The sequence below is a fragment of the Clostridium cavendishii DSM 21758 genome (assembly GCF_900141845.1).
In the GTDB taxonomy this organism is placed as follows: Bacteria; Bacillota; Clostridia; order Clostridiales; family Clostridiaceae; genus Clostridium_AG; species Clostridium_AG cavendishii.
Window position 1 is genome coordinate 288,356 of sequence record NZ_FQZB01000005.1, and the last position, 57,671, is coordinate 346,026.

Sequence of the window (57,671 nt, forward strand, 5' to 3'; positions counted from 1 at the left end):
GAGAATGATAAGGTTAAAATTATAAAATTAACTTCAAATAAAGTAAAGCAACATATTCCAGGTGAAGATGTACCATCTCAATATAAAGAAGGGAAAAAAACACTTGTTGTTGGGGTTAAAAAGAGTCTAAAGTTTCAGACTTGTAAGCCTTCAGCACATTATCAACTTCCTTTAGTATCAGGATGTATGGGGCAGTGTGAGTATTGCTATTTAAATACTAAGTTGGGAGATAAACCTTTTGCAAAGGTTCATGCCAATATAGATGATATTTTAAATCAAGCACAGAAGTATATAAATGAAAGATTACCCGAAATAACTATATTTGAAGGTGCTGCTACCTCAGATCCTATACCTGTAGAGCCATATACACATTCTTTAGAAAAAGCTATAGTGTTTTTTGGAAAAGATGAAAATGCTAGATTTAGGTTTGTAACAAAATTTAATGATGTGGATTCACTTATCAATTTAGAGCATAATGGGCATACGGAAGTAAGGTTTAGTATAAATACTTCCTCAGTTATAAATAAATATGAACACGCTACAGCATCTCGTGATAAAAGGATAGAGGCTAGTATGAAGATGGCTAAAGCAGGGTATCCAGTTGGATTTTTGATAGCACCAGTATTTATTTATCCTAATTGGAAAGAAGAATATCATGATTTATTAGTGGAGTTAAAAGATAAACTTCCAGAAGATTTAAAGTTTCCAGTAACCTTTGAAATTATATCCCATAGATATACTACAACTGCTAAAAATATAATACTTCAAGTATTTCCTAAAAATGAACTTCCTATGAATGATGAAGAACGTAAATTTAAATATGGACAGTTTGGATATGGAAAATATGTTTATCCAAAGGAAAATATAGATGCAATAAAAGAATTTTTCAAAAAAGAAATAGAAACCTTGTTCGAAAATAAAGAGATTAAATATATTATATAAATTTAATATATTGTAAAAACTTAAATTATGAATATTGAAAAAATAAATTATATGATAAAATAGCTTTTTATGATAGAAGAGAAATATCATAAAAAGTTATTTTATTAAACAAAATTATAACTCATCCAAGTTTTTCATGTAGAGTAATGTTTCATCATGATTAAATAAAAGGTAATATTGAAAGTGTACACCTTTTATATGTTTATATAAATTGGCTATTGAGCTAGTTATATTATGTCTTCCATCATTATCAACAGGACTTTTCACAGTTAAAAATCCAAAACTATCATTATTTGCACTATCTAATCTTAATCTTTGTATCAGTCTTCCACGCTCATCCCACCAAGTTATAGCTATAGTATCACCTTCATTTATTACTAATCCTTCTAAATCTTCATCAATAATTTCTTTTTTAACAAAATTCCTTATGCCATCGGTATTTACATATGCATCTGGAATTAAAAATGTATTATCAGTTACTCTTATTATTTCATATAGGGTAAATAACTTTTCATCATTATTAATAATTTCTATATAATCCTTCACTCTAAAGCCTCCCCAATATAAAAAAGTTATAAAATTAGTGTGTCCAAATTTTAAAAAAGTAATTTTAAATGTAAAAACTATTGATAGTTATAAAAGTAATGCCTAGAACTGAAAGTCTTATGGAGTTTCAAAACAATATTATATTATTTAATAATATAAGTTAATTTTATTTATTTAAAATTTCTGCGATAAGCCTAGCTATATATTTTGATGAAGCCTTTGCTTCATCAATAGTATTACCTTCTGAGCCTACTTCAATCAGTATTGAATTTTTATTTAAAGTTTGATTAAATGCGTTTTTACCTCGTTTATGTGTATATATTCCTCGGCAAAACTCAGGAAATAATTCAGCAGACTTTGTATTTAACGAATTAACTACTTTTAAATTTTCTTTATAATGAGGATTATTTTGGGCTGTTGTAAACATTATTTTTGCTACATTTTCATTATTCATATTAACTAAAAAGTTATTTTTTTTAGCATTTCCCATAGAGTCTCTATGCAAATCAATTATAAGTTTAAAATCTCCGTATTTTTTTAGATATGTTTTTACAGTTTCAGCAGATCTATAATAACTATTATCATATTGTATCGAATGTATAGTTTTATCATGTATTACTGAAATGCCATAATTTTTCTCAAGTTCTTTTTCAAGTTCTATTCCTATAGCTACAACATTAGAATTATTATTTGTTGAATCTTGCTTACAAGGTAAATAAGATTCTGTAGTATGAGTATGATAAAGCAATATTTCTGGTTTCCCTTGATTTAAAGTCTTTTTTAAGCTAGGATTATAAGCTGGCTTAGCTTTTAAAGATTTAATTTTTTTTGTTTCATTTTTAGTATTAGTTTTTGAAATAGTTTTAGAATATAGCTTTAACGGTGTAAACATAGATACATTATTAGAATTACTATCTTTTAAAAGAGGAATTCTATAATCTACCCAATCTAATATGTTTAAATTAACTGCTTCTAAAGCAAGTGATGAAATAGTAGTTTTATTTTCTGCGTAAGATTGTTCATCATAATAGGTCTCTTTTATAACAGGCATACTTGAGTTTAAAAGCTGTATATATACTAGATTATCTGCTCCTTTTTTATTTAAAGTAATATTAATAACTCTAAGTATAAATAAGCTAAATAATATCAAAACTATTAACATTAATGATGCTAATGAAATTTTAAATTTCCTATCATATTTTAATATATTATACAAAAAAATCCCCTCCCTCTATATTAAATATTTATATTAAAAAGGGAAAATTAATATGTTAAATGTTTCATATAGAATATATATTAAACTATGAAGTTAATGAGTAGTTTAAGTAAAATAAAAGAAAATTAAGTGAAATAATGGCTTTAAATTTGTTGGCTTAAAATTATTGACAGTAAAAATATTGTATTGTATACTTTTTTAAAAAGATTATTTTATGGAAAAGGAGATTTAAAGAGATGATTTTAGTTGTTCTTAACTAAACTATTAAAATTAAATAGTTTGATATGCTTTAAGGAAGCCTAGTTATTGAGCTTTTTTTAAGTGTGTATAGTAAGAACAATATCTTTTGTGAAACTCTTTTATAAAAATGAAATAATTTTAAAGACATATATATACTTGTTTTAGTTAAGTTAAAACGCTGTTAAATATATGCTTTCAATTAAATTAAAATCCAATAAAAGATTTTATATAAATGTAATCCCCGTAGACGATATTGTTTGTTTATGGGGATTTTAATTTTTTATTAAGAAAGGTGGAGAAATTTATGGCTTTAACAAAGGTTACAGAAAAGATATATTATATGGTATAAGCAATTAAGTAGGAGGATTAAAAAATGAGCAAAATTGAAGTGCTAGATATAAAGTTTAAAATTGGAGAGAGAACAAACACTATTTTTCCAGTTATAATAGAAGATGAAAAAGAGATGGTTTTAATAGATTGTGGATATCCTAATTTTTTAAATATCATTAAGGAAACTGCGATAAAGAGTAATGTTAATTTAAATAAATTAACTAAAATAATCATAACTCATCATGATTTTGATCATATGGGAGCAGTGGCAGAATTTAAGAGAGAATATCCAGATATAAAGGTGATAGCATCTAAGGAAGACGCTCCATTTATTGAAGGTAAGAAAAAATCATTGAGGTTGCAGCAAGCTGAAAGTATATATGAATTATTACCTGATGAAGAAAAGCCACAGGCAGAGATTTTTCATAAAATTCTTGAAACTGTAGAAAATTGTAAAGTTGATATTACTTTAAAGGATAGAGATATTTTAAATATTTGTGGAGGAATTGAGGTTGTAGCAACTCCTGGTCATATGCCAGGGCATATTTCTCTTTATCATAAAGAAAGCAAATCAATGATTGTTGGGGATGCTTTAGTGGTAGAGAATGGTAAGCTAACTATTGCATTACCTCAGTATACGTTAAATATGGATGAAGCTTTGAACTCTATTAAAAAGTTTTTGGATTATGATATAAATAGGGTGATATGCTATCATGGGGGAATATATGATAAGGGTATAGAAGAAGAGATTAGAAAAATTATTTTAAAATAGAGATATATAACTTAATTACAAAAAATTTATTTGAGACAGATATATTATTAGAAAAATTTATCTAGAAACACAATGCATATAGAATATTAATTTATAAAAAGGTAATAAAATTTAAATTATTATTTATGAAATTTAAAAATAGAATTAATTAATATAATAGAAAATAAAGAGGATATTCTGAAATCACAGGATATTCTCTTTATTTATTAAAAACTATTGACTAATTTAATTTGAAGTGTAATTATATAATAACTTAAAGTTATTATATTACCAAAAGTAAGTTAGATGTATTTATCAAAATATACATGAATATTAAAAAGAACTAGATTTTAGATATAGTAAGGAGTGACATAAGATGTTAAGAAAAATAGAAAGCAAAAATATGGGTAGTAGCAATCTTGGATGGTTGAAAAGTAAATTTCACTTTTCCTTTGCAGATTATTATAATCCACATAATATAAACTTTGGAGTTTTAAGAGTTATAAATGATGATTTAATTCAAGCTAATACTGGGTTTGATACCCATCCCCATAAAGATATGGAGATAATATCATATGTTGTTAAGGGTGAGCTTACTCATGGGGATAGTATGGGAAATAAAAATACTATAACTAGTGGTCATGTTCAATATATGAGTGCAGGAACAGGAGTTTTTCATAGTGAGCATAACCTTGGCAAAGATATATTAAGACTTTTGCAGATATGGATTTTCCCAGATAAGCAAGGATATAAACCTAACTATGGTGATTACAGATTTAATTGGACTGATAGGCAAAACAAATGGCTTCATATGGTTTCAAGTAAAGAGGGAAATGCACCAATAAAAATAAACCAAGAACTAAATATTTATTCCTTAGAGCTTGAGAAAGGAAAGGATATTAAATTTCCAGTAAATCAAGGAAGGCAGGCCTATTTAGTTCAAATAGAAGGAAATTCATTAATTAATGGGATTGAAGTGAATGAGAGAGATGGAATGGAAATAACAGAAGAGGATATTTTAATTGAGGCAAATGAAACTTCACATATATTAGTTTTAGAAATGAATAAACAAAAATTAATATAAAAAATTAATAAGATTGTATACAATTAACTAAAAAATCACAGAAGATACATAATCATCTGTGATTTTTATTTAGTTTCAGTCATTTTTATTTTAAACTTTATATTTACATTTATCTTTTTATATTATATTAAATTTTATTAGATATTTTTATGTGTAACTATAGAATTTAAAGAGTTTTTTATCTTTTATAAAAAGGATAGATAATATAAATGTTAAAAGCTTTTAAGTGAAATAGTATAAATATTACCTTGATTTATATTAAGAAAAGAGTTATACTTGTTCAGTACTTCTTAGTACTTACAAGTACTAAGAAGTACTAAAGAGTTTTAGGTGGTGAAATTATGGATGAAAAACAAAAAAATATTATAGATGTAGGAAGGGAATGCTTTAATATAAAGGGACTTCAAGCTACCTCAATAGATGAAATAGTAAAAAAGTGCAAGATATCTAAAGCTACTTTTTATAAATACTTCTCAACAAAAGAGGATTTGGCAAATGAAATACTTTTATATTCTAATAAGAAATTTTTAAACAATGCGAAGAAAATTGATGATGATTCTAAAATTAATAATAAAGAGAAGTTAAAAATGAAGATAATTCTTATATGGGAGTATCTACTTTATGACAGCAAGCTTAACATAGAGATTATAGAAAAATTCTCAGAGTGTAAAGGTGAAGAGCCTATAAGTAAATTTAAAAATATAAGAAAAAACAAAATCTTAGATGAATATTATAAAAGTTTAGAAGCTGTATATGGAAAGGATATAGATAAGGTTATATGGGAACTTATATTTTTAATAGATAGTTTAGTACATGAATTTATTTTAATCATGCGTCTTAAAGATGAAAAATTTGAAGCAGATTTTGTTGGAGAATATGTTATAAGAGTCATAGATATTAATATTGAAAAATTAAAAGATAAGGAACCTATGATTAAAAAAACAGATATTTATTTTTTAGTAGATGATGTAGAGAATAAGCTTTATTCAGCTGAAAAAGCGCTTTTTTTAGAAAAGATAAAAAATTTAAAAGAAATTATTAAAAAAGATGATAATCTTATAAATCAAAAGAAACTTATAGAAGCAGTAAACAAGTTACAAGAAGAAGCCAAAACAGAATCATATAATTCTTTAATGATGGATGCATTACTTGCATTTTTAGAAAAAGAGAAATCATTAAAAGAGGAGGTTTCAATATTAAATAACTTAAAAAATAAACTAGGGGATGAAATTTAATGAACAAAACAGGTAGTATAAGCAAAAGAGAAAGAAATTTAATTGTAATTATTATAATAGTAGGATCTTTTTTAACTTCACTTAATCAGACAGTATTAACTTCTGCATTACCTACTATAATGAAAGATTTTAATATTGATGCTAATATTGGACAGTGGTTAACTACTGTTTATTTATTGATTTTGGGAGTTATTATACCAACTACTGCATTTTTAGTAAACAAAATCAGTACAAGAAAATTATATATTTCAGCTTTAGGACTTTTTTTATTAGGTTGTATTTTTTCTATATGTGCTAAAAATATTAGTGTTATGATAATTTCTCGTATTATTCAAGCAATAGGGGCTGGGGTTTTAGCCCAATTGGTGCAAGTTGTTATATTAAATTTATATCCAAAGGAAAATAGAGGAAAAGCTATGGGAATATACGGCCTTACAGTTGGTTTTGCGCCCGCAGTTGGACCTACATTTTCTGGATTTATAATAGACTTTTCAGGCTGGAGAAGTCTATTTTATATGCTTGCTATTATTTCTCTTTTAGATATTATTGTAGCAATATTTGCATTAAAAAACGTGGGAGAAACAAATGATGACAACAAGTTAGATATTATATCTGTTATTTTATCTACATTAGGATTTGGTGGGATATTAATTGGTGCAAGTAATCAAGGAAGCTACGGATGGGAAAGTAGGCTTACATATATACCTTTAATAGTTGGAATAATGTCTATTATTTGTTTTACTTTAAGACAAATTAAGATTAAAAATCCTTTGTTAGAATTAGAAGTATTTAAAAGTAGAGATTTTACAGTTAGCACCATATTAATTTGTATTGCTTATGCAGCTATGATGTCAGCTACAATATTACTTTCTATTTATATTCAATCACTTCGAGGATATTCAGCCGTTACTTCAGGACTTGTAATGCTTCCAGGTTCTTTTTTATTTGCCATATTAAGTCCTGTAACTGGAAGATTATTAGATAAATATGGGCCACGTGTTTTATGTATATTAGGTATGATTTCCTTTGGAGTAGGTACATTTACATTTTCCTATTTAGGCGAAAACACATCATTAATCTATGTAACAATAATGTTTTGCTTAAGGATGTTAGGGCTAGTTGCTATTTGGTCTCCACTTACAACATGGGGGATTAACTCACTTGAGAAAGAATATATTTCACATGGTATTGCGATTAATAACACATTACGTCAGGTGTCAGGAGCTATTGGTTCTGCTATTCTTATTACTCTTATGACAAATGCAGCTAAAAGTAGTAATGTGAATTCCCATGTAGCAGCTAGTATTCATGGAATGAATGTATCTTTTAGGATAGCTGGAATTTTGATTGCAATTGGGCTTGTAGGGATTATTCTATATATAAAAGATGAAAAGGTAGAAGAAGAGTATAATATAAGTAATATTATACAAGAAGAGGCATAAAGATACCTAAAATAATATAAGTTCTGTGATTTTTATTTAAAATATTACTGTGAATGTGCTATAATAAATGAATAAAAATGAATTTAAGAGTATACACAATTATAGAAAGGGGACTTGATTTTGAAAATGTTCTTATTTTCTTTAATTATATTTATTGGAATTATATTTATAATATTAGGAATTTTAATTTGGAAGAAACAAAAAATAAGCTTGTTTAATAAAAATATTAATATTGATGAAAAGAATATAATTGAATATTCTAAATCTATTGGAAAATCTTATATCATAATTGGATTATCAACTTTTATGCTAGGAGGAGAAAGTATTACTGATAACGAAATTTTAAGATGCATTTTACCTGTAATATGGATATTAGCCTTTAGTGCAAGTTTGGTTAAAGTAAACAAAACTCAGAAAAAGTATAAGGTTGGAATTTGGAGTTAATAAGAAGTACATAATTTCTAAAAACATGATATAATTTAGATTCTTTGTCTAAATAAGAATTAATGAAAAAATCACAAGTGAAGTAAACCACTTGTGATTTTTATTGTATTGTAAAATAAAAAATAGAAATCATGAACAAGGCGTAAAAAAGAATGCTTATTATTATTTGTAATTTTTTAGAAATACAATTGTAATATACGAAATATAATTGTAAGACTTTTTAAGAAACTTTTATAAGTATCGTAATTTCTATCCTCTACAATAAAAGTATACCATTGGAAAGGAAGTAGAGGACATGAAAAAAGTGTTTAAAATAATCTTATCATTAATTATAATATTTTTCGGAGCTATATATATATTAGTGAATACAGTGCTTAAAGAAAATTACAATATTTCAGATATCAAGAATAATTTAACTAAGGAAACTATAAATAAGAAGAGTCAAGAACTATTATTAGTAAACGATCAAAATGGCTTGGGTAAGGATTATATACCAGAAGGTTTAACTATTCCTAATATAAAATTTTCAAGTAATTCAGCTAATGAAGAAAAACACGTAGCAGGAATTATGGCAAAACCATTAGAAAAATTGGTAAAGGCAGCTAAAGATGAAGGAGTAACATTACTTGGAAATTCGGCTTATAGATCTTATAAATCTCAAGAAAAGGTTTATAATAATAGAGTAAAATCTCAGGGAAGAAAACTTGCAGATTCATATGTGGCTAAGCCTGGTTTTAGTGAACATCAAACAGGATTATGTATTGATATTACTAATAAAGATAAATATTTTGTAGAGGGAACTAAAGAAGCGGATTGGCTTGCTAAAAATTGTTATAAATTTGGATTTATTATAAGGTATCCTAAGGGAAAGAAAACTTCAACAGGTATAGACTATGAACCTTGGCATATTAGATATGTTGGGAAAGAGGCAGCTAAGTATATCTATGATAATAAAATTACATTGGAGGACTATTTAAATAAATAATACGTAAAATAAAATTATCCTTTTAAATCTGCAAACTCTAATGATTTTCATTCTTTTAATGTAGAAGTAGATAAATTTAATCTATAAGTACCATACTCCATAATATTATCAAGTAATAAATTAAGTTCATCCATGTTAGAGCATACAACTTTAAATAAATAACACCCATCTCCACTAATTCTATGTGCCTCAGTTATAATTGTATTTGTTTTTATAAATTTTACTAATTTATCATGTTTTGTTGTTTTCATAAAAATAGTAATAAATGCAGTAATATTTTTACCCAATAAATAATTATTAGTACATATAGTGTATTGAGTTATAATACCTAAATTTTGAAGTCGTATAATTCTATTGGATACCCCTTGTGGAGTTAAGTGAACACGTTTGCCAATTTCCTTAAGTGATATCTTTGAATTAATCTTTAACATATCTAAAATTTTTAAATCTATTTCATCAAACATAAATTAAAAAATCCTTTCATTTTTAAATGGAAATTAATGAATTTCTTTCACATTTCAATCTTACTTTAAGATAAGATTATTATAACAAATATAATTAAATAATTAAATGTGAAGGTGGAATAAAAATGAAAAAAGCATTATTGGTAATTGATGTTCAAAATGAATATTTTACAGGTAAATTAAAAGTAACTTACCCTAATAACAGCTTTAATAATATATTGAAAGTAATGGATTATGCAAAAGATAATAATATGATTATTATACTTGTTCAGCATACAGGTCTTCATGGCGATACATTTATTAAAAATTCAGATTCATGGCATATCCATTCAAAGGTTCTTGAGAAATCTTATGATTATCTTATTGAAAAAACTAAACCAGGTAGCTTCTATGAAACTAATTTAGAAGAAATATTGAAAAAAGAGAATGTAACAGGAGTTGTTATTTCGGGATATATGAGTCAAATGTGTTGTGATACAACGGCAAGAGAAGCTTTTCATAAAGGTTATTATGTTGAATTCTTATCAGATGCTACAGGAACTATAGATGTGAGTAATGAGATTGGTAATATAAGAAGCAAAGATCTTCATAAAGCTACTTTGATTGCTCAAAGCTTGGGATTTAGTAATGTAATAAGTAGTAAGGAATGGATTAAACGTAATAATCATTAATTTGCAAAAATGTTTTTATATTAATGTAAGCTGTCGCATTAATGGTATTTAATGCGACAGTCTCATATATTTTAGACTAAATTTAGAAAGTACTTTTTACAAAGGAGTTCTTTATAATAGTACCTTCTTTCATAATAATATCCATATTTCTAACAGCTATTGCACGAATATTTTCTAAAGGATTGCCATCTATAACTAGGAGGTCAGCAAATTTTCCTTCTTCTAGAGTACCTGTAATATCTCCTACCTTAAGCATTTCAGCACCTATTTTAGTAGCAGCCATTATTGTATCCATAGGTGAAATATTAGCTTTTTCAACAAAGGAATACATTTCACCAATAGCGGTTGTACCATATGGTGTTAGGCTTGAACAGAATGAGTCAGAGCCAATGGTTAAGCCTATTCCTTTAGCTTTAGCTTTTCTAAGGTTAGCATAAACACGATTTAATTCTTTTTCTGAAACAGTATCTCCTGGGTACTTATCATGTACTTCAGGAATATATTGTGGGGCATATGATTTAAACCATTCATTAAGGAATTGAATAGTAGGGCAGAAATAAATGTTTTTTTCTGCCATTATATCTAGACATTCATCATTAAGAGTTTGTCCGTGAATAATCAAGTGAACACCAGCTCTAGCTGAATCAAGTGCTCCGCCATATCCTTCAGCGTGTGACCATACGGGGATATCAACCATTTTACATTCATCAACAACAGCTTGAATTTCTTCAAAAGTATAGTGTTGGTCAAGTTTTTTATCCCATCTCCAGATACCACCACCTGTTGACCAGATTTTTATAGCATCAGGATTGTCTCTTAATCTTTTTCTAACAGCCTTACGAAGTTCCCAAGGTCCATCAACACGCTCTGCCCATGGATGTGACTCATCATTATACCATGAAGGAAGTCTGTGGGAGTCGCCGTGTCCACAAGTACGTGCAAAACCTAAACCAGTACCAACTATACGAGGTCCCTGCATAATTCCTGCTTCAATCATATTACGAATATGTAAACCTGAACGTGAAATCTCACCTACAGTAGTTAAGCCATGTTCAAGACATTCATGAGCTTGCTGAACTGCAACAACTGTTTTTTGAATAGGATCTTCTAAAACCCAATCGCTATCGTCATCTGTTAGGTTACCAGAGAAGTGTAAATGAGTGTCTATAAGACCAGGCATAATTGTCTTTCCTGATATATCAACCTTTCTGTAACCATCTTCAAAATCCTTTTTAGGACCAGCATATTCAATTTTTTTGTTAATTACTAATACTAAAGAGTCTTTAACAGGCTCTCTTCCAGTACCATCGATAAGTAAACCACCTATAAAAGCAATTTTATCCATTATAGATTCCTCCTTGATGTATTATAATTTTTTGAATTAAAATTCAATAGTAAACATTTATATACTATTATTATATAATTATTAGGAAAATTGTCAAAAGTGGTAGGCTTATGTTAGGAAAGGTTTTACAAATGATTATTTGTTTTGAATGATATATAAATATAAATCATGATGTATTTGTTGTGGAGAAATAATTAAAATAAATTTTAAAATACAATTGACAGTATGAAATTTATGTAAGAAGTTCTGCTAATTGTAATGTTGAAATAGCTGAAATAGCTGAAAAGGTATATGATGAACTAGTTTTATTTGAAAAAAGTATTATAATCTTAAATGCAAAATAGTTATTTAAGGTAATATTAATTTGAAGTACTAAAGAAGGAGAAAATTATGGAGAACAATTTAAGGAGAAAGATATTTCAGATTTTAATACAGAAGAAGGTGTATCTAAAATCTTAAATGAGATTGATTTTAAAAATATACAAGTGATAAGTGAAGAAAAAACTTTTAAATATAAAGATGAACAGGAATGGTGGGATAAGCTTTGGACTCATAGTTTTATAAAAGTATTAGAAGCAATACCTAAAGACAAAATAGAGCAATTTAAAGTAGAAAACAAATAAGTATTTATTATGAGTAATATACATTTAAATACAATTTATGATATTATTATATTAATTCTAAATATAAAATTAGTAATTATATAAAACTATTGTTAGATTAATGAAATGTGTTAAATTATGGGAAAGTTTGCAAAACTAGCAGTTCCTACGATTATTACAAAGGTTATTAATGAACAAAAATATATTTTAATTCAGGAAAGATTTTCCTATGGATGTCATTCCATTGAAAAAATATTTGGAAATAAATTAAATATTTAAAAGTTAAAGTGTAAGGGAAAAAATTATGTTTAATATAATGATTATTGATGACAATGAACAATTACAAAATGAATTAAGTAGTTTATTAATAAGGAATGGATATGAAATAATAAAGGTTAAAGAGTTTAATAATATAATAGGAGTAGTTAAGGAAAGAACTCCTCATCTTATTATATTAGATATTAACTTGCCTCAAGATGATGGGTTTAAAATATGTACTGAAATCCGTAGTTTTTCAAAGGTACCTATTATATTTGTTACAAGTAGAAATACTAATATTGATGAGCTTATGAGTATAACTTTAGGCGGCGATGATTTTGTTACTAAACCATATAACACTCAAATTCTACTAGCTAGGATAAATTCCCTTTTGAAAAGAGCATATCCTAATGAACGTGCAGTGGATGTCATTGAGTATAATGCTGTTAGACTTAACATATTATCTAGTTCTATAGAGTATAACGGACAAGAGGTGGAGCTTACTAAAAATGAGCTTAAGATACTGCATTATTTATTAAATAATAGGGGGAAGATAGTATCTAGAGTAGACATTATGGAATACTTGTGGGATAGTTCTTTATTTGTAAATGATAATACTTTAACTGTTAATATAAATAGAATAAGAAATAAGGTTGAGGAACTTGGAGTAAAGGATTTTATAAAAACTAAAAGAGGACAAGGGTATATAATATGAGTTTAGGAGATTATTTAAAAAGTAGAGTTAATATAATACTATTAAATATTGTTGGATTAATTAGTTTAATAATATTCCTAATAAGTGTAGGAAATAATCTTGATACTATAGGAGTTATAACATTTGTTTGGATTCTTATATTTTCATTATTTATTACAATTCAATATAAGAAGAGAAAAGAATATTTTGATGGTATTTTAGATACCTGCGAGAAATTAGATAAGAAGTATATTTCTAGCGAAGTTATAGATGAACCACATTATATAGAATCAATCCCATATTATATGCTACTTAAAAAATCAAGTAAAGCTATGCGTGAAGAAATAAATAAGGTTAAAATTCAAAGAAAAGAGTATAGAGAGTATATTGAGCAGTGGATACATGAAGTAAAAGCTCCAATAGCAGCTATTAAATTAATAGAAGAAAATAGTAGAAATGAAACTTCAAGGTTAGTTCTGCAGGAGCTAGAAAGTATAGATAGATTCGTTGAACAAGCCTTGTTTTATGCAAGAAGTGAAGAAGTAGAAAAGGACTATCTTATAAAAGAAATAGAATTAGAACAATGTATAAATAGAGTTTTGATAAAAAATAAGCAAATGTTCATTTTAAATAATATAGATGTAGAGTTAGAGAATATAGACAAGAGTGTTTACTCTGATAGTAAGTGGTTAGAATTTACAATTAACCAAATAGTGGTTAATTCCATAAAGTATAGAAAAAAAGATTATTCAAAGGTTAAGATATACGCTAATGATGTTAAAAATGGTATTGAGTTAATTATAGAGGACAATGGAATAGGAATACCTAAAAATGAAGTAAACCGCGTATTTGAGAAGGGCTTTACAGGTAATAAAGGAAGAGTAAATAATAAATCTACTGGAATAGGATTATATCTTTGTAAGAAGCTATGTGATAGATTAGGTGTATTAATATCAATAGAGTCAGAGGAAAACTTATATACAAAAGTAGCAATGACTTTTCCGAAAGGAACTTTCAGTAGTTCTGATTTAATTCTTCATAGATAATTAGTAAAAATGTAATTTTAAATATTATGTTATTAGAGATTAGAGGGAGTGGTTATTATAAAAATCTTAAAGGAACATCAAATAGTAGCTTATTTAATTATGACTTTTTTATTTACTTGGATATTTTGGGGTATTGCATTTACTTCGATCAGTTTGAACGGGCCGTTTCGGATATTAGGTTCATTTATGCCAAGTGTTATGGCTATAATTTTTACTAGTTATTATGATGGCTTTATTGGGATAAAGAAACTGCTAAGAAAGCTAAGTATATGGAGAGTTAATCCGTTTTTTGTTGTTTTTATATTTTTATATACATCAATAACAATATATATACCATCGTTTATTTGCAGTATCATTGGAGTAGACTATAAAATTTATATTAATGATCATATTTCAAGTTTTCAACTTAATTCACCTAGCACAATATTAATATGCTTTTTTGCAATTATTATTTTTGGTGGACCACTTGGAGAAGAACTTGGTTGGAGGGGGTTTGTATTACCTAAACTTCAACAAAAGGTTAACCCTCTTATATCAAGTATAATAATAGGAATTATATGGACAAGTTGGCATATACCTATGTTTTATTTTCACGTTCCAGGTTATGATATAAGTTTTATTAGTTATCTTTTAGAAACTATTTATTTAGCAATTATATTTACATGGGTGTACAATAACACTAAAGGAAGTCTATTAATTATAATATTGTATCATAGTATTGATAATTTTATTATGGCAATTTGTTTTAATGCTTTTATGGAGAGTTTTAATATTTATACAGCTCTTTGGTGGGGGGGAAGATTAATAATTTTAGTATTTATTATTTTTGACATGAGTAGAAAAACTGTTAAACAATTATGATATTTAAGTGTTTTCTGGTAACAGTTAATAATTAATAATTAATATAAAAATCTATGTCAAAATACTAAAACATAGATTTTTTTGTGTATAAAATATTACAAAAATATAAATTGATTCTTGGGTTTTCACCTCTAAAATAAACTAGTATCTATCTATAAATTAAGGTGTTTATGTTGCAAATGTTTATAAGTTTTACATTTTAATGTTACGAAACTGTAACATTAAAGTAATATTAAATGAAATCAAGTCAGGCTAAAACAAGTTAAAATATATTTGAGGTGATAATGATGAATAAGATATTAAGTGTAGAAAATGTGGAAAAATATTATGGAAGTAAGGGTAATGTGGTGAAGGCACTTGATTTAATAAGCTTTGATGTTTTTAAAGGGGAGTTTGTTGGAGTAATGGGACCTTCAGGCTCAGGAAAAACTACATTATTGAATACTATAGCTACAATTGATGAAGTAAGTTCAGGAAGTATTTATATAGACAATAAAGATTTAACTAAAATAACAACAAAAGATATAGCAAAGTTTAGAAGAGAAAATTTAGGCTTTATATTTCAAGATTTTAATCTTTTAGATACCTTAACTATTCAGGAAAATATAGCATTAGCCCTTACAATTAATAGGTATAAGAAAAGTGAAATAGATGCTAAAGTTAGGAAAGTAGCAAGTGAATTAGGTATAGAAGAAATTCTTTCAAAATATCCTTATGAAACTTCAGGAGGACAAAAACAACGTTGTGCGTGTGCAAGAGCATTAATAACAAACCCTAAGATTATTCTTGCAGATGAGCCAACAGGTGCATTAGATTCAAGATCAGCCCAATTGTTAATAGAAATGATTTCGGGCTTAAATAAACAACTAGGAGCAACTATTTTAATGGTAACTCATGATTCCTTTACTGCAAGTTATTGTGATAGGATTTTGTTTATTAAAGATGGAAAGATATTTACTGAACTAGTAAAGGGGGCAAATACACGTAAACAGTTCTTTAATCAAATACTAGATGTTGTTGCTCTTCTAGGAGGTGACATAAGAGATGTACGCTAGATTAGCAATAAACAACGCAAAGAAATCTGTTAGAGATTATGTGATTTACTTTGTTACTTTAACCTTAAGTGTGAGTTTATTTTATGCATTTATGTCTTTATCAAGTTCAAGCTATGAGTTGATTACAGAAGATACGTTTAATTTTGATTTTCTTAAGGAGATATTAAAGTATTCTTCATTCATTATAACAGCTGTTTTAACTTTTCTTATAAGTTATGTTAATAGATATATGATTAGAAGAAGACAAAAGGAATTTGCAACATATATATTGCTTGGAACTGAGCAAAAAAGCGTAGCATTAATGTTTTTTGTAGAAAGTTTAATTATGGGGATTATTTCTATAATAATAGGCGTTTTTATAGGCACATTATTTTCACAAGTAGTTAAATCTATAATCTTTATGACAATAGATAAGGAAATAGTATTTTCTTTTAAATTGTATATGGATACTATTGGTATAACATTTGCATTTTTCGTAGCTATGTTTTGTATAATTGGTTTATTTAATATAAAGTATTTAAGAAAAATTAAACTTATTGATATGCTTAATGCAGAAAGAAAGTCTGAATTTCAATTTAAAAGAAGTAAAAAAGTATATATAATTGCATTTATAATTTCTATACTTGCTTATATTACTTTTATATATTGCATCAATACTTTGGTGGATTTTAGCAAAAACCCAAGTGATATAAGTGGTGATCCAAGAGTATATGCAGGGATTGCTGTAGTAAATTTTATTTTAGGAATATATACATTTTTTTATTCAATATCTTATGTGGTTATCCTTATTAAAAATAAATGTACAAACTTCAAATATGAGTATACAAATTTATTTTTAATAGGAGGAATAGTATCAAAGATAAAAACAACTCCTATTTTAATGGGGACAATAGCATTAACTTTTTTAGGAGCAGCATTAAGTTTTGTGCTAACGGTTTCGATGGCTCAGTATGCTTTAGGCTATTTAAACTATAGAGTGCCTTTTGATATAACAATAAGTAATAATTATAGTCAAATGTCAAATATAGGAGATGTTCCTAAAGTTGATTATAGTGAAATAATACAAAAACTAAAGTCTGAGGATTATGGTCTTAAGGATTATTGTCAAGAAGAGTTTTATTTATTAAATGATAAAGCTTCAAAATCAAATGAGAGTTTAAATTCAAAAATTTTAGTTATTAGATTGAGTGATTTTAATAAATTAAGAGAGATGTTAGGTTATGAAAAGATTATATTAAATGATAATGAATACACTACTCAGTGGCAAAACAATGTTTTACAGCAAGATATTGATAAATATATAAATGAGAATCAATATATTGCTATAAAAGATAAAAAGGTAAAAAGTAGTTCAAAAGCATATTATAAAGATGCTATGGGAGATTGGATATACAATAGAGCAAAAGGTCTAATAATATTGCCAGATAAGTATTGTGAATATTTAAACTTAGTATCCACAAGTTTTTTTGCTAATATATCTAAAAAAATAAGTTATAATAATGGAATGGATTTTGAAAAAAATTATATACCACAGTGGTTTGAAAAGAACTATGGGACGATAATTAAAAAAAATTATGAAAAGACAGATTACTTTGTTCACACAAGAATAAAATCAGTAGAGCATAGTGAAATATTAAATGCAACATTAGGAATGAGAATAGTTGGAATATACTTAGGAACAGTATTACTTATGATAAGTTTAACAGTTTTAGCACTACAAGAATTATCTGATTCTATAGAGCATAAGGGAAGGTTTAAAACCTTAAATAAATTAGGTATAGACAATAAAGAAATAAATAAAATAATTCTAAAGCAAATAAGCTTATATTTCATACTACCAATGTTAATAGCTATAATGAATTTTCCTGTGTTTATTTACAATTTTTTTAAATATATGGAGACAGGAATAATGTTATATGTTGGAGATAAAGCATTTGTTTTTAGTGTGATTTTATCATTATCAATAATTGTGGTTCTTTATATGATTTATTTTATAGCAACTTATTGTATGTTTAAGAACAATGTGAAAGAGTGCCTTAATCATAATAAAAATATTTCTTAATCTAAAATAGAATAAGTTACTAATAAACTTTTTATGAAATTGCTTAATATAAAATAATTACTCGTACTTGGATATTAGGAATGCAAGTACGAGCTTTTTGTAATGAGAGTTTATGTTTGTGCTAAGAATAATAGATGTAGTTTTAATATTATTTAAGGTTTAAGTTTTTACATTGAAATATTGGTCTAAAAGGTATTCTTAATTTACTCAAAAAAGAAGTAATTATATTAAAATCAATTGGTTGTCTCTTTTTTTAATCTCCACATTGCTAATAAAAAGCTTAAAATGCACAGTGCTGTAAATAGAAAAATAACAAACAATATATCTGAGAATAAAATAGTATCTCCTATTATTAAACTACGTAATGCATTGATGACATGAGTAAAGGGATTTATTAATATTATTGTTTTTAAAGTACCTGATAAACCTTCTATAGGGAATAATGCTGTACTTAAAAAGAAAAATGGTAACACAATTGCATTCATTACTGTTTCATAAATTACTTCATTAGGAAGAAGTAAGCTTATAGAATATGAAAGGCTTGACATGAAAAATCCTGTTAAAAATATAAATAAAATTATTAGTAATAAACCAACTAATCCTGTTTTAATTCTAACGGAAAAAAAGATACTTATAATTCCTAAAATTGTTACTTCTAAAAACGAAACCATTATTGCTTCGAATATTTGTCCTAGGACAATTGATTTTCTACTTATAGGAGCAATTAAAATCCTATAGAAGCTTCCATTAGACCGCATAATGAAATTTATAAAACCACAACTACAACAAGCACCAAAAGTTACTAAAACAAAGATACCAGGAAGAATGAAGGCAGTATAATTAGTTATTCCTAAATTTTTCATTGTATGATTAGCAACGGTACTATACATAACTAACCATAGAAGTGGTTGAACTATAGTAAATACAATTGATAAAGGATTTTCAAAACGCCATTTCATATTTCTCCATAAAATATTTAACATTTTTCTCCCTCCATTTTATATTTATTTGAGTTTGTTATTATAAGAAAAATATCTTCTAAGCTTGGCTTCATAATTTCTATTCCAATAAAATTCACACAATTATTAAGAAGCAATTTATTAATTTCTATAAAAGAACTTGAAATATTATTAGTTAATGATATGAAGAGAGATTTGTTTTTTAGTGTAGTAATTTTAGCCTTAAACATAGTATCAAAAGTATTTATATATTTTTTAGCCTCTTCAGTACTAGGAAAGAGAATACGTATAATATTTTGATTTATATAATTCTCGAGTTCATATCTTGAACCTTGGGCTAATATCTGCCCTTTTTTCATTATGCATATAGTATCACTCAGAAAATCAGCTTCTTCAAGATAATGAGTAGTAAGAAAGATTGTAGTTCCTAGTTCATCTCGGATTTTTAGAAGCATCTTCCACATTGTAGCTCTTGATTCTACATCCATTCCTACAGTAGGTTCATCTAAAAATAAGATTTTAGGTAAAGAAACTAGATTTATGGCAATATCAAGTCTTCGTTTTACTCCACCAGAGTAAGAGGAAACAGGGTACTTTAAATAGTTAGATAGATCAAAAATATCTATTAATTTTTTTATTCTTTCTTCAGCCTTTTTTGAATCAACCTTATATAGTCTACTTTGAAAAAGCATATTCTCCATTAAAGAGAGATGCTCATCTATTGAAACTTGTTGAGCAACACAAGCTATTTGATTTCTTACAAAATGAGGATTTTCAGATAAGTTTTTTCCTAAAATGTTTACTGTACCGTAAGTAGAATTATAAAAAGTTGTTAGAATATTAATTAGAGATGATTTGCCAGCCCCATTTGGACCAAGTAAAGAAAATATTTCTCCTTTTTTTACTGTTAGATTTAAATCATCTAATGCCTTAACACCATTTTTATATTGTTTAGTTAAGTTTTTTACTTCTATTGCAAACATCTATCTTACCTCTTCTATTGGGAATATAATTTCAGTTATATATTTATTTGGATTACCTTTTAAAAACATACCAGGTCCCTTGATATAAACTTCACGAAAGGGCATTTTTAAAGAAATAGAATGTTCTAATGCATATTGAGTTATAGCTTCATATGCTAGAAATAGGTTTTCATAAGAGCCAATATGAGTTGTACAAAGAGCTTTAATTCTAGGAGTTTCTTTTACAGAAATACCATTTTTATTAGGGGTTTCATTAGTAGGAACGCAAAGTTCTAATTCGCCTATTTTACTTTTTTTATCTAATGAATAATAACATAAAAATGGCGAACCATTTGAATTTCCTTTAATTGACTTAAATACATTTGGGAAAAATTTATTTGATTCTGTAACAACTCCTTTATACTGCATATAAGCTATCCTAATAGATTCAATATTTTTAATTTCGACGGTGTAATTCATTTTTCATATCTCCTTTTAATTATGAATTTTGTTGATTTGTATACAAATTTTAAAATCTCTAAAAATTATAAACTTTCTATTTATTTTGTATCATTACCTCCTTACCAAAAGTTTAGCATTAGGGAAAAAATATAACCTCTCTTTTACTGCACAATTTTGCGAGATAATAAGTAATTAAAAAAGATTTATTATGTTTAAAGATAAACTGTATGTTAATTTAATAAATTGAATAAAAAATAACCATTTAAAGGCTACTTTATATATATAAATTTTAAAAAATATATTGACTATGACGTTACGTGATAGTTTATTATAGATTTGTAGGATAAGATTAGTTTAAGAACTATATAAATAAATTTTTAATATATGGGGAGGTTTGTTATGAAGTATAAAGTGAAAGAGCTCTCTTCCTTAGCTAAGGTAAGTGTACGTACACTCCATCATTATGATGAAATAGATCTTTTAAAGCCTGAATATATTAGTGACGCTGGATATAGACTTTATAGCGAAAATGATATTGAAAGATTACAACAGATACTATTCTTTAAGGAATTGGACTTTAGTTTAAAGGAAATAAAAGAGATTTTAGATAATCCACACTTTAACAAAATCTATGCGTTAAATGGTCAAAAAGAATTATTAATAGAAAAGAAAAATAGACTTGAAAAAATAATAGAAGCTATAGACAAGAGTATAGTTTTAGCTAAAGGAGGACTTAAAATGTCAAAGGAAGAAATATTTAGTACTTTTAATATGGATGAAGTAAATAAAATCAAAGAGAAATATGCTAAAGAAGCTAAAGAAAAGTTTGGTAATAGTGAAGCATATAAACAAAGTGAAGAAAAAGGAGCTAAATATAATGAAAATGACTGGAAGAATATCATGGCTGATGCTCAAAAAATATTTGGTGAAATAGCAAGTATGATGGATAAAAGTCCTAGTGATGATGCTGTTCAGTCATTAGTAGATAAATGGAGACAATACATTAGTAAAAACTTTTATAATTGTACCATAGAAATCTTTAGAGGCTTAGGGCAGATGTATATTTATGATGAAAGATTTACAAAAAATATAGATAAAACTAAAGATGGATTAGCAAAATTCTTAAGTAAAGCTATTGAAATATATTGTAATAATAACAAATAAGATAGCTTAAGGTTAGAAAAATTAGAATATTAAATCTAAAAGATGAGTAAAGGTAATAAATATACCTTAGCTCATCTTTTAATTTATAGTAAGTTTAAATTTACTAAATTGAAATAAATTATTATAGAGTTAGGCTATTGAACAGTATACATTCCATGGCTTTCCATGTATTTAAATATAGCTTCTCCATGTTTTTGTTCTTCTTTTTGTATGTGATTTAATACATCACGAGCGTTAGTGTCTCTAAATTCAAAGATTGTAGTATCATAAGTTCCAGAAACATATTTTTCTGTCATTAATAAATCTGTGCACATATCAGCATCAGATAAACCAGTTCCAGTTGATTGAGTTGTAGAGTTATTTATAGAGGCTTGAGATGAACCTTGATTTTGTTTTTGGTTCATATCAGGAATTGTACCATTTAATAATTGATTAATACTATTAAGATGGTTTTTTTCTACCTCAGCATTAGCATCAAATAATTGTTTTAATTGAGTATCTTTAGTCTGGCTTGAGTATTGTGTATATTTTTCTATACAAAGTTGTTCATGTTTCTTTTGATCTTCTAGTAATGATTTTTCTTTTTGTGATAATGTTATATTCATAAATAATTACCTCCAATTTTAATTTACATAAATAGTATTAGTTTATATTACAGTGGATATACATATTAATTTTTAGAACTAAGTGAGAATCTAAATTTTTAATTTAGTTATTCGAACTTACTCATTCGAATGAAATGAGAAGGAGTTTCCTTTAATAATCCTTTATAATATATTAATGTTATAAACGAATAACTTAAGTAACATTTATAGTGATAAATCTCATAATTTTAAGGTTATTATATGAAAACTGGTTAATTCATGAGAAATGTTAGTTTAGAGAAGATTTACAAAAGTTAAAGAGAAAGAAATTTATTGACTTATAATGAAGAAGAATGATGCTAATATTATTTTTAAAATAAATATATTGAAAAATAATCCAGATAAGATACAATTGATATATAAGTAATTTTATAAAGTAAAAACTAACTAAGGAATAATTAGCAAAAGAAGAATTATGATTCTAATAATTATAATTTTTTGAAAATATAATAAGGAACTAAAAAGGGGGAAAACAATATGTATAGTGTAGATCATGTGAGCATAGTAACGAACAATTTAGAGGAAAGTATAAAATTTTATAATGAAGTATTGGGGTTTGAAGTAGTGGGGACAGAAGAAACAGAAGATTTAATAGCTTGCTATTTGAAGGTAGAGCATTTAATAATAGAATTAATGCAAGGTAAAAATAAGGTTGTTGATAGACCTAATGCAGGTGTCATTGATCATTTAGCTTTTCGTATAGATAATTTTGATGAAGAATATGAAAGATTAACTTCATTAGGAGTTAAAATGCTTTATGATATTATGTTATATGATGATAAAAAGTTTACCTTCTTTAGTGGGCCAAGCGGAGAGAGAATAGAAATATCAGAAAAGTAATAGAGTATTTATTGAGTTTAAAAGTAGTAATGGTTTATTATAAAATTACAAAAGTGTTGTAGATAAATTTATAATAAAGTAGCCCTAATAGTTAGGAGATGATTTCTGTAGAAACACCAATATTAGAAACAGGTAGATTAATTTTGAGACCATTTTGTATTGAAGATGCACAGGAAGTATTTGAGTGCTGGGAAAGTGATTCTGATGTAGCAAAGTATATGTTTTGGATAAGTCATAATGATATAAATAAAACTATTGGATGGATAGAAGAAGAAATAAGAAAAATAAATTCGGATGATTGGTACAGATGGGCTATTTTACTGAAAGAAACAGATGAGTTAATAGGAACGGGATTAATTTATTTTGAAGAAGAGTATGGAAAATTTGAAATAGCATATAATTTGGGTAAAAAAGCTTGGGGGGTTGGATATACAACAGAGGCTATGCAAGTAGTTATAAAATTTGTTAAAGAAAAACTAGGAATAAGAGAAATAGTTGGAAGACATGCAAAAGAAAATCAAGCGTCTAGTAGAGTGATGGACAAACTTGGATTTATATATGTTAAAGATATACCATATGAATGTAATATGGGCAAAAACTTATATGAAGGTAAAGAGTACATTCTAAAATTATAAATAGTAAAATTTGTAGAGTTGTGGTGTGAGAAATATTAAGAGTAATAAAAATTTCAAGTGATAGCGCATAGATTGTTCATAATATTAAAAAAGTAATTATAAATACAAAGAAGTATGCTAACACACATTTAGCATACTTCTTTGTATTTCATTAATGTATATTCTAACTTATATATATCTTCTTTTATAGGATTAGTAATATTAATGTTTGACATTATTCTTTATTAATTTCATAAATACTTCAGGTGTAACTATTTCTACTTTAGGATTTTGTTTTAATTTATTAATAGCATTTTGAACATTATTTAAATCTTTACTCCAAGCATGAACATAAACAAAGGTATAGCTACTTGGATTGTTTATATTTACTTGGTTATAATTAATTCTATCGTTAATATTTTTTGCGAGCTCATCCTCACTTTCTATATTTTTCCAAAGCAAATCTCTACAGGACACTATGGGTTTATTATTTGACCAAGTGATTTCACCATGAAAGTTATTATGTTTATGATAATCAAGATAAAATAAACCTTCTATATTAGATTTGGCTGTGAATTTATCCCAAAGCTTAGTGTTATAAAAAGAATTATCATCTATAATAGCTACATATTTTTGATCTACTTTTTTCATATAATTATTTAAAGTATTAACATATGTATTCAAAGAGTTTTTATCAAATCTACTAGGGTATATGTAGCCATTTCCTGATGGCGATACTATAAAATAATCATTATTAAGCCCAGTAGAAGCACTTTTATAATATAAGTTAAAGACAGTAGGTGCTAAGTAGTATAAAGAAGGACTTAATGACCAGCCTAAATTGAAATTACCCCTATCAGGTGAACCATACCATTTAGGAGAAGTATAATTACTTCCAAGTAACCATTGTTGATTATCTCCATCTGATATAATGAAGGTTATATAATGAACATTTTCTTTGGTAGGAATATTTAGCTTTGACTTTTGGTGCATTAGTGATAATGGAAAAGCACTTAATATAGTCAAATTATAAGACCAATCAGCAGCAACCATGCTTACGCCATATTTAGAGGTAGTACTTACATTAGTAAATTCATCTGGGCCCCAACCTAAACAAGTAGAGTCTTTTTCCATAGAGGAAAATATTTTATCTCTAAGACTTATATCATTTATATCATCTTCATAAAATATCAAAGCTTTACTAAGTATTGAATAATCTCTTAGTGAGGTATCTTTATTAGGAGATAATTGTATTACTAATGAATGGTTTAAACCGGCGTTCCATAAATTATTATAAGCCCAAGCTTTATCTGTATTTCTACAATCTGCATTAATAGTTGTTATGCCATGAGCTCTTACCTTATTTTCTATAGATTCATCAATTGCTATGCTATTTTTTAAAGAAGCAAATGAACAAGCATTATTTATAGATGGATCTTTTGAAGTTTTATTACTATAAAGTATATATCCAGCTATTTTATCTTTGAATATATCTAATAAGTCCCAGGGGTTTGAAACATTTTTATATTGGATTTTATAATTAGTGCTTAAATCATCTAACCAAATTTTATAGTCTGGTTGTGAAGAATTGAGTGTATATATTTGAGAAGAAGATTTGCTATTAACTTGTCCTTGAAGAGTAGCAATCATGGTTCTTTCACTTGGAGACATTGTATCTTGTGAAATAACATATAAATAAGTTGCCTTTTTAGCATTTTTTATATAATTAGAATTAGTTTTATTTTTGAAGATAGAAGAAAAACTACTACTTATAGTAGTAGCAGTAGTTTTTTTCCAATCACTCCATTTAACATTGAGATTATCGCCATTTTCTTTGCAATATTTATAGAAATTTTGTAAAAAAGTTAAAGCATCTTTATCATAAAAAGGTTTGATATCAGAATCTTTTAAATTTGCTAAAAATAGTTGTCTTTTAATAATATCATCAGCTGAAACAGTTTTGTAATTTTTCATCATGTCATACATAATCATAAAGGTAGTGGTTCTTCCCACACCATGTTTACAATGAAAATGAAGCCAATTATCTTTAGGTTCATTTTTTATTAACTGAATAAAATAATCGACCATATCATCTGTAGGCATTTTATCATCAGTAACAGGTATTCTGATATAAGCTAATGATTTAGACTTGGTAAGAGTTTCTTCATTTTCAACTTTAGTAGGAGTTATGGTAATGTTAGGGTAGTTGAAAAATGTAAGAGGCTCGTTTAATTTTATGCTAGCTAAGTCAATATTTTCCTTAGCTATTACTTGGCCTCTTGTAAGGTTTATGTTAGCATCATTTTTTTCATTAGCAAAACTAAGAGGAAGACCATTTGCAAAGCCATGTGATTCTTGTCTTAAGTCTACAACTGTTATAGGTAGTTTAGTACCTATTTTCTCTACAAGAAGAGGTAGATTATTTTCTGAAAACTGATGGCTACCAGAAATATTTAGTTTATCTAAGCCATTAAGATTAAGAGTTTTGTTATCTTGAATAATGCTTAAATCTGAAGTTTTACGAAAACTTCTTGGCATTTCAGTATAATGTTCTTCATCTAATATTATATGTACAGCATTAAAATCTGTAGGTAAAGGATTAGCATTTACTATTTTACTATCTACCAATAAAGGGCATAAAATATTTATTAATACTAATAAAAGAGATATAAGATTTTTAAATTTCTTATTCAAATAGTATCACCTCACTTAAGTAAATATCCAAATCTTAAATAAGCATCGAAACTCTCATTTTGCATTTCGAACTTACGTATGTATTTGATTTGGTGATTTAAGAAACTATAGTTATATATTACGTTACTAGAATAAATTCTATACAAGTAAATTTATATTTCTTTTATAAAAAAACTGCATAAGTTTATAAAAGAATAGTATATTATTGAAGAGAAGTTTTAGGAAGGAATTAGATGATGTAGATAGAAATAGTGGTAATCTAAAGAGATATTTTTAGATTACCACTATTAATATATTAAATAAATTTATTATTTAAACATTTTATATACGAAATTATAATAAGTTTTTTGTGGTAATATATGTTCAAGTTCTATTAATAATTTTGATATTATACCACCGCATAAGCATACAGTTCTATTTTTATCTAAGTATTTCATTGACTTTTCAACTACAGCTTCAGGTTCTTCCCATCTAATAAGTCCTTTATTTATTTGCTCACTTTTGGAAATACCTAATTTCTCATGAAAATCAGTTTTTGTGAAAGAAGGACATAAAGTTTGAACTTTAATGTTATAATTTTTAAGATCAAGAGATAAGCTTTCGGTAAAGAGTTTAACAAAGGCTTTTGTTCCAGAGTAAACTGAAGACTTAGGAGATATAAGATAAGCACTTTCTGAAGAAACATTAATTATAATGCCTTCATTTCTTTCTAGCATACCTGGTAATATTGCATATGTTAATTTTGTTGTACAAACAACATGTAAGTTTATCATATTTAAAAGCTTTTCTAAGGATTCATTATAAAAAAAATCATATGTTCCAAAGCCTGCATTGTTTATTAGAACATCTATATTATTATGTTTAATTTTTTCTACTAAAGCATCAATTTCGTTAGTATTTGATAAATTAGATATTATAGTACATACTTTAACGCTATAAGTATATTCAAGTTCTTTAGCTACTTTTTTTATTAACGGTTCGCGTCTACCTATAATGATCAAGTTATAGCCTAATGAAGCAAATTTTTTAGCAAAGGATTTTCCTATTCCACTTGTAGCTCCAGTTATAAGTGCTAATTTTTCTTTCATAATATATTCTCCATTTTATAATACTTAACAATTCAATATATGAATTATATTTAATGTGTGTTATAAAATAATTTTTTATTTGAAATACTAATATTTGTATAAAAAAGTTAATTGTAATAAAAGTAGTTCTATCATAATAAATATTTATACAGACATTAATTAAATCTTTACATATAAGAATTTAATTAGAACATATATATTAAAAATTTTAGATTAAGGAGATTTGGATTATGAATAGAAAAAATGATGAACAAAAGTTTACTAACATGAAGGGCGTAGGGAATTTTACTAGAAATGCTATAGAGAATTTTGAAGAAAACATAGTAGAACAAAAGGATTACTTAGAAAAAGTTAAAATTCATGAAGAAATGAATAATGATAATAAAAGTAAAAAATGAAAGATAAAATTTTTTTATAATTAATAAAATTTTAGGATTTAAGCAATAAAATAATTAGCACATTTTGGAACTATATAGTATAATAAGAGATATATTATTAAATACGCATATTAAAATTTTTAATATGCGTATTTATTTAATTCTAATTATATAAATTCAAATTAATTTTTTACATTTCAATTATTTAAAACTATAGACTGCTCTAAAAGTTATAAATGTAGATTATTTATTAGAATCTAATATTTAAATTAATTATTGATAAGGAGATTAATATATGGAAACTATAAGAAATATTTTAATTAAAAGTGGATATTTATTTGAATTTATTTATAATGAAAAACCTATTTATATAGCACAAGATGGTGTTGATTATTTCAAAATTGATATTAATCAAACAGCTGCGACACTAATCTTATATACTGAAAAAGGTTTTTATGCATTAGTAACATCAGGTGGAGGTTCTCGTGTAGATTTTAGAGTTATAAAAAAAGAATTAAATTGTAAAAATATTAGGCTTGCAACTAAAGAAGAAGTTAAGGAAGTAACAAATTTTTCTGTTGGGACAGTTCCTCTATTTAATCTATCATTACCATACATAGTAGATAAAAGACTTATAGAATTTCCTTTTATTTATGGGGGTTCTGGTGATTTAGATTTTACTTTAAAAGTTGACCCACAAGCTCTTTTAAGTCTAAATGATGTAGTTATGCTATTATAATAATTTAAATTTTAACTAAATTAATAACCCTTCATACTATGTATTTTATTAATTAAATTTATTAGAAAATACGTTTATGTAGAAAGGTTAGTTTTATGTTAATATACTATAAATTAAAAAAAGATTAAACTTATTAAAATTTGATAAGTTTAATCTTTTTATATTTATATAGAAAATAATCTTTAGCTTTAAAATTAATATAAATAAAATAACAAAGTTTACCAAAAGAATATATTTACTAATATTCATTACAAAATATTTCTTACTATTCCTATTGACTTAGTAGGATATATTTTGTATTATAATATTAAATTAAATAAAAGTAGATTAAAGAGGTGTAAATTATGAAATTAAAAGTTTTATTAGCGAGTATATTAACTATGGCAGTATTACTAGGTGGTTGTGCAAGCAATTCTAATAGCAGCGCCAAGAGCAGTGATAAAAAAGATGTTGTAAAAGTAGGGACAGAAGGAGCCTATGCACCCTTTACATTCAAGAATTCAAAAGGTGAACTTGACGGTTATGATGTTGAAGCAGTTAGGGAAATAGCAAAAAGAGCTAAGATAGATGTGGAATTTGTTACAGCACCTTGGGATAGTATGTTCCTTGGATTAGAATCAAAAAAATTTGATATGGTTGCCAATCAAATAGCAAAAAATAAAGAAAGAGAAGAAAAATATATCTTTTCAGATTATTATTTAGTATCAGCAGCTCAAGTTATAGTGGTTGAAGATAGAAATGATATAAATAGTATTGAAGATCTAAAAGGTAAAAAAGTTGGAAGTGGTACAGGCAGTAATTATACTAAAAAGTTAATAGATTTTAATAACCAAAATAAAGATAAGAAGATAGATATAAAATACTATGAAGGTAACTTTGGAATAATCTTAGATGATGTAGTATCGAAGCGTATAGACGCAACTTTTAATGATAGACTATCAGTAGCTTATAATGTTAAACAAAATGGAGTAAAGGTTAAACTTGTAGGAGAGCCTATAGATATAGAGCCAAGTTATTTTGTATTTAGACCAGAAAGCAAGGAACTTCAAAAGAAAGTTGATGAAGCTTTAAAATCAATGAAAGCAGATGGTACTTTAGCCGAATTATCTAAAAAATGGTTTGACGCTGATTATACTAAAAAGTAGGGTGAAACTATGAAACAAATATTAAATTTTGAATTTATGATTGGGGCTTTTGGTAAAATACTAGAGGCTCTTCCAACAACAATATTATTAACAGTAGTATCAATGTTTTTTGCAGTTATAATAGCTTTTTTGGTAGCTATTATAAGAATTTATAAGGTATCGGTTCTAAAAAACATTACTGCTATATATGTATCATTTACAAGGGGAACTCCATTACTAGTTCAGATTTATCTTGCTTATTATGGAATACCTAAGTTTTTAGATTATATAAATAAAAGTCATGGTTTATCTATGGACATATCTAATATTCCACCAATTATATTTGCATTTGTATCATTTTCTTTAAATGTAGGGGCTTATTTATCAGAAACATTTAGAGCTTCAATTGAAGCTGTTGATAAAGGTCAGATGGAAGCTGCATTATCAGTTGGTATGACTAGAATACAAGCATTTAAAAGAATAATTATGGCACAAGCATTAGAAATGGCGTTGCCTAATATAGGAAATACTTTAATTAGTTTAGTTAAGGATACTTCTTTAGCATTTAGTATATCAATAGTAGATTTGATGAGCCAAGCTAAGTTAGTTGGTGCAGAAGGTTTAAATTTCTTTGAGGTTTATATAGTAGTTGCTATTATCTATTGGATAATATGCATATTTATTGAGAAAGCATTTGTCTTATTAGAAATTAGATTTAAAAGGTACAAAGGTGGTGTGGTAGTATGATTAAGGTAGAAGGGTTAAAAAAATCTTTTGGTAAATTAGAGGTGTTAAAAAATATAGATTTAAATATAAAAAAGGGTGAAGTAGTTGTAATAATAGGACCGAGTGGTTCAGGAAAGTCTACCCTTCTTAGATGCTTAAATCTAATGGAAAAGCCAAATGAAGGAATAATTACTATTGATGATATTAAAGTAGATACTAAAAGTTATAAAAGAAATGAAGAGTATACTTTGAGAAAGAAAACTGCTATGGTTTTTCAGGGATATAACCTTTTTAAAAACAAAACTGTTTTAGAAAATATAATGGAAGGTCTAGTTGTAGTTCAAAAAAAATCTAAAAATGAAGCAATTGAGATATCTAGAAACTTGCTTAAAAAAGTTGGACTTTCTGATAAAGAAAATAACTATCCTTCACAACTGTCAGGTGGGCAGCAACAAAGAGTTGCAATAGCTAGAGCTGTAGCTTTAGATCCAGAGGTAGTTTTATTTGATGAGCCTACATCGGCACTAGATGCAGAAAAGGTTTATGAAGTATTAGAAGTCATAAAATTGCTTGCAAAAGAAGGTATGACTATGGTCATAGTAACTCATGAACTTGAGTTTGCAAGAGATGTAGCTGATAGAGTTATATTTGTTGAAAATGGAGCAATAATTGAAGAAGGAATTCCAAATGATATTTTTACTTTTCCTAAAGAAACTAGAACTAAACAGTTTCTAAGAAGAATCAACTATGGGGACAATTACGTTATATAAGCTCAGAAAGTGCAAGTGAAAATCTTTGCACTTTTTTGAATCAAAAAAACAAATAATAAAGAATACAAATAAAAAATAGCACTTATATTTTTAAAATATTAGTACTATTTTTAGAATATTTTTTTAATTGATAGAACATTTCAAAATTAAATAATGTAATCAAAAAAATAATTTGAAGTCTTAATTCTATGATCTTCAGCTATATCTTCAAGTGTTATAGAATCAACTACTTTATTTATACTTTCATTAACTTTTTGCCAAACAGTAGAATTTATACAATTTTCAACTGTTTGATCAATTTCTTCTGGAAGGTCAATATCGCCAGTTATACAAAGGTCTCCTTCAAGAGCTCTTAAAACTTCACCAACTGTTATTTCTTTAGGTGTAGAAGCTAAAGTATAGCCACCTTGAGAACCACGAATACTTTTAACAAGACCAGCTTTTCTAAGTGTTGAAAAAACTTGTTCAAGATAGTTTTCAGATATTCCTTGTCTTTGTGCTATTAATTTTAAAGAAACATACTCACCGTTAGAATTTACAGCAAGGTCTACCATAGATCTTAGACCATAGCGGCCTTTAGTTGATATTTTCATATATTTTATTAACTCCTTTAACTTATAATCCTTAAAATAATGATATTACATAAAAAATATTAAGTCAAATAATACCCATTGAATTAGTAGGAATTATGATGGAAAGTTATAATATTTAATTAATTTAGGAATTTTCTTTAATGAATATACTTTTCTTTTATAAAACATTTTTAATCAATATTTTATAAAAAGAAAGTATATGCTTTTTGATTAACATATACTTCTTTTATATTATTTATACATAAAGTAAGATATTGGATCAGTATCTTTACTTTGTTCATAAGAGTTTATCTTTCTAACATGATATACTTGTCCATTAAATAATCTTGCTTGATTATCGACTATATAAGCATAATCATAGTTTCCAGGGTTTACCCAACCCATAAATATATATACATGTCTATAGTTTGCTGTGAAGCAGATGTCTCCAGGTTTTAAATTTTTTATATTAGTATCTTTTTTAAAACCTTGTCTACTTAATTGACTATAAACTTGTGATACTAATGATGTTGATAACGGTATATTGGATAGTCCATTTCTTCTTAATACTTCTGAAGTAAAAAATGCACAATTGTTAATAGTGATACCACTATGAAGTTGAACTGCTTTATTATGAACACTTACTTGGTTTTCAGTATTTAACATATAATTATATATCTTTGATTCTAATGAACCATGAAAGTCAGTAGCTTTATATGGGAATCTATACGTATTAGACTTATAAAAGTAGTTTTTGTTTACTTGTTCAACTTTAGATTTTCCTAATAATAAACGATTGTCCACACGTATAACGTTTGGATCTATTACTATAGGTTTATTTGGTGTAATAGTTGTTGGTGAAAGAGTAGTTATCTGTTTTATAGATGTTGATGGAGCAGCATATACATTAATATTACTTGAGGCAAAAAAAGAAGTTCCCATAATAATACTTAGCACAATTAAGGATATACTTTTTTTAGTTTTCATATCATTTGTAACCACCTTTTAGATATTTAATAGGGCTATTCAATTGTTTAATTTTATATGCTTAAATCTAGGTATATAAGTAGTTAAATATTAAAACTAATAAATGCTTTAAGGTTATGTTATATTATCGAAAAAAATAATTAAAATTTCATATTATATACGATAAAAATTATTTTGTAAATTTTCATTAATATTGAAAAATATTAAATTAAAGATAATAAGAAATTATATAATTTGTAAAAAAAATTTTGTATTGACAAAGTTTTGAAATATATATATATTAAAATTGTAAAATATTTTGAATTATATTTTAAGAAAGGAGATGTTTTAGATGAAAAAAGTTAATAAGGTGATTTTAGTCTAAAATTAAATATGGGCAAAAATATAACTGTAGGGTAGTATACTCTTTATTCATGTTATGTTTTTGTAGTAATAAATAACCTTTCATAATATACTGCCTAATTAGGAAAAGCAACACGATAGGAAGATCGTGTTTTTTTGTACCCGTAGATAGCAGCCTATTTTAAGGGGCTATTATCTACGGGATTTTTCTGCCCATTTTTAATTATTAAAAGTATATAAGAAAGGAGTGATGTATCATGAAAATTTCAAAAGATTTAAAACAAGTATTCAAAAATTACTATAGAAACATGGAGGGATTTGATGAGTAATAAGTTAGAAAAGTACGGCTATACAGATTTTTATAAAACACAAATAGAAAAACTAGATTTGAGAGATACGGGGTTAATACCAGCAAGAATTATTGAAGTTCATAGAGAGATATACACTATAGTAACTGATGAAGGTGAAACTACAGCAAGGCTTAAGGGAAGTTTATTTTATAATAACAATCAAAACAGCATTTATCCTGCTATAGGTGATTTCGTTTTGGTTTACCATAATGATTGTGGTGATGATATTATTTATACTGTACTTGAAAGGAAAAGTAAGTTTTCACGTCTTGATACTTTTTACGAAACTGAGCAGGTGGTAGCAACTAACTTTGATTATGTTTTTATTATGACTTCTCTTAATCATGATTTTAATATTAAGAGATTGGAAAGATATTTAAGTATTTCATTACAAAGTGGAGCCATTCCAATAATTATTTTGACCAAGGCAGATTTGTGTAGTGATTATGACGCTTATAAAAGAGAACTTGAAAAAATAGTAGATGGAATTCCTATAGTAGTGATAAGTTCACTTACTGGATATGGGATTGATGAGTTAAAAACCTATATAAAGCCAACGAAAACAATTGTATTTTTAGGCTCATCAGGAATTGGGAAATCATCACTTGTAAATGCTATTTCAGGAGAAGAAATTATGAAAGTTAGTTCTATAAGAGAAAGTGATAGTAGAGGAAGACATACTACAACTCATAGAGAGCTTATAATGCTTGAAAATGGAACTATGATTATTGATACTCCTGGGATGAGAGTATTAGGAATGTGGGAATCTTCAGATGGAGTTAATACAGTTTTTGATGATATTGAAACTCTTATAAATAAATGTAGATTTAATAACTGTAATCATAAATCTGAACCGGGTTGTGCTATTAAAGAGGCGTTGGAAAATGGAGAACTTTCAGTAGAAAGATGGAACAACTATATAAAGTTAAAAAAAGAAAGTAAATTTGCAAAGAGAAAGGAAAAGCAAAAGAGTACTGAAAAGAGCAAATCTTTAGTTAAGGGAAATAAAAAGAAAAAGTATAATAAAGAAGAACTTAAAGAATCACTAGAATTATTGTAAGCAAGGTATTCTTATTTAGAAATTTCAAAGGATTCTAATTTGAATAAAAGTATAATATATAGACAAATGATAAAAATAAAGAATTTAAAAGCTCAGAGAAGCAGATAGATGAGTACAGAAAAAAATTGGATGAAGATAATTATAGAATATATAAGTCTATAAAATAATTTATAAAAAATGAAGTATTAAAAAAGCTAATTAGGGGATGTAAATGCCTTAATTAGTTTTTTTATATTTAAATTTAAAATTATAATTATAAATTAATAAAAATATTTTTTTAAAAGCTATGCAGATAAAGTATTTATCGAAAATAGTCGAAAATATAATATCTCTGTAGAGGTGAAGTTAATTATTTAAAAGAAAATAATACTTAAATAGAAAGGGGTTGTAAAAGAAATATTATGTTTTTTGCATTAAAAAGAAGTATCAAATCATTCCGAAAGAAAAGTAGTAAAAATAAATTTAAATATTTAGGTATTAAAATATCTATTATATATTTAACAATTGGATTTATTTGGGTTTATTTTTCGGATAGGTTTGTAAATAGTTTTTTTTATAGTAAAGATACAGTATTAATTGTAAATACATATAAAGGTTGGGTATATGTATTTATAAGTACAGCTGTTCTTTACCCATTTATTAGAAGATTCTTAAAAAAGGTAGAAGAAACTGAAAATGAGCTTAATGATAGTTATAAAGAATTAAGAGCTAAAAATGAAGAATTACAAGCTTATGTAGGACAATTAACTGCAGCTGAGGAATTCTTAAGAATTCAATATGATAAAATCATTGAGAATGAAGGTAAACTTATTAAAAGTGAGGAGGAGAGTAGAGCAATTATTAAAGCTTTGCCTGATTTATTATTTGTTGTAGACAGGGATGGAGTTTTTATTGATTACCAGGCAAATGATGAAACACTTTTGTTAATGAAGAAAAATAAATTTATAGGTAAGAATATTTATGAAGTACTTCCTGATGATATAGCTAAAATAGGTCATGAAAAAATTAAATTGGTATTAGAAACTGGAGAATTACAAAGTTTTGAATACCAATTACATGTTTCAGGTAAGGAACAATACTTTGAGCTTAGAATGGTAAAAAGAGGGCAAGATGAAGTATTAGCAATAGCAAGAAATATTACTGCTGCATTGGAAAGTAAAATAGAATTGAAGGCTAGTGAATATACATTTAGAACTCTTTTTGAAAATTCAGCTGATGCAATATTAATAATTGAAGATAATAAGATAATCGATTGTAATTTAGCTGCATTTGAATTATTGGGGTATGATTGTAAAACAAATATATCTAATAGATATTTATGGAGTATAGCACCAGATGATCAACCAGATGGAATAAATTCTAAAGAAAAGGCAATTAAAGCAATTGAGACTAGTGAAGTTAATATAAAGTCAAATTTTGAATGGTGGTTTAAGAAAAATGACGGTACAATATTTCCTGTTGAAATTATGCTTACATCTATAGTACTTAATGGAAAAAAGGTTTTTCATGCATTATGCAGAGATCTTAATAAGCGTAAACAAATGGAACAAAAACTAGAGTATTTAAGTTATCATGATCAGTTAACTGGACTATATAATAGAAGGTTTTTTGAAAAACAATTGGAAAATTTAAATAATAAAGAAAACTTACCGCTTACTATTGTTATGGCAGATGTAAATGGATTAAAGCTTATTAATGATTCATTTGGACATTCTATGGGAGATGAGCTCCTAATAAAAGTATCAGAAGTTATTAAAAAAGGATGTAGAAATAGTGATATTGTTGCAAGGCTTGGTGGTGATGAATTTATTATTTTATTGCCTAAAACAAGTAAATATGAAGGTGAGCAAATAGTTAAAAATATAAAGAATCTATCTTTGAAAGAAAAAGTAAGAAGCGTGGATGTATCAATTTCATTTGGACTAGATACTAAAGAAAAGATTGAAGAAAAAATTTATGATGTATTAAAAACGACAGAAGATAATATGTATAAGAAAAAACTTTTTGAAAGTCCAAGTATGAGAGGAAAAACTATCAAGGCTATAATTAATACTCTTCATGAAAAAAATAAGAGGGAAGAACAACATTCGTATAGAGTATCACTATTATGCAAAAGAATGGGAGAAGCTATAGGCTTAAGCGAAAGGGAAATTGAGGAACTTAAAACTGCGGGATTATTGCATGATATTGGGAAAATAGCAATAGATGAGAATATACTTAACAAATCTGGAAAACTTACAGATGACGAATGGCAGGTTTTAAAGCGTCATCCAGAAATAGGATATAGAATATTGAGTACAGTTAACGATTTATCAGAGATTGCAGAATATGTACTAGCTCATCATGAAATGTGGAATGGAAAGGGTTATCCTAAAGGATTAAAAGGAGAGGAAATACCATTTCAAGCAAGGATTATAAGTATAGTAGATGCGTATGATGCAATAACTAGTGAGCGAAGCTATCGGAGTGCGCTTTCAGAAGAATTTGCAGTAAAAGAATTACAATTGAATGCTGGCATTCAATTTGATCCCCAGCTTGTAAAAGTATTTATTGAAAAAGTTTATTCAAAGTAATACATGATTGGCTATTAGATTCGATTTTAATATATAAACATTATATAGTTAGAGTAATGGCTTTATAAGATTTCTTTAAAATAAAAAAATAACTAATGAATAAACTGGTAATAGAGTTATATAAGCTGGAAAAAGTTATAAACTAAAGTTTAAAATAATGTATTAGATTAATCTTTAATTATCTTAATATATAAGTTCCAATAAAGATTATTCAAAAAATTAAATTTACTTTCACCCATAATTTATCATATTATTAAGTCTTTTATGGAACTTATAGAATCAAATTAAATAGTATATATGATTCTAATTAGCTATTTTTAACTAAAAATGTTTAGTTGTTATTATTTCTTAATAAATTTATTTTTTATGTAGAATATTAATTAGAACATATATACATTATTTTTTATTTTTATAAATGTTAAAATTTTTTAATAAGAAAAAAATTAAATTTAGTTTATAAAGTAATATATCCTTAATGGAAAAATATGCTATAATATGTATATTATTATTTATGGTGAAAGGACTTAATATGAATATAAAAGAAGAAATTACAAGAAATTATTTTAAAGCATGGATAGATAATGATATCTCTATAATTGAAAAAGTTTTTTCAGAAGATATTTTATATGTAGAATCTTGGGGGCCAGCATATATCGGAATTAATCAGCTAAAAGCATGGTTTATGGATTGGCATAAAAATAATAAAGTAGTAATATGGGATATTAAGGATATTATAATTTTAAATAATAGGGTTATTTGTGAGTGGTATTTTAAATATCAGCACAAGGAAAAAATAGAGGATTTCAATGGAATATCTTTAATAAGATTTGATAATTGTGAAAAGATTGAAGAATTGAAAGAATTTATGTCTACATTACCCATAAGATACCCTTATTGTAATGTAAATTCATATGATTACTAATAGTATAGATGAGAAGGTGAGTACTGTTAATTATAAAATAAAGGACTTTAATTATTTGACGTGTTTATTTCAAATTGGTACAATGATATATTTCGCTAAGATAATAATATGGAAATTTGCGAAGTTATTTGTAAAAAACATTGAAGAAACAATGAAGGATGCTTAAAGAATACAAAACAAAAGATATATTGTAAATTGTTAATATAAATTTAACATTATATACCTACTTTTTGAAAATTATTATTATAAAAGTATTTTGTTATGAAGGGATTATAAGTTATGGTAAAAAAGTTTTTTGTTTTGTTAGGAATAGGTATTTTAATTGTATTTGGTGTTAAGGCCTTTTCTTATTTTAGAGGAAATGCTATTGATGATGGGCGAAATAAAGGTAAAACAATTGTGGTAGCAAACAAGGACGGTGTTTTGACAGATATTGGACAAAAGGTAATGAAAGTTTACATGGATCCATTTATAAATAGAACTGGAAGAGACGGTCAGAATGTTAAGAATTTTAAAGTTAAAAAAGAAGAAATTCTCAAATTTAACAAAGATGAATTGGCTGTAAAAGTAGATTTCAGTCTTAATCCTGAGAATGGTGGAGTGCATAGAACGTGGGGAGAAACTAAGAATGGAGAACTTCAAGGAAGTTGGATATTAAGGATAAAATTTTTAGGTAAGTATAATTGTCAAATTATAGATAAGGAAAGAGCAGGTTCAGATATTGATAAATCTAAGATAATAAGAGATTTAAAGCGAAAAGAAAGATATATAACTGAAAAAGATAAAAATTATTATTTAGAAGATAATAATACAAAAATAACCTATGATGGTGGAAAAACTTGGGTTAACGTACCTATTGATAGAAATGCACTTTTTGAAAGAAAAGAGCTTATTAGTAGATCAGAACTTCAAAAAGGAAGTTATATTATAACTCCTGAAAATACCAGCTTTGTATACGGGGGTAATGATAAAATTCCTTTAAGTATATTAATATCTAGAGATAAAGGCGTAAATTGGAGTAAACAAATTGTCACAAAGCGTGTCACAGGTAATAAACAATTATTTTTAGGCTTTACATCATCCAAAGATGGTTATATAGTTTCTACAGGAAAAGGGCTAACCGGATCAGAACATACATTTATTTATACTACAAATGATGGGGGAGTTACTTGGACTAATTGTGATGAGTTTAAGATTAATAAAAATCACATTGAAATAATAGGATCGGCTTTTTCAACAGATAAAATAGGTTTTCTTTGTTATAAATCTGAAGATAAATATCCTAATATACAATATACCGTTGATAAGGCAGAAACTTGGCAGAACTTAAAATTACAAGTACCTAGTGAATATGAAGGTAAATTAACAGAGGCTATGAGTCCTATTTTTGAAGGAAGTAAAGGAACTTTAGTAGTTAAACAAAATAAGGATGGAGGGTTAGGGGCAAATAAGGCTGGCAAGTTTATTAGTGAAGATTATGGTTTAACGTGGAAATTTGATAGCATTATTACGGTTCAATAATATTAAGTTATAATTTTGTTTAACAAGCTCAGATTAAAATAAAGTAAGAACTTATGTTGAAATTTAAAACATAGGTTCTTACTTTATTTTAATCCCCAATAATATTTAATTTTGACTCTTATTAAATTAATTTAGCTATATAAGATATTAATTTAGCTCCCGGAACTAATAAGAATTGAGCTAGTATTGTACCAACTATCAACCCACCAACAATAAAAATTATACACCTATTAAATTGATCTTCAGTGCATTCACCTTTTATTACATCATCAGTTAGCATGGATATAAATGGATCTATGAAAACGAACATAAGTATAGTGGCAATTCCATTTATTACAGCTGATAAAGAACTACATGTAGTCCTTAATGAAGGATTTAAACAGCCTGCATATAATGATGCTAAAATACCAACTGTTGATATTGAGAAAGCTATTATATTAAGTAAGATAATTTTTTTTGGCATCATTTTGATATTTTTTAATTGGGCTAAGTTCTCTCTTTTAGGTTTTGTAACACTACTTTTAAATTGTTCTATTCCTGATTTTGAGAAACCATGTAGGAGTAATTTAGGTATAGAACGATGAATACTAAAGCAGTCTACGGCTTTACTAAAAACTTTTATAAAAGTTGGCATTAATAAGGCACCAATAATTGTAGCTAAAGTAGTAGAAAAAAGAATCCATCTAAATATAAATAACAAGTCTTCTGGATGTCCTGTTTCTATAGTGTTTTCTATTGTTTTAGCCATTAATGGGGCTTGTATAGTATTTGCAGTTCTAGAGATTAATGCAAAAATATTAAATACAGCAAAAGAAATTGCTATTCGTCCAGTTTTTATGGCAACAGTTCTTACAGAATAAGCTAAAGTAGAAATTATATATATTATAAATGTAAGAATTAAAACTATAATTACTTGTATAGACATTTATTTTCTCCAATCAAATTTATTTTACTAAATTGTATAACATATTTATTTCTTTTTCAAAGGATTATTAAGTTTATGGTGTGTATTTTACCAAAAATTAAAAATATTAACAAAAAATCTTCAAAATAAACGGACTTTTATAATGATGATACTATTTTGTATATAATTAGTTATTTAATATTATATGAATACAAGAGAAGTTTAATTTACATACTATAATTATTCAAACTTACCTATTCGTATATAAATTTGTAAGAGTAAATTTGAATAACCAAAAGTATAATCATTAAGGAGATGAAAAGTATGTTTAGCAGAAACAAATTTACTTCAATTAGTGTTCATGATTTATATGATTTATTAGGTAAAATAGATTTGATAGATATACGTGAAACATGTGAGTATAATAGTGGACACATACCAACTGCAACAAATGTTCCTATAGAATCGATTTTAGCACAGCCTGAAAGATACCTTGATAAATCAAAAAAATATCATATTATATGTCAGTCAGGAGGAAGAAGTTCAAGAGCTTGTGATGAATTAACTTCAAAAGGGTATAATGTAATTAATGTAGCAGGGGGGACTGGTTCATATATAAGAACACTTGAGATATAATATAAGATTTATATATTACGTAATTTGAAAGTACAATTACTTTTTACTAAGGGAGGAATATATGCTATATGTAATTGTATCTGTTGTTAAAGGTAAAGTAGGTGACTTTAATAATAGGTTAAGAGAAGAGGTTTTTAAAAATTTTAAAGTAAAATCGTCTAAGTTACCAGCCCATTTTACTATTAAAGCTCCTTTTGAATATGATGGGGATATTATAGAGCTAGAAACTATATTAGATAGTTTTTCTAAAAATGAACAGTCTAAACCTTTTAAAATAGAAGGATTTGATCATTTTGATAATAGAGTAATATATATGAAAATCAATATGTCAAAAGAGGGAAAATCTATGCATGACAGGCTAATTGAAAACATGAATAAAATACCATATATATCTTTTGATAAAAGGGATGGAAAAGATAAAATCTTTCATATAACTGTTGCTTCTAAGAGATTACAAACTTCATATGAAAGTATTTGGGAATATGTAAATAAATATTCATGTAGATTCAAAGCTGTTTTTGATAATGTTTGTATCTATAGATGGGAAGATAATACTTGGAAATTGCATAGAGAATTTATTTTTAATAGATAAGATGTTTTTTTATGGATAGTATATAGAGAAACTCCAATATATCATTTATTTGATATACTGGAGTTTTTTAAATAAACTAAGTATTTCAATATATTAGGAAACTATTATAAAAGTATATATTTGGTTAAAAAACACTAAAAGATAAAATATAAATAAGAAACTTATAAAGAAAATATGTAACTTTATGGTGAATCATGATAATATATAAATGGAAAGAGACAGCATTTAGGGAGGTTTTACCATGAAAAAAATTATGTTGAAAAAGAAAATTTTATTTAGTATTATAGGAGTTTTTATAATAGCAAGTAGTGCCGTTTTTATAAGTGTTAAAAACGATAAGGCAGCTAAGAGTGCAGAAGAGCAAAAGAAGTTAGCTATGAAAAAATTAGAGGAAGACAACTTAAAAGAAGAAGATAAGAAAAAAGATGAAGAATTAAAAAAAATAGAAGAACAGAAAAAAGATGAAGAGTTAAAAAAAATAGAAGAACAAAAAAAGGAAGAAGAATTAAAGAAAGAAGAAGATAAGAAAAAGGAAGAAGAGAAAAAACAACAAGAAGAAGCGCAAAAGGTTAGTACTAATAAAACGGATAAACAAGAAAAACAAAATAGTAATACAACAGAGAAAGTTAAGACTAAAAAAGGTTTTAAAAATCCTGCTTTTGCAAATTCAAGTCAAATATTATTAGTAACAGCAAATTCTATGGGGTCATCTAGTGGAGTTGCTAGAGAATATGAGAAGGATTCTAATGGGGAATGGAACGTAGTTAAAGGGGATATGGCTGTTAGATTAGGTGCAAATGGACTTCAATATATATCAAAAAGACAACAGTCAACTAATAAAACACCAGCTGGAATTTTAAATATTATTTCTGCTTTTGGAGTAGGAGGGAATCCAGGTTGTAGTTATAGTTATAAGAAAGTAGAAGAAAATGATTATTGGAATTTAAATTCAGGTTCACAAACCTATAACAGATTAATAAATCATAATCCTGGTGGAGATTATGAACATTTAGCGAGTTATCAGGCTCAATATAAGTATGCCTTAGTAACAGATTATAATATAAACCAAGCTCCTAACAAAGGTGGTGCTATATTTTTACATTGTAATGGTAGGGGTGCAACAGGTGGCTGTGTGTCATTCAATGAAGCAGATATGGTACAAGTTATGAAATGGATGGATAGTTCTAGAAATCCTAAGGTACTTATAATACCTAGTGGAGATTTAGGACAATATTATTATTAATTATAGGAATTTAAGAAATATTTTTTAAAATAGCAGAGCCAATAGATAATTCTGTGTAATTATTTTAATATTACTGGAAATTTTGAATGTGTGAAAGTGTTTCTGTAAATAGCCTTTTATGATAATTATTTTATAGGTATGGAGGTTATGAGATAACCTCCTATCTTAGTTTTAATATAGTAAATAATAAAGAGCAGTTAATAATACCCTATAAAAGGGTATATTTTTTTAGGTTTTGTATTATCAATTGTATAATTTGTTTTCAAACATTATAGATAACTCACCATAAATTTCTCTCCAATTACGAATTGGTAAATTCCATTTCTCTGTAATTTCTATCATACGTTTGTGACCAATCTCTTCTGCTGGTGCATCATATATTATCTTTAAATTATAAAACAGCTTTTTATGATATTTTTATTTTATCATAAAAAACTGTTATATTTTGTAATTTAGAGAGCTCTTTTAGGCTCCTTTGTCATATGGAAAACAATAAGTAGGAGAATACTCACTTGAATGTAAGTATTCACAGTATTATTTACAATCATATGCTAATATTTAAGGTTATATAATTTATAATTTATTTACATGTAAAATATGAGAACTTATCTCATTAGTTTGGATTCTTTTTAAGTCTTTTTGCCTAAGTCCAGTTTCTTTCATGATGTCATCCCAAGATTCACCATCGATTAGCATTTGTTTCGCTTTACTGGAAGCTGCATTTTTACCTTCTCTATTCATTTATTATCCTCCTTTGTTTATAATACAATGTTATTCTTGTTATAATAAATTAATTTCATTATTAAAGATATTTTTAGTATATGTTAATATAAAAAATATTAATCATATTAATAAAATAATTAATATTTTTAGAGCTATTTTTATTATAAATTCCATAAAATGCGTAAAAATATAAAAAAGATCTATTTTATAACCTAAACCAATCCTTTCTTGCTAAAATTTAACAAGAAAGGAGGGATACTATGAATAATATTGAAGAAGTCAATAAAAAAATAGAAAAACTAAAACAAGAGCTACAAAAGTTAATTGACGAAAAGAATGACTTATTAGCTGATGAAGTTATTGTAGCTAGCAAAACTCTTGATACTGCTTTAAATGAACACAATAAATTAACCAATAAGTAGTAAAAAGAAAAATTGGGAGGAGAAGTCTCCTCCTTTTTAAAAATGGTAAGGATAATCTATAAATGTGATTTTTTAAACTTAAAATAAGTAAATTTACTCTTTGAAATATTAGTTTTTAATTACAACTGATAAGGCCATATTTATCTTCATCTAAAAGAGTTAACGCTAAGGTTAGTTCTTCTGTATGTTCTTTTTCATCTTTAATTATTTTGACAATGATTTCTACAATATCTTCTTCATCTTCTTCTGAGAGATTTTTTATAAAGCTTTCATATAATACTATAGCTTCAAGTTCTCCTTTTATTGCTTCTCTTATATTCATAAGTAGTTCATTTTTCATATCCTTAACAGTACTATATTCTTTAAATTTATGTTTATATTTTTCTGAAATTTGTATATGATCTTTGATCTCTGCTTTAAGCTTTTCATGATCATTATCTATATTTCTTAAAGTATTTAGGAACATTCCATAATGTTCTTTCTCATCCTCCATGATGTGATAAAAAAGATCTTTTACTTCTTTATTACTTGTCAAAGAAATAAATCGACTATAGTCATTAATAGCTACAATTTCAGCAATCATCCCCTCTCTTAAGAATGTTTCCTTATTAATAAGTATGCCTTGTGGTTGTCTATTAGTTGTATAACTCATAAAAGCTCCTAGAAAGTACTTTATATAAAGAAAATATATGTCATCATAAATAAAAGTAGTACAACTGTTAGAAAAAATGATATAGTAATTATAAATGTTAAAATAATTATCTTAATATTTTTAATGAAAGGTGAAATTATGGGGGAAGAGAAAAAGTTAATAATTATAAAAAAATATTTGTGGTTTAGTGATTGCTTGGTAGAAGATGAAGAATCAGTTGATGTAAAGAAAAAAATTCTATTAATTAATAAAGAGAGTAAAAATTATGATTTATAGTGAAAAATTTTTAAAAAGTATCATAGAGGGTAAGCCTATAGGAGAGATTTATCCATATAAAGATGGTACAAAAAAGCAAAGAGAGTTATATATTAAATCTATAGTAGCTGATCTAAAAAAATCTAACTTGATAAAGGTAGAAGCAGATTTTAATTCCTATGGAAGTGGATATTCTTCTTATGTTGATATATTTTGCTATAAAACGGATGGAAGCTCAATATTAAAGAGGGATAATATAATATGTATTAATGGAGTTACTATTTATATAAGTAAATTAGCTCCGTTAGCTATATATGGATCAAGTAAGAAGATTAGACGCTCAAAAGGTGGAAGCTATGATTTTTTAGACATCAATAGTATAAATAAAATTCCAAGTGGAGATTGGGATGGTGTGATTTGTTTATTAAAGGACAAATTAAATAAGTATGGGATTGAACTGTTAGAAAAGAAAGAGTTAGCAAGATCGATTGATTTTGAAGTGCAAATTCCAACTATAAGTAAGAATCCAAATTTTAATTTGGTTAATTCGAACTTACTCATACGAATGTAATGAGAAGGAGTTTCCATATTAAATAATAGAGAGTACAAGGTTTTTGATGCTATTTTTTATTGGGAAGACTAAGTTTTAAACTTATAGAGTTTTAAATTATTATCAAAATATTGGATTAAAAATATATTTAATTAGAATATATATAATAAAAAGTTTAAAAATAAAATTAGGAGAGTCTTATGAATTTTTTTAAAAGAATATTTGGAACAAAAGATAATATAAAATCACCAAATATAAATGTTAATGAAAAGCTTCTTAATTATTTACAGAAGGCTCTTAGCGATAAATCATTAAAATCCGAAATAATAGATGGTAAAATATTTATTAATAAGTTTAGAATATCTATAGAAGCATGGGTTTCTGATAGAATTGAACATCCTAATGTTATTGCTATGCATTTAAATTTTATTATAAGTCAAGAACAATTTGAAGATAATATATTAGAGTCTTTGGTAGCCATAGGAGAAAAAAATGATGAAGACGACGCAATATTAAATGGAATAGAATCATTTGTTACAGGTGTCTTAAATTCAGTTATTGAATCTTTTTATGATGCATATAGTGAGGAGCTTGCTTTTGAAACTAGATGGAATGATGAGAAAAAACTTTGGCATCCCAAACTAGGTTTTTTACAAGTACAAGGGTATTGTAATAATAAACTTATAGATGAAAGTAGAATCTTCAATATTTTAAAGAATGATATTAAAATACGGCTTGGTAATAAGAGATTTTATTTTATTAAGGTATATGTTTCTAAACAAGTAAATGGCAAGATTATAGCTGAATGTACATTAAATAATGAACCATTTTATGAAGCTAATCAAAAGATGGAAGAGTATGCTAAAGTATGGAGAACAGAAGGAAATTTTAAAGGTGAAAAGCAATATATTATAATTAAGCAATGTGATAAAACTTGGAAACATAGTAAGTATTCTGAAAAGGAGATTAATACTATAATAAATAAAACAATAGATATTATAGAGAGCTATTCTAATGAAAAGAATTATGATAACTTATTTGAAAAAATAGTAGCAGTTACTAATAATATTAGTTTAGCATTTGAGCTTTATTATTTTATTCCTGAAGTTTATTGTAGAATTATATTTAGGGAAGTACAATATTCTGATGAATTTATTATTGTTATGGCAGATGAGACTAAAAAAGTTATTTATTTATCACAATTTAAACTCTATAGTCAAATAAAAAAAATAGTATTTAATAGAATAAAATCAAATATAGATAATACTAAGTTAAAAAACATTTTATTACTTAGTTATAATTTTAGTGTTATAAATGCTACTATTAATGAAGGAAAAAAGCTTGAGGATTTAAGTATACTGCCAAAAATGTTAATTGCGCCCAAAAATTATAGAGTAGTTGACTTATAATAGAAAACTACTCATTACTATTAATATAAGATTTATAGAATGCCTTCCTTCATAGGGCATTTACTTACATCATTACTTAATTAGTACTAAAAAATATCTACTTAAGAGTCCTGAATAAAATTTTTATCTTAAGGTAAGACTAGTTTTTGAAGACAGAGCAACTAAGGAGGAATTTTAAATGACAAGAAGTGGTATGAAAAAAGGTGAACATGAAAAGGCAATGGAGCAAGCAAAGGAAATGCTTGATAAGGGATGTGGAATGGCAGAAATAGTATCACAGACTCATCTTAGTGAAGATGATGTAACGAAGGCAAAGAATAAGTGGGTAGATAGATCCTAGAATTTATTTTTATATTTAATATTTATTGATTTAATAATAAAACTCCTCATTATTTGAGGAGTTTTTTATATATAGATTAGTGTAAAATTATTTAGTTTTATAAAGCTAATAGTAAATTTTTTAGAAATTATAATCGGATAAAAATGTTTTATATTGCAAACAATAATGATAAATAATTATTTAAAGTAAGAGGTAAAGTATGCATGTATCAATAATTGGCATGGGATTAATTGTAGGAATTATACAAAATTTTTTAATAAACAGTATATCTTATAAGATAACTGGAATTAAAACAGAGACCTTTAATATTTTTGTCCCAATTATTTGTAGTCTATGTTATGAAATTCTTTTTTTTAGATTAAGTTTTACAACTATATTAATAAAATCAATAATAATGACAACAATTTTAATTATAATTTCTTTTGTTGATATTAAACATAAAATTATACCTGATTTTATGGCTATTTTAACATTAGTTGTTGGAATCGTAATTTCTTTTGCAGTTAAAACTTCATTAATAGATTCAGTTTTAGGAATGTTATGTGGTGGGGGAATAATGTTTATAATAGGACTTGTTCCCAATATGATTGGCGGAGGAGATATAAAGCTTATGTTTGCATTGGGAGCTTTTCTAGGAGCCAATAGAACTTTATGGGCACTTCTATTGGCATTTTTTATATCAGCTATAGTTGGTATTATTTTAATAGTTTTTAAAATAAAAGCTAGAAGTGATTATATACCCTTCGGACCATTCTTATCTTTAGGAAGTTTTATTTCAATATTAATTTTTAATGTATAGGAAGTATAAAATATGGAGTTTGATGTTAATGTTATAAATAAAATAATTAAAAATATAATTATTGAGATAGATTCAAGTAGAGGGCAAATACTTAATATTGTCGATACAATAAGGAATGAACATGAGAGTTTAAAGACCCAATTAGCGAAAGTTAGAAAGGATATTAGTAGGATTATAGATGAGGTTGATGAGTTTGAAAAAAAAGATAAGGAGGCTAGAAGAAGGCTTGTTGAAGTATCAGCTAATTTTAAAAAATATAACGAAAATGATATTAAAGACGCGTATGAAAATGCAGAAAATATAAGGCTTAAATTTTATACTAAAAAAAATGAAGAAATTTCTTTAAGGGAAAGAAGAGATAGTATTGAAATAGCATTAAGAAAAACTATTGGGAACATCGAATCAGGTGAAAAAATAATTAATCAAATAAGTATTGTTATGGGATACTTAGAAGGAGATATTCTTTCTGCTTTAGAAGGAGCTGATAAAAATTCAGAAATGTTTATTGGCATAAAAATTTTAGAAGCTCAAGAAAATGAAAGAAAAAGAATAGCGAGAGATATTCATGATGGTCCTGCTCAACATATGGCAAACGTAGTAATGAGGGTTGATATTTGTAGAATGGTTATTGAAAAAGATATTAAAGAAGGTCTTAAAGAATTAGCTGAATTAAAAGAAAGTGTTAAAATAGCTTTAAAAGAAGTAAGAAGTATTATTTTTGATTTAAGACCAATGTCTTTAGATGATTTAGGATTGAATCAGACTATACAGCAAACAGTAAATAGTATTTCTAAAGAAACTAATATCCTAATAAGATTGAAAATAAAGCCTATTGAAGAAGAAATAGAGCCGATTATTCAAGTAGCAGTATATAGGATTATACAAGAAATATTTAATAATATAAAAAAACATGCCAAAGCAAAGCAGGCAGAGATAAGACTTGATTTTGGTACTAAATATCTAATGTTAATAATAACAGATGATGGTGTTGGCTTTAATGTAGAAGAAACTTTAAAGAGAGTTAAAACAGAAAGTGCTTCTTATGGACTTATTGGAATTTTAGATAGGGTAAATCAGCTTCAAGGAGAGATCCAAATTAAATCCTCAGAGGGATTAGGTACAACATATACTGTTAGACTCCCTATTAATAGAGAGGTGATAAAGAATGAAAAACAAGGTGATTAAAATACTAATTGCTGATGACCACGATATAATAAGACAGGGATTAAAGAGGATTATAAGTTTTGAAGATGATATGGAGATTGTAGCTGAAGCAGAAAATGGAGAAAAGTCTATTAAGCTTTTGGAGAATATTGATATAGATGTTGCTTTGCTTGATTGCAATATGCCAATCATAAATGGCATAGAAGTTCTTAAAAATATAAAACAAAATAGAGAGAATATTAAAGTCATAATGATAACAGTTGAAAATGATAAAAAAACTATTACTACAGCTATAAATATTGGAGCGGACGGTTATATGCTTAAGGATTCGGCTGCTACAGAGGTTGTAAATGCTATTAAGTTAGTACAAAATGGTGAAAAATATATTGATAAATCATTAGTTTCTATGCTTTTTTCGGATATAAAAATTAAATCTAAAAAAGTACCTAATCTTTTAGATGAACTTTCAAAAAGAGAAGTCGAAGTCCTTATTAAAATTTCTAAGGGACTTAGCAATAAAGAAATTGGGGAGCAATTGTACCTCTCAGAAAAAACGATTAAAAATTATGCAACTAATTTATTTAGAAAGATAAATGTTGAAGATAGAGTTAAAGCTACAATTTTTGCATTAGAAAATAACATTGAAGAATATTACATAAATAAATATGAAAAATAGGGACTTTTGTCCCTATTTTTTTCTGACTTTTTTACTTAACATATGTGACTTTTGCAATCTGCAAAACTGAAGGATATGCGGATATAATAAAGACAAGAAGAACACAAAAAAACAAAATAGGAGGAATTAAAAATGATAAATAAACTAAAAAATCATCTAGTAGGAACTTTAAAAAATGAAAAAGGACAAGGTATGGTTGAATATGCACTACTTATAGGACTTGTAGCGGTAGTAGTTATAGCAGTATTAGTATTACTAGGACCAGCAATATCAGCAAAATTTCAAGAAATAATAAATGCTCTTAATTAAATAAAAAAATAAAGGAGGGGAATTTAAAATGATAAAAAAATTTAAAAATCATCTAGTAGGAACCTTAAAAAATGAAAAAGGACAAGGTATGGTTGAATACGCATTACTTATAGGACTTGTAGCGGTAGTAGTTATAGCAGTATTAGTATTATTAGGGCCAGCAATATCAGCAAAATTTCAAGAAATAATAAATGCTCTTAATTAAGAGTAATCTAGTTCTGCTACAAATTTTTTAAAATACCCTAATTACAAGAAATTAATTAGGGTATTTAGGAAATAGAGAAATTTTTAAACCTAATATTTATAAAGATAAAGAAGCTATAAATTTACCTTAATGGGAGTTATATCAAATAAATTGATATTTGGAATATTAATTAAGTTCAAATAATTAGATTAGAGATTAAATTTTCATTTAAGGACGTGAAAATTATGAAAAACTTGAAAAACCAAAAAGGACAGGCACTAGTCGAGTTTGCGATAATACTTCCAATATTTCTTATATTAGTTATGGGAATAATACAGTTTGGAATGATACTAAATACTTATCTTAGTATTGAAAATGCATCACGGGAAGGAGCCAGAAATGGAATTATAGGAAGTACAGACTCTGAGATTCAGAACTTAATTAAAACTATTTCACCTAGTTTGGATACTCAAAGTCTAACAGTAAATATAACTCCTAATGAAATTACTAGAAAACCAGGAGATACTCTTACTGTGAAGGTAAGTTATAATTATAAATTAACAGTTCCAATTATAAGCAATCTTTTTAATAATATAGTAGTATTGAATGGACAAACTTCCATGAGAGTTGAGTGAGGTGAGTTGAATTTGAGAAAGTTAGATAACAAGGGAAATATTTCAATTATTTTATGTTTACTTGTAACTGCATTATTTGGGTTTACAGCTTATGTAATTGATATAGGGATGCTTTATGTAGAGAAAATAAAATTATCAAATGCAATTGATTCAGCGGCATTAGCAGCAGCTCTTGAATTACCAAATGATTATATAAAATCGAAAAGTATAGCTATAGAGTATTTAAGTAAGAATAATGTAGATCCAAATAAAGCTAAAGTAATTATTAGTTCTGATTACAAGAGTATTCAAATATCAGCAGTCAAGAATGTAAATCACATATTTGCGTCTATGATAGGTATAGGAAATAGTGAAGTGAATGCTAAAACAAAAGCTATTGTTGCACCTATAAAATCAATAAAAGGTGGGATAAGACCTTTGGCAGTAGAAAATTATAACTTTTCTTATGGGGATTTAGTAACGCTTAAAGAAGGTGCAGGTGATGGATATCATGGAAATTATGGTGTGGTTGCACTTGGTGGAAGCGGAGCAAATGTTTTTAGAGGAAATGCATTATATGGGTATAGTGGAACAATATCGGTAGGTGATTATATAGATACTGAACCTGGTAATATAGCAGGAGTTTGTAATGATATAAAAAATTTTATTAATTCGGAGAATAGTACTTTCAACAATTTTCCAAGGAGCTCTATAAGATTATGGACAATTCCATTAGTGGATTCTTTAGTTTTGGATGGAAAAAAGTCAGTATTAGTTGTAGGATTTGCAGAATTTTATGTAGAGAATGTAAATAATAGAGCTGGCAATATAGAAATTAATGGAAGGTTTATTAAATATGTTTTGAATTCTGAAGTTGATGAAAATTTAAGTGATACAGGTGCATATGGTGCAAAATTGTCAAAATAAAAGGTGAGCTTATATGAGCTTTTATAAGTTGAAATTTTATATAAGCTCACTAAGGCTAATAAGGAGGTTAACATGAAAAGTATAGCTCAAAAATTAATAATTTTATCCTTTATTTTAGCATTGATTACTTCCATAACTGTTTTTTTATATTTGAAATCCTTAAGAATACAAAATGAAGGAAATAAAAAGACAAAAATTTTAGTTGCTGTTGAAGCAATACCTCCAAGAACTCTTATAGATAAAAAAATGATTAAGGAGATGGAAGTTACAGATACCCCTGTTTTTGGTAATTCTGTTAAGGATGCTTCAAAAATTATTGGAAAATATACAAAGGAAAGTATTTCAAAAAATGAGGTGTTTTATGATGACAATCTTTTGGATAAAAATGAAGATGAGCTTAGCTTAAAAATAGATAGTAATCATAGAGCAATTTCTATTAGCGTTACAGGGGATTCAGGAGTCTCGGATTTGTTAAAACCAGAAGATTTTGTTGATGTTATTACTTATATAGGAGAGAAGAAAGATGGTGCTAGAACAGTCAACAAGGATATGGCAAAAATTATATTACAAAATATTGAGGTATTAGCAGTAGATAAAAAAATTAATAGAGAAGAAAATATAAAGAATAAGGCAGCTGAGAAAGAAAAAACATTAACAAACTTTTTAGTAACATTATCAGTTAGTTCTTCAGAAATAGAAAAATTAGTGTTGGCTGAAAGTATAGGAAGCATCAAATTAGTACTTAGACCTTTAAAAGAAGATGTCCATATAGAAACAAAAGGAACTACTTTAAAAGAACTCGCTGTTAATGAATATAATAAAGGGGATTTTACTGGAGAAAATGTTGTAACTAATAATAATGAAAAATATACAAGCTACACAGTAAAGCAAGGAGATACATTAAAAAAAATCAGTAAGGAATTTTATGGAGATGAAAGTAGATTTACTATTATAAAGGAAGCTAACAATATACCAGATGATTTGATATTAACTGGAGAAATAGTTAAGATTCCAATAGTAAAATAGGGTGGTGAAAGTATGGACAAGATTAAGATACTAATTGCTGATGATATTAAAGAAACAAGAGATGTTATAAAAAAGATACTTAGCTTACAAAAAGAAAATATTGAGGTAGTAGGAGAAGCTGATAATGGAGAAGAGGTACTTAAACTTATACCAAAAATTAAACCGGATGTAGTTTTAATGGATATAAATATGCCTATATTAAATGGATTAGAAGCAACTGAAAGAATAACAACTGAGTATCCTTATGTAATGGTGATTATAATGTCAGTGCAAGCTGAAAGTGAATATTTAAAGAAGGCAATGTTTCATGGAGCTAAAGAATATATAATAAAACCTTTTAATTATGATTCATTAATTGAAACTATAGAAACAACTTATCAAAAATATAAAACAAGACAAATAAATAGGGTAGAAGGTATAAGACAAACAAGAACTACAAAAATCATATCATTTTTTAGTTCGAAAGGTGGAGTTGGAAAATCAGTTTTATCAGTTAATACAGCACTTGTTTTAAGTAAAGCAGAAAATAAAAAAGTACTTCTTATAGATTTGGATTTACAATTTGGTGATATAGGAATGTTAGTTAATCAATATAATCAAAAAAATATTTTTAATGCTGTAGAAGATGGACAAATAGATTCTTATGAAAAAATAAAATCTTGTTTATATGAGTGTAACGGAAATCTTGACATATTGTTTGCTCCACCTAAACCGGAAACAGCAGAATATATAGTAAAGGAAAACATTGAAAATATAATAAATTTAACCAAAAATCAATATGATGTAATTATTGTGGATACAGGTATAAATTTTAATGATATTACCCTTTATATTTTAGACGTATCAGAAAAAATATGTTTAGTTTCAACTTTGGATATTATAGCACTTAAAAATACAAAATTAGGGCTTGAAGTTATGGAATCGCTTGGATATGACAACCAAAAGGTCAAACTTGTTATAAATAGATTTAATTCAAAGTATGGAATAAGTAAAAATGAAGTAGAGGATGCTTTCAAAAATGGTATTTTTGCAGTTATACCAGATGAGGAGAAGATAGTTATTAATTCAATAAATAAGGGAGAGCCTTTTTGTAATAATAACTATCAGAAATTAAAAATAGGGAAAGCAATAGAAATGATGTGCCAAAGCTTAATCTAAGAGGAGGGAGCAAAAAATGTCTTTAATGAAAAGGTTAGAAGAGATAAATGGAGATAAAAAGATTAATAAACAAAATGAAAAACAAATAAATCCATATTATGAATTAAAAACAAAAATTCAAAATAGAGTAATTGAAGAATTAGATATAGATTTTAATGAAATTCCTGATCAACTTGATATAGATTTCTCTGATCATAATGAAGAATTAAAGCAAAAAATTGATTATATAGTAAGTAAAAATATAGAAGAAGAGTCACTTAATATGACTAATAATCAAAAGAAAAAATTAAAAGAAGAGTTATTAGATGAAATTATAGGTTTTGGTCCCATTACAGGTTTACTTACAGATAATAAGGTTACCGAAATAATGGTCAATGGTCCTAATCATGTATATATCGAAAAAAATGGGAAGCTGATACTTACTGATGCAAAATTTAAAAATGATAATCATGTACTTCATGTTATTAAAAAAATTGTTGCACCAATCGGAAGAAGAATAGATGAAAGTTCGCCTATGGTAGATGCAAGACTTCCTAATGGATCAAGAGTAAATGCAATAATCCCACCACTATCTCTTGATGGACCTTCAATTACAATAAGAAAATTTGCAGAAGATCCATTTAAAGTAGATGATTTAGTTAATTTTGACACACTTAATCCAAAGATGGCAGAATTCATAAAATGTTGTGTAGAGGGTAGGCTTAATATAGTTGTTTCAGGTGGAACTGGAAGTGGGAAAACTACTACATTAAATGTTCTATCTTCTTTTATACCAAATGATGAACGTATAGTAACTATAGAAGATGCTGCAGAGCTTCAGCTTTCGCAAGAACATGTTGTAAGACTTGAAACAAGACCTGCAAATGTGGAAGGAAAGGGAGAAATTGCAATAAGAGATTTAGTTAAGAATAGTCTAAGAATGCGTCCAGATAGAATTATTGTAGGAGAAGTTCGTTCTGGAGAAGCACTTGATATGCTTCAAGCTATGAATACTGGTCATGATGGCTCTTTAACAACAGGACATGCTAACACTCCTAGAGATATGTTATCAAGAATTGAAACTATGGTACTTATGTCTGGTATGAATCTTCCTATTAAAGCTATTAGAGATCAAGTTTCATCAGCAATTAATTTAATAATTCAGCAATCAAGACTTATGGATGGAAGCAGAAAGATAACTCACATAACAGAGGTTCAAGGTATGGAAGGAGATACGATAATTCTTCAAGATATATTTAAATTTGAACAAAAAGGTGTTGATGTTAAAGGAAAGGTAAAAGGAGAATTTGTTTATACAGGTATTATGCCAAAGTTTGTGAAAAAGCTTAGAGAACAAGGAATAAATATACCACAAGATTTATTTAAGTAAGGCTATGAAGTTTGCATTTGGTAAGTCAAAGTTAAATGATATTTTTAAATTTCAACTTAGTTAATGGAACTTACGTTGTAACAATACTTATGCGAATATATGAGTATAATCTGACTTAAAAATGGGGGGAGAATTTATGATAATTGTTATAATAATATCTTTATTTTTCTTAGTTTGGATAATTTTTAGCTTAATATTACTAAATATTTTTAATAAAGAAAAGGCAATTAATAAACTTAAATATTTCGATAATGATTATATAATTAATAAAAAACTAAAAGATAATAAGAAAAATAGTATAGGCATATTAAAATTTATGGGTACGCTTATACCAAAGAGTATGTTAAATAAAGATAAAAAGCTTGAAAATCATCTTCTGAAAGCTGATTTACCTATTACAATAGAGGAGTTTTTAGTTATAAAGATACTCTCATCTTCAGTTCTTACTTTTTTAACTTTCACACTTTTTAAAGATTATTTTATTATGATTTTGGTATTTAGCTTAGTATGGAATTTACCAAGATTTGTAATAGCAAAAAGAAAAAAGGATAGAATTAAACTTTTTGATAGTCAGTTAAATGAAGGGATAACCATAATTTCCAACTCTTTAAAGGCTGGTCATTCATTTTTACAGGCTATAAAGGTCGTATCAGAAGAAACAAAGGATCCTTTTTCAAAGGAATTTAAAAAACTCCTTAAAGAGATGAGCTTAGGAATTTCTGAAGAGGAGGCTTTAAAAAACTTAATTATTAGAATTGAATCAGAGGATCTTAGACTTGTAGTGAATGCTATTTTAATACAAAAAGATATAGGGGGAAATTTATCAGAAATATTAGATAATATATCAGAAACTATAAGAGAAAGGCAAAAGATAAAAAATGAGCTTAAAACATTAACAGCACAGGGGAAATTATCAGGTATTATTGTAGCGCTTATTCCAATTTTTCTAGGATTAACAATTTATCTTTTTAATAAAGAATATATGATATTACTATTTACTACATCTACTGGCTTGATTATGATAGTAGCGGCTATTTTAAATGAAGTTATTGGACTATTAATGATAAAGAAAATTATAAATATAGATATGTAAAGAAAGGAGAAAAATATATGCTATATATCTCAATTCTTATATTCTTTTTATCAATATTCTTTTTTTTATATAGTATATTATCTATTTTAAATAAAGACCAAATAAAAATTAAAAAAAGGCTTAATAATCTTAAGCATATTAATATGACAAATGAAAAAAAGCTAGAAAGGGAATCCTTTTTCGAAAGAATTATTTTACCTTTTTATAATGATTTTAGTCAAACATTATTAAAGATTACTCCAAGGCATAAAAGAGAAATGATTAATAAAAAACTAGAAAGAGCAGGACTTTTAAAAAATATTAACATAGAAAAATGGTTATTTATTAGAAGTATTATTATCTTATTTTCATCATTAATTATAGGAATAGTATCGTTTCTAGTTGAACCTAATATTATGAAGTCTTTAGTTCTTATAGTACTTGTTATAGTATCTATAAATGTCTTTTTAAATTTCTATTTAGCAAAGAAAATTCAAGATAGAAAAAAGAAATTGCTAAAGGATTTACCATATACTTTAGACTTAATTACAGTAAGTGTTGAAGCTGGATTATCATTTGATGGAGCTATAGCTAGAGTTATTAGTAATATAAATGGAGATCTTTGCGATGAATTTGCAAAGAGTCTTAAAGAGATTAGGATGGGAATAGAACGTAAATTAGCACTTAAGAATATGAGTGACCGTTGTGAGTTAAAGGAGATTTCAATGTTAATTACATCTTTAATACAAGCAGATGAACTAGGAGTAAGCTTAAGTAGAGTACTTAGAATTGAATCTGCAAATTTAAGGGAACATAGAAAGCAAGTATCAAGGGAAAAAGCTATGAAGGCTCCTATCAAGATGTTATTTCCATTAATTTTCTTT

Annotated in this window: 63 protein-coding genes (2 of these 63 running past the window's edge); 48 read left to right on the forward strand and 15 right to left on the reverse strand. The window is 26.5% G+C overall.

From position 1 onward, the window contains the following. Positions 1 to 942 carry the 3' portion of a spore photoproduct lyase gene (gene splB, locus BUB01_RS05200; protein WP_072985765.1) on the forward strand. The gene continues 81 nt to the left of window position 1, outside the view, so only the last 942 of its 1,023 coding nucleotides appear in the window; the start codon falls outside the window, past its left edge; it ends in the stop codon at positions 940 to 942. Between the two features lie 114 nt (positions 943 to 1,056). Here splB and BUB01_RS05205 read toward each other — a convergent pair whose 3' ends face one another. Further along, the gene (locus BUB01_RS05205; RefSeq protein ID WP_072985624.1) at positions 1,057 to 1,488 is read right to left on the reverse strand and encodes a hypothetical protein; all 432 of its coding nucleotides are present in this window, start codon (positions 1,486 to 1,488) and stop codon (positions 1,057 to 1,059) included. 166 nt (positions 1,489 to 1,654) lie between these two features. After that, positions 1,655 to 2,704 (reverse strand): stage II sporulation protein P, encoded by a 1,050-nt coding sequence (locus BUB01_RS05210; RefSeq protein ID WP_084108374.1) that lies wholly within the window; start codon positions 2,702 to 2,704, stop codon positions 1,655 to 1,657. A 613-nt stretch (positions 2,705 to 3,317) separates the two neighbouring features. On the opposite strand from BUB01_RS05210, the gene BUB01_RS05215 reads away from it, so the two are divergent. The 6 genes from BUB01_RS05215 (at position 3,318) to BUB01_RS05240 (ending at position 9,215) form a co-directional block, all read left to right on the forward strand. Beyond that, on the forward strand, positions 3,318 to 4,046 hold the full coding sequence (locus tag BUB01_RS05215; protein ID WP_072985626.1) for an MBL fold metallo-hydrolase: 729 nt from the start codon (positions 3,318 to 3,320) through the stop codon (positions 4,044 to 4,046). A gap of 355 nt (positions 4,047 to 4,401) precedes the next feature. Further along, positions 4,402 to 5,109: a pirin family protein gene (locus BUB01_RS05220; protein ID WP_072985627.1), complete on the forward strand. Its 708-nt coding sequence runs from the start codon at positions 4,402 to 4,404 to the stop codon at positions 5,107 to 5,109. A gap of 341 nt (positions 5,110 to 5,450) precedes the next feature. Continuing rightward, a complete protein-coding gene (locus BUB01_RS05225) occupies positions 5,451 to 6,344 on the forward strand; it encodes a TetR/AcrR family transcriptional regulator (RefSeq protein WP_072985628.1) in 894 nt (297 codons plus the stop codon). Next, a complete protein-coding gene (locus tag BUB01_RS05230) occupies positions 6,344 to 7,786 on the forward strand; it encodes an MDR family MFS transporter (RefSeq protein ID WP_072985629.1) in 1,443 nt (480 codons plus the stop codon). Before BUB01_RS05225 ends, BUB01_RS05230 begins: the two co-directional genes overlap by 1 nt. A gap of 120 nt (positions 7,787 to 7,906) precedes the next feature. Further along, complete coding sequence (locus BUB01_RS05235; RefSeq protein ID WP_072985630.1) at positions 7,907 to 8,230, forward strand: hypothetical protein; 324 nt, start codon at positions 7,907 to 7,909, stop codon at positions 8,228 to 8,230. 295 nt (positions 8,231 to 8,525) lie between these two features. Further along, the gene (locus BUB01_RS05240; RefSeq protein ID WP_072985631.1) at positions 8,526 to 9,215 is read left to right on the forward strand and encodes a M15 family metallopeptidase; all 690 of its coding nucleotides are present in this window, start codon (positions 8,526 to 8,528) and stop codon (positions 9,213 to 9,215) included. Positions 9,216 to 9,262: 47 nt separating this feature from the next. Here the strand turns inward: BUB01_RS05240 and BUB01_RS05245 are convergent, their stop codons facing one another. Further along, entirely contained in the window at positions 9,263 to 9,679 is a 417-nt protein-coding gene (locus tag BUB01_RS05245; protein ID WP_072985632.1) for an Lrp/AsnC family transcriptional regulator, read from the reverse strand. Between the two features lie 125 nt (positions 9,680 to 9,804). Here BUB01_RS05245 and BUB01_RS05250 point away from each other — a divergent pair, with 125 nt between their 5' ends. Then, positions 9,805 to 10,350: a cysteine hydrolase family protein gene (locus BUB01_RS05250; RefSeq protein WP_072985633.1), complete on the forward strand. Its 546-nt coding sequence runs from the start codon at positions 9,805 to 9,807 to the stop codon at positions 10,348 to 10,350. 82 nt (positions 10,351 to 10,432) lie between these two features. Here BUB01_RS05250 and BUB01_RS05255 read toward each other — a convergent pair whose 3' ends face one another. Continuing rightward, a complete protein-coding gene (locus BUB01_RS05255) occupies positions 10,433 to 11,695 on the reverse strand; it encodes a metal-dependent hydrolase family protein (RefSeq protein ID WP_072985634.1) in 1,263 nt (420 codons plus the stop codon). 485 nt (positions 11,696 to 12,180) lie between these two features. On the opposite strand from BUB01_RS05255, the gene BUB01_RS23105 reads away from it, so the two are divergent. The 7 genes from BUB01_RS23105 to BUB01_RS05280 all read left to right on the forward strand — a co-directional run bounded on the left by BUB01_RS23105 (position 12,181) and on the right by BUB01_RS05280 (position 18,273). Beyond that, on the forward strand, positions 12,181 to 12,318 hold the full coding sequence (locus tag BUB01_RS23105; RefSeq protein ID WP_159433207.1) for a hypothetical protein: 138 nt from the start codon (positions 12,181 to 12,183) through the stop codon (positions 12,316 to 12,318). A gap of 117 nt (positions 12,319 to 12,435) precedes the next feature. Continuing rightward, complete coding sequence (locus BUB01_RS23570; protein WP_207649974.1) at positions 12,436 to 12,576, forward strand: hypothetical protein; 141 nt, start codon at positions 12,436 to 12,438, stop codon at positions 12,574 to 12,576. 25 nt (positions 12,577 to 12,601) lie between these two features. Continuing rightward, positions 12,602 to 13,270 (forward strand): response regulator transcription factor, encoded by a 669-nt coding sequence (locus tag BUB01_RS05260; protein ID WP_072985635.1) that lies wholly within the window; start codon positions 12,602 to 12,604, stop codon positions 13,268 to 13,270. Further along, positions 13,267 to 14,295: a sensor histidine kinase gene (locus tag BUB01_RS05265; protein ID WP_072985636.1), complete on the forward strand. Its 1,029-nt coding sequence runs from the start codon at positions 13,267 to 13,269 to the stop codon at positions 14,293 to 14,295. Before BUB01_RS05260 ends, BUB01_RS05265 begins: the two co-directional genes overlap by 4 nt. Before the next feature lie 99 nt (positions 14,296 to 14,394). Further along, positions 14,395 to 15,156, forward strand: coding sequence for a CPBP family intramembrane glutamic endopeptidase (locus tag BUB01_RS05270; protein ID WP_207649976.1), 762 nt, complete (start codon positions 14,395 to 14,397; stop codon positions 15,154 to 15,156). Between the two features lie 287 nt (positions 15,157 to 15,443). Further along, positions 15,444 to 16,211: an ABC transporter ATP-binding protein gene (locus BUB01_RS05275; RefSeq protein WP_072985638.1), complete on the forward strand. Its 768-nt coding sequence runs from the start codon at positions 15,444 to 15,446 to the stop codon at positions 16,209 to 16,211. Beyond that, positions 16,201 to 18,273, forward strand: coding sequence for an ABC transporter permease (locus BUB01_RS05280; RefSeq protein WP_072985639.1), 2,073 nt, complete (start codon positions 16,201 to 16,203; stop codon positions 18,271 to 18,273). Before BUB01_RS05275 ends, BUB01_RS05280 begins: the two co-directional genes overlap by 11 nt. Positions 18,274 to 18,506: 233 nt before the next feature. On the opposite strand, the gene BUB01_RS05285 is transcribed toward BUB01_RS05280, so the two are convergent. Genes BUB01_RS05285 through BUB01_RS05295 form a run of 3 tightly spaced genes read right to left on the reverse strand, consistent with a single transcriptional unit; the run spans position 18,507 to position 20,674 of the window. Beyond that, the gene (locus BUB01_RS05285) at positions 18,507 to 19,256 is read right to left on the reverse strand and encodes an ABC transporter permease (protein WP_072985640.1); all 750 of its coding nucleotides are present in this window, start codon (positions 19,254 to 19,256) and stop codon (positions 18,507 to 18,509) included. Next, the gene (locus tag BUB01_RS05290; protein WP_072985641.1) at positions 19,250 to 20,215 is read right to left on the reverse strand and encodes an ABC transporter ATP-binding protein; all 966 of its coding nucleotides are present in this window, start codon (positions 20,213 to 20,215) and stop codon (positions 19,250 to 19,252) included. Before BUB01_RS05290 ends, BUB01_RS05285 begins: the two co-directional genes overlap by 7 nt. Then, entirely contained in the window at positions 20,216 to 20,674 is a 459-nt protein-coding gene (locus BUB01_RS05295; RefSeq protein WP_072985642.1) for a GyrI-like domain-containing protein, read from the reverse strand. 381 nt (positions 20,675 to 21,055) lie between these two features. Between BUB01_RS05295 and BUB01_RS05300 the strand changes: the two genes are divergently transcribed. Beyond that, positions 21,056 to 21,820, forward strand: coding sequence for a MerR family transcriptional regulator (locus BUB01_RS05300; RefSeq protein WP_072985643.1), 765 nt, complete (start codon positions 21,056 to 21,058; stop codon positions 21,818 to 21,820). 134 nt (positions 21,821 to 21,954) lie between these two features. On the opposite strand, the gene BUB01_RS05305 is transcribed toward BUB01_RS05300, so the two are convergent. Beyond that, positions 21,955 to 22,425, reverse strand: coding sequence for a spore coat protein (locus tag BUB01_RS05305; protein ID WP_072985644.1), 471 nt, complete (start codon positions 22,423 to 22,425; stop codon positions 21,955 to 21,957). A gap of 516 nt (positions 22,426 to 22,941) precedes the next feature. Here BUB01_RS05305 and BUB01_RS05310 point away from each other — a divergent pair. Together BUB01_RS05310 and BUB01_RS05315 are read left to right on the forward strand one after the other, a co-directional pair. Next, on the forward strand, positions 22,942 to 23,304 hold the full coding sequence (locus tag BUB01_RS05310; protein WP_072985645.1) for a VOC family protein: 363 nt from the start codon (positions 22,942 to 22,944) through the stop codon (positions 23,302 to 23,304). Positions 23,305 to 23,402: 98 nt separating this feature from the next. Continuing rightward, on the forward strand, positions 23,403 to 23,939 hold the full coding sequence (locus BUB01_RS05315) for a GNAT family N-acetyltransferase (RefSeq protein ID WP_072985646.1): 537 nt from the start codon (positions 23,403 to 23,405) through the stop codon (positions 23,937 to 23,939). A gap of 201 nt (positions 23,940 to 24,140) precedes the next feature. Here BUB01_RS05315 and BUB01_RS05320 read toward each other — a convergent pair whose 3' ends face one another. Together BUB01_RS05320 and BUB01_RS05325 are read right to left on the reverse strand one after the other, a co-directional pair. Next, positions 24,141 to 26,612, reverse strand: a complete 2,472-nt coding sequence (locus tag BUB01_RS05320) for a GxGYxYP domain-containing protein (RefSeq protein WP_072985647.1) — start codon at positions 26,610 to 26,612, stop codon at positions 24,141 to 24,143. A 308-nt stretch (positions 26,613 to 26,920) separates the two neighbouring features. After that, the gene (locus BUB01_RS05325) at positions 26,921 to 27,700 is read right to left on the reverse strand and encodes an SDR family NAD(P)-dependent oxidoreductase (protein WP_072985648.1); all 780 of its coding nucleotides are present in this window, start codon (positions 27,698 to 27,700) and stop codon (positions 26,921 to 26,923) included. A 230-nt stretch (positions 27,701 to 27,930) separates the two neighbouring features. On the opposite strand from BUB01_RS05325, the gene BUB01_RS23440 reads away from it, so the two are divergent. The 5 genes from BUB01_RS23440 to BUB01_RS05345 all read left to right on the forward strand — a co-directional run bounded on the left by BUB01_RS23440 (position 27,931) and on the right by BUB01_RS05345 (position 31,436). After that, positions 27,931 to 28,098, forward strand: a complete 168-nt coding sequence (locus BUB01_RS23440; RefSeq protein ID WP_200802842.1) for a hypothetical protein — start codon at positions 27,931 to 27,933, stop codon at positions 28,096 to 28,098. A gap of 274 nt (positions 28,099 to 28,372) precedes the next feature. Next, complete coding sequence (locus BUB01_RS05330; protein ID WP_072985649.1) at positions 28,373 to 28,816, forward strand: YbaK/EbsC family protein; 444 nt, start codon at positions 28,373 to 28,375, stop codon at positions 28,814 to 28,816. A gap of 344 nt (positions 28,817 to 29,160) precedes the next feature. Then, on the forward strand, positions 29,161 to 29,961 hold the full coding sequence (locus BUB01_RS05335) for a transporter substrate-binding domain-containing protein (protein ID WP_072985650.1): 801 nt from the start codon (positions 29,161 to 29,163) through the stop codon (positions 29,959 to 29,961). 9 nt (positions 29,962 to 29,970) lie between these two features. Further along, a complete protein-coding gene (locus tag BUB01_RS05340; protein WP_072985651.1) occupies positions 29,971 to 30,687 on the forward strand; it encodes an amino acid ABC transporter permease in 717 nt (238 codons plus the stop codon). Beyond that, the gene (locus BUB01_RS05345; protein ID WP_072985652.1) at positions 30,684 to 31,436 is read left to right on the forward strand and encodes an amino acid ABC transporter ATP-binding protein; all 753 of its coding nucleotides are present in this window, start codon (positions 30,684 to 30,686) and stop codon (positions 31,434 to 31,436) included. The genes BUB01_RS05340 and BUB01_RS05345 overlap by 4 nt, the downstream gene beginning before the upstream one ends. 146 nt (positions 31,437 to 31,582) lie before the next feature. On the opposite strand, the gene BUB01_RS05350 is transcribed toward BUB01_RS05345, so the two are convergent. Both BUB01_RS05350 and BUB01_RS05355 read right to left on the reverse strand, forming a co-directional pair. Further along, the gene (locus BUB01_RS05350) at positions 31,583 to 32,029 is read right to left on the reverse strand and encodes an RrF2 family transcriptional regulator (protein WP_072985653.1); all 447 of its coding nucleotides are present in this window, start codon (positions 32,027 to 32,029) and stop codon (positions 31,583 to 31,585) included. Between the two features lie 231 nt (positions 32,030 to 32,260). Further along, a complete protein-coding gene (locus BUB01_RS05355; RefSeq protein WP_072985654.1) occupies positions 32,261 to 32,995 on the reverse strand; it encodes a hypothetical protein in 735 nt (244 codons plus the stop codon). Positions 32,996 to 33,658: 663 nt separating this feature from the next. On the opposite strand from BUB01_RS05355, the gene rsgA reads away from it, so the two are divergent. The 5 genes from rsgA (at position 33,659) to BUB01_RS05375 (ending at position 39,763) form a co-directional block, all read left to right on the forward strand. Further along, positions 33,659 to 34,747 (forward strand): ribosome small subunit-dependent GTPase A, encoded by a 1,089-nt coding sequence (gene rsgA, locus BUB01_RS05360; protein WP_200802843.1) that lies wholly within the window; start codon positions 33,659 to 33,661, stop codon positions 34,745 to 34,747. Between the two features lie 401 nt (positions 34,748 to 35,148). Then, a complete protein-coding gene (locus BUB01_RS05365) occupies positions 35,149 to 37,320 on the forward strand; it encodes an HD domain-containing phosphohydrolase (protein ID WP_072985656.1) in 2,172 nt (723 codons plus the stop codon). Between the two features lie 475 nt (positions 37,321 to 37,795). Beyond that, positions 37,796 to 38,242, forward strand: a complete 447-nt coding sequence (locus BUB01_RS05370; protein WP_084108383.1) for a nuclear transport factor 2 family protein — start codon at positions 37,796 to 37,798, stop codon at positions 38,240 to 38,242. Next, the gene (locus BUB01_RS23575; RefSeq protein WP_207649977.1) at positions 38,232 to 38,408 is read left to right on the forward strand and encodes a hypothetical protein; all 177 of its coding nucleotides are present in this window, start codon (positions 38,232 to 38,234) and stop codon (positions 38,406 to 38,408) included. Before BUB01_RS05370 ends, BUB01_RS23575 begins: the two co-directional genes overlap by 11 nt. A 113-nt stretch (positions 38,409 to 38,521) precedes the next feature. Then, positions 38,522 to 39,763, forward strand: coding sequence for a WD40/YVTN/BNR-like repeat-containing protein (locus BUB01_RS05375; RefSeq protein ID WP_072985657.1), 1,242 nt, complete (start codon positions 38,522 to 38,524; stop codon positions 39,761 to 39,763). Between the two features lie 121 nt (positions 39,764 to 39,884). Here BUB01_RS05375 and BUB01_RS05380 read toward each other — a convergent pair whose 3' ends face one another. Then, on the reverse strand, positions 39,885 to 40,688 hold the full coding sequence (locus BUB01_RS05380) for a lipid II flippase Amj family protein (protein WP_072985658.1): 804 nt from the start codon (positions 40,686 to 40,688) through the stop codon (positions 39,885 to 39,887). Between the two features lie 303 nt (positions 40,689 to 40,991). Here BUB01_RS05380 and BUB01_RS05385 point away from each other — a divergent pair, with 303 nt between their 5' ends. The 3 genes from BUB01_RS05385 (at position 40,992) to BUB01_RS05395 (ending at position 43,138) form a co-directional block, all read left to right on the forward strand. Then, positions 40,992 to 41,303: a rhodanese-like domain-containing protein gene (locus BUB01_RS05385; protein WP_423231121.1), complete on the forward strand. Its 312-nt coding sequence runs from the start codon at positions 40,992 to 40,994 to the stop codon at positions 41,301 to 41,303. 61 nt (positions 41,304 to 41,364) lie between these two features. Beyond that, entirely contained in the window at positions 41,365 to 41,895 is a 531-nt protein-coding gene (locus BUB01_RS05390) for a 2'-5' RNA ligase family protein (protein ID WP_072985660.1), read from the forward strand. Positions 41,896 to 42,136: 241 nt separating this feature from the next. Then, entirely contained in the window at positions 42,137 to 43,138 is a 1,002-nt protein-coding gene (locus BUB01_RS05395) for a L,D-transpeptidase family protein (RefSeq protein WP_072985661.1), read from the forward strand. Positions 43,139 to 43,711: 573 nt separating this feature from the next. On the opposite strand, the gene BUB01_RS23445 is transcribed toward BUB01_RS05395, so the two are convergent. Continuing rightward, positions 43,712 to 43,879, reverse strand: coding sequence for a hypothetical protein (locus BUB01_RS23445; RefSeq protein WP_200802844.1), 168 nt, complete (start codon positions 43,877 to 43,879; stop codon positions 43,712 to 43,714). Between the two features lie 242 nt (positions 43,880 to 44,121). Between BUB01_RS23445 and BUB01_RS05400 the strand changes: the two genes are divergently transcribed. Next, a complete protein-coding gene (locus tag BUB01_RS05400; RefSeq protein ID WP_072985662.1) occupies positions 44,122 to 44,283 on the forward strand; it encodes an aspartyl-phosphate phosphatase Spo0E family protein in 162 nt (53 codons plus the stop codon). Between the two features lie 115 nt (positions 44,284 to 44,398). On the opposite strand, the gene BUB01_RS05405 is transcribed toward BUB01_RS05400, so the two are convergent. After that, the gene (locus tag BUB01_RS05405; protein ID WP_072985663.1) at positions 44,399 to 44,935 is read right to left on the reverse strand and encodes a ferritin family protein; all 537 of its coding nucleotides are present in this window, start codon (positions 44,933 to 44,935) and stop codon (positions 44,399 to 44,401) included. 123 nt (positions 44,936 to 45,058) lie between these two features. Between BUB01_RS05405 and BUB01_RS23110 the strand changes: the two genes are divergently transcribed. From BUB01_RS23110 to BUB01_RS05475, 16 genes are all read left to right on the forward strand, one after another. Further along, positions 45,059 to 45,211 (forward strand): hypothetical protein, encoded by a 153-nt coding sequence (locus BUB01_RS23110; protein ID WP_207649978.1) that lies wholly within the window; start codon positions 45,059 to 45,061, stop codon positions 45,209 to 45,211. Beyond that, positions 45,201 to 45,761 carry a hypothetical protein gene (locus BUB01_RS05410; RefSeq protein ID WP_072985664.1) on the forward strand — a complete coding sequence of 187 codons (561 nt, stop codon included), beginning with the start codon at positions 45,201 to 45,203 and terminating at the stop codon, positions 45,759 to 45,761. Before BUB01_RS23110 ends, BUB01_RS05410 begins: the two co-directional genes overlap by 11 nt. 179 nt (positions 45,762 to 45,940) lie before the next feature. Then, positions 45,941 to 47,149 (forward strand): DUF6348 family protein, encoded by a 1,209-nt coding sequence (locus tag BUB01_RS05415; protein WP_072985665.1) that lies wholly within the window; start codon positions 45,941 to 45,943, stop codon positions 47,147 to 47,149. A gap of 178 nt (positions 47,150 to 47,327) precedes the next feature. Further along, positions 47,328 to 47,489 carry a hypothetical protein gene (locus BUB01_RS23450; protein ID WP_200802845.1) on the forward strand — a complete coding sequence of 54 codons (162 nt, stop codon included), beginning with the start codon at positions 47,328 to 47,330 and terminating at the stop codon, positions 47,487 to 47,489. A 199-nt stretch (positions 47,490 to 47,688) separates the two neighbouring features. After that, positions 47,689 to 48,288, forward strand: coding sequence for a prepilin peptidase (locus BUB01_RS05420; RefSeq protein WP_084108387.1), 600 nt, complete (start codon positions 47,689 to 47,691; stop codon positions 48,286 to 48,288). A 12-nt stretch (positions 48,289 to 48,300) separates the two neighbouring features. Further along, positions 48,301 to 49,473, forward strand: a complete 1,173-nt coding sequence (locus BUB01_RS05425) for a sensor histidine kinase (protein WP_072985666.1) — start codon at positions 48,301 to 48,303, stop codon at positions 49,471 to 49,473. Further along, complete coding sequence (locus tag BUB01_RS05430) at positions 49,454 to 50,128, forward strand: response regulator (protein WP_072985667.1); 675 nt, start codon at positions 49,454 to 49,456, stop codon at positions 50,126 to 50,128. Before BUB01_RS05425 ends, BUB01_RS05430 begins: the two co-directional genes overlap by 20 nt. 132 nt (positions 50,129 to 50,260) lie before the next feature. Beyond that, positions 50,261 to 50,437, forward strand: coding sequence for a Flp family type IVb pilin (locus BUB01_RS05435; RefSeq protein WP_072985668.1), 177 nt, complete (start codon positions 50,261 to 50,263; stop codon positions 50,435 to 50,437). Positions 50,438 to 50,465: 28 nt separating this feature from the next. Continuing rightward, complete coding sequence (locus tag BUB01_RS05440) at positions 50,466 to 50,642, forward strand: Flp family type IVb pilin (RefSeq protein WP_072985669.1); 177 nt, start codon at positions 50,466 to 50,468, stop codon at positions 50,640 to 50,642. Positions 50,643 to 50,866: 224 nt separating this feature from the next. Beyond that, on the forward strand, positions 50,867 to 51,256 hold the full coding sequence (locus BUB01_RS05445; RefSeq protein ID WP_072985670.1) for a TadE/TadG family type IV pilus assembly protein: 390 nt from the start codon (positions 50,867 to 50,869) through the stop codon (positions 51,254 to 51,256). A gap of 12 nt (positions 51,257 to 51,268) precedes the next feature. After that, complete coding sequence (locus tag BUB01_RS05450) at positions 51,269 to 52,162, forward strand: pilus assembly protein TadG-related protein (RefSeq protein WP_072985671.1); 894 nt, start codon at positions 51,269 to 51,271, stop codon at positions 52,160 to 52,162. 72 nt (positions 52,163 to 52,234) lie between these two features. Continuing rightward, a complete protein-coding gene (gene cpaB / locus BUB01_RS05455) occupies positions 52,235 to 53,188 on the forward strand; it encodes a Flp pilus assembly protein CpaB (protein WP_072985672.1) in 954 nt (317 codons plus the stop codon). A 12-nt stretch (positions 53,189 to 53,200) separates the two neighbouring features. Beyond that, the gene (locus BUB01_RS05460) at positions 53,201 to 54,346 is read left to right on the forward strand and encodes a CpaE/TadZ family protein (RefSeq protein ID WP_072985673.1); all 1,146 of its coding nucleotides are present in this window, start codon (positions 53,201 to 53,203) and stop codon (positions 54,344 to 54,346) included. A 16-nt stretch (positions 54,347 to 54,362) separates the two neighbouring features. After that, positions 54,363 to 55,715 (forward strand): TadA family conjugal transfer-associated ATPase, encoded by a 1,353-nt coding sequence (locus BUB01_RS05465; protein WP_072985674.1) that lies wholly within the window; start codon positions 54,363 to 54,365, stop codon positions 55,713 to 55,715. Positions 55,716 to 55,851: 136 nt separating this feature from the next. Next, positions 55,852 to 56,808 carry a type II secretion system F family protein gene (locus tag BUB01_RS05470; RefSeq protein WP_072985675.1) on the forward strand — a complete coding sequence of 319 codons (957 nt, stop codon included), beginning with the start codon at positions 55,852 to 55,854 and terminating at the stop codon, positions 56,806 to 56,808. Positions 56,809 to 56,825: 17 nt separating this feature from the next. After that, on the forward strand, positions 56,826 to 57,671 hold the 5' portion of the coding sequence (locus tag BUB01_RS05475; RefSeq protein ID WP_072985676.1) for a type II secretion system F family protein. It continues 69 nt past the right edge of the window; 846 of the gene's 915 nt are visible here — the first part of the coding sequence; it begins with the start codon at positions 56,826 to 56,828; its stop codon lies beyond the right edge, outside the window.

Coding starts and splice junctions, on each gene's coding strand:
- BUB01_RS05255 (WP_072985634.1), bottom strand. CDS start 11,695: ATGGATAAAATTGCTTTTATAGGTGGTTTACTTATCGATGGTACTGGA.
- BUB01_RS05420 (WP_084108387.1), top strand. CDS start 47,689: ATGCATGTATCAATAATTGGCATGGGATTAATTGTAGGAATTATACAA.
- BUB01_RS23110 (WP_207649978.1), top strand. CDS start 45,059: ATGAAAGGTGAAATTATGGGGGAAGAGAAAAAGTTAATAATTATAAAA.
- BUB01_RS05325 (WP_072985648.1), bottom strand. CDS start 27,700: ATGAAAGAAAAATTAGCACTTATAACTGGAGCTACAAGTGGAATAGGA.
- BUB01_RS05410 (WP_072985664.1), top strand. CDS start 45,201: ATGATTTATAGTGAAAAATTTTTAAAAAGTATCATAGAGGGTAAGCCT.
- BUB01_RS05335 (WP_072985650.1), top strand. CDS start 29,161: ATGAAATTAAAAGTTTTATTAGCGAGTATATTAACTATGGCAGTATTA.
- rsgA (WP_200802843.1), top strand. CDS start 33,659: ATGAGTAATAAGTTAGAAAAGTACGGCTATACAGATTTTTATAAAACA.
- BUB01_RS05310 (WP_072985645.1), top strand. CDS start 22,942: ATGTATAGTGTAGATCATGTGAGCATAGTAACGAACAATTTAGAGGAA.
- BUB01_RS05245 (WP_072985632.1), bottom strand. CDS start 9,679: ATGTTTGATGAAATAGATTTAAAAATTTTAGATATGTTAAAGATTAAT.
- BUB01_RS05345 (WP_072985652.1), top strand. CDS start 30,684: ATGATTAAGGTAGAAGGGTTAAAAAAATCTTTTGGTAAATTAGAGGTG.
- BUB01_RS05405 (WP_072985663.1), bottom strand. CDS start 44,935: ATGAGTTATACAACTAATAGACAACCACAAGGCATACTTATTAATAAG.
- BUB01_RS05440 (WP_072985669.1), top strand. CDS start 50,466: ATGATAAAAAAATTTAAAAATCATCTAGTAGGAACCTTAAAAAATGAA.
- BUB01_RS05460 (WP_072985673.1), top strand. CDS start 53,201: ATGGACAAGATTAAGATACTAATTGCTGATGATATTAAAGAAACAAGA.
- BUB01_RS05275 (WP_072985638.1), top strand. CDS start 15,444: ATGAATAAGATATTAAGTGTAGAAAATGTGGAAAAATATTATGGAAGT.
- BUB01_RS05305 (WP_072985644.1), bottom strand. CDS start 22,425: ATGAATATAACATTATCACAAAAAGAAAAATCATTACTAGAAGATCAA.
- BUB01_RS05290 (WP_072985641.1), bottom strand. CDS start 20,215: ATGTTTGCAATAGAAGTAAAAAACTTAACTAAACAATATAAAAATGGT.
- BUB01_RS05330 (WP_072985649.1), top strand. CDS start 28,373: ATGGAAACTATAAGAAATATTTTAATTAAAAGTGGATATTTATTTGAA.
- BUB01_RS05465 (WP_072985674.1), top strand. CDS start 54,363: ATGTCTTTAATGAAAAGGTTAGAAGAGATAAATGGAGATAAAAAGATT.
- BUB01_RS05265 (WP_072985636.1), top strand. CDS start 13,267: ATGAGTTTAGGAGATTATTTAAAAAGTAGAGTTAATATAATACTATTA.
- BUB01_RS05385 (WP_423231121.1), top strand. CDS start 40,992: ATGTTTAGCAGAAACAAATTTACTTCAATTAGTGTTCATGATTTATAT.
- BUB01_RS05375 (WP_072985657.1), top strand. CDS start 38,522: ATGGTAAAAAAGTTTTTTGTTTTGTTAGGAATAGGTATTTTAATTGTA.
- BUB01_RS05430 (WP_072985667.1), top strand. CDS start 49,454: ATGAAAAACAAGGTGATTAAAATACTAATTGCTGATGACCACGATATA.
- BUB01_RS05240 (WP_072985631.1), top strand. CDS start 8,526: ATGAAAAAAGTGTTTAAAATAATCTTATCATTAATTATAATATTTTTC.
- BUB01_RS05295 (WP_072985642.1), bottom strand. CDS start 20,674: ATGAATTACACCGTCGAAATTAAAAATATTGAATCTATTAGGATAGCT.
- BUB01_RS05215 (WP_072985626.1), top strand. CDS start 3,318: ATGAGCAAAATTGAAGTGCTAGATATAAAGTTTAAAATTGGAGAGAGA.
- BUB01_RS05280 (WP_072985639.1), top strand. CDS start 16,201: ATGTACGCTAGATTAGCAATAAACAACGCAAAGAAATCTGTTAGAGAT.
- BUB01_RS05220 (WP_072985627.1), top strand. CDS start 4,402: ATGTTAAGAAAAATAGAAAGCAAAAATATGGGTAGTAGCAATCTTGGA.
- BUB01_RS05380 (WP_072985658.1), bottom strand. CDS start 40,688: ATGTCTATACAAGTAATTATAGTTTTAATTCTTACATTTATAATATAT.
- BUB01_RS05250 (WP_072985633.1), top strand. CDS start 9,805: ATGAAAAAAGCATTATTGGTAATTGATGTTCAAAATGAATATTTTACA.
- cpaB (WP_072985672.1), top strand. CDS start 52,235: ATGAAAAGTATAGCTCAAAAATTAATAATTTTATCCTTTATTTTAGCA.
- BUB01_RS05270 (WP_207649976.1), top strand. CDS start 14,395: ATGACTTTTTTATTTACTTGGATATTTTGGGGTATTGCATTTACTTCG.
- BUB01_RS23445 (WP_200802844.1), bottom strand. CDS start 43,879: ATGAATAGAGAAGGTAAAAATGCAGCTTCCAGTAAAGCGAAACAAATG.
- BUB01_RS05445 (WP_072985670.1), top strand. CDS start 50,867: ATGAAAAACTTGAAAAACCAAAAAGGACAGGCACTAGTCGAGTTTGCG.
- BUB01_RS05350 (WP_072985653.1), bottom strand. CDS start 32,029: ATGAAAATATCAACTAAAGGCCGCTATGGTCTAAGATCTATGGTAGAC.
- BUB01_RS05315 (WP_072985646.1), top strand. CDS start 23,403: ATGATTTCTGTAGAAACACCAATATTAGAAACAGGTAGATTAATTTTG.
- BUB01_RS23570 (WP_207649974.1), top strand. CDS start 12,436: ATGGGAAAGTTTGCAAAACTAGCAGTTCCTACGATTATTACAAAGGTT.
- BUB01_RS23575 (WP_207649977.1), top strand. CDS start 38,232: ATGATTACTAATAGTATAGATGAGAAGGTGAGTACTGTTAATTATAAA.
- BUB01_RS05230 (WP_072985629.1), top strand. CDS start 6,344: ATGAACAAAACAGGTAGTATAAGCAAAAGAGAAAGAAATTTAATTGTA.
- BUB01_RS05470 (WP_072985675.1), top strand. CDS start 55,852: ATGATAATTGTTATAATAATATCTTTATTTTTCTTAGTTTGGATAATT.
- BUB01_RS05425 (WP_072985666.1), top strand. CDS start 48,301: ATGGAGTTTGATGTTAATGTTATAAATAAAATAATTAAAAATATAATT.
- BUB01_RS05285 (WP_072985640.1), bottom strand. CDS start 19,256: ATGTTAAATATTTTATGGAGAAATATGAAATGGCGTTTTGAAAATCCT.
- BUB01_RS05355 (WP_072985654.1), bottom strand. CDS start 32,995: ATGAAAACTAAAAAAAGTATATCCTTAATTGTGCTAAGTATTATTATG.
- BUB01_RS23440 (WP_200802842.1), top strand. CDS start 27,931: ATGAATAGAAAAAATGATGAACAAAAGTTTACTAACATGAAGGGCGTA.
- BUB01_RS05370 (WP_084108383.1), top strand. CDS start 37,796: ATGGAAAAATATGCTATAATATGTATATTATTATTTATGGTGAAAGGA.
- BUB01_RS05400 (WP_072985662.1), top strand. CDS start 44,122: ATGAATAATATTGAAGAAGTCAATAAAAAAATAGAAAAACTAAAACAA.
- BUB01_RS05395 (WP_072985661.1), top strand. CDS start 42,137: ATGAAAAAAATTATGTTGAAAAAGAAAATTTTATTTAGTATTATAGGA.
- BUB01_RS05390 (WP_072985660.1), top strand. CDS start 41,365: ATGCTATATGTAATTGTATCTGTTGTTAAAGGTAAAGTAGGTGACTTT.
- BUB01_RS05225 (WP_072985628.1), top strand. CDS start 5,451: ATGGATGAAAAACAAAAAAATATTATAGATGTAGGAAGGGAATGCTTT.
- BUB01_RS23450 (WP_200802845.1), top strand. CDS start 47,328: ATGACAAGAAGTGGTATGAAAAAAGGTGAACATGAAAAGGCAATGGAG.
- BUB01_RS05435 (WP_072985668.1), top strand. CDS start 50,261: ATGATAAATAAACTAAAAAATCATCTAGTAGGAACTTTAAAAAATGAA.
- BUB01_RS05300 (WP_072985643.1), top strand. CDS start 21,056: ATGAAGTATAAAGTGAAAGAGCTCTCTTCCTTAGCTAAGGTAAGTGTA.
- BUB01_RS05415 (WP_072985665.1), top strand. CDS start 45,941: ATGAATTTTTTTAAAAGAATATTTGGAACAAAAGATAATATAAAATCA.
- BUB01_RS05340 (WP_072985651.1), top strand. CDS start 29,971: ATGAAACAAATATTAAATTTTGAATTTATGATTGGGGCTTTTGGTAAA.
- BUB01_RS05365 (WP_072985656.1), top strand. CDS start 35,149: ATGTTTTTTGCATTAAAAAGAAGTATCAAATCATTCCGAAAGAAAAGT.
- BUB01_RS05260 (WP_072985635.1), top strand. CDS start 12,602: ATGTTTAATATAATGATTATTGATGACAATGAACAATTACAAAATGAA.